A 55,819-nucleotide genomic window follows, 5' to 3' on the forward strand; every position below is an offset into this window, starting at 1 on the left:
GTCGCGTGATACCCCACCGCCGTGCTGCCCTGGCCCTGCGCCGACGAGTCCGCCTGCGCCAGGCCCGCTTCGTTCGTACGCACATAGCGGATACCCATGCCATTGGCATCGGTGTTCGACTGGCTCGTGTCACCCGCGATGTTGTTGAACGTATTGCCCAGCTGCGTCACGTTCTGGTTCGTTTCATACAGCTGCGATCCGTTCACCGCATCCGTACTCGTCGCCGACAACTCCCCTTGCGACACGTTGGTGATCCGCGTCCCCCCTGTAGCCCCGCCGTCGGTCGATGGCGTACCCGCCAGCGTGATCGTGTCTTTCGCATCGCCCACGTTGCCGTCGTACTGCACGGCACGGTCGCCCAGGTTGTCCACGTTCGTAGCCACCGCTTGCAGCTGGCTGACGTTCACCGCATCGCTCGCCTGCGCACCCGCTGCCACGTTCGTAACCCGGCGCTCGTTGTTCACGCTGCCTACACTGACCTCGCCCACGGGCGTTGCGCCAGCAATCGTACCCGTGCCCGGGTTGTAGGCCGCCATGCCCAGGGTACTGCCGTCAGCCACGGAGTTCGCACCCAAGGCCACGCTGCCCGCGTGGCTCGCCTGCGCTTCACGTCCCAGAGCCAGGGCGCTGTCGGCCGTCGCCGTCGCGTTGTAGCCCACCGCCGTGCTGCCTTGACCCTGTGCCGACGAATCCGCCTGCGTCAAGCCTGCTTCATTCGTGCGTACATAGCGGATACCCAGGCCATTGGCATCCGTGTTCGCCTGACTCGTGTCACCCGCGATGTTGTTGAACGTGTCGCCCAGCTGCGTCACGTTCTGGTTCGTCTCGTACAACTGCGAACCATTGACCGCATCCGTGCTCGTGGCCGACAACTCGCCTTGCGAGACGTTCGTGATCCGCGTACCGCCCGTGGCGCCGCCGTCGGTCGACGGTGTACCCGCCAGCGTGATCGTGTCTTTCGCATCGCCCACGTTGCCGTCGTACTGCACGGCCCGATCGCCCAGGTTGTCCACGTTCGTGGCCACCGCTTGCAGCTGACTCACGTTTACCGCATCGGTCTCTGCCGCACCCGCCGCCACGTTCGTAAGCCTTCGTTCGTTGCCGGCGCTACCCACACTGACCTCGCCCACCGGCGTTGCGCCAGCGATCGTACCTGTGCCCGGGTTGTACGCCCCCGTACTCAGCGTGCTGCCGTCGGCCACCGAGTTCGCACCCAAGGCCACACTGCCTGCGTGACTCGCCTGCGCTTCACGCCCCAGCGCCAGCGCGTTGTCGGCCGTGGCCGTCGCGTTGTAGCCCACCGCCGTGCTGCCTTGACCTTGTGCCGATGCGTCGCTGGGCGTCAAGCCGGCTTCATTCGTGCGTACATAGCGGATACCCAGGCCATTGGCATCCGTGTTCGCCTGGTTCGTATCACCGGTAATATTGGTCAGCGTGTCGCCCAGCTGCGTCACGTTCTGGTTCGTTTCATACAGCTGCGATCCGTTTACCGCATCCGTACTCGTCGCCGACAACTCCCCTTGCGACACGTTGGTGATCCGCGTCCCCCCTGTAGCCCCGCCGTCGGTCGATGGCGTACCCGCCAGCGTGATCGTGTCTTTCGCATCGCCCACGTTGCCGTCGTACTGCACGGCACGGTCGCCCAGGTTGTCCACGTTCGTGGCCACCGCTTGCAACTGACTCACGTTCACCGCATCGGTCGCCGCCCCACCCGCCGCCACGTTCGTGACCCGGCGCTCGTTGCCGGCGCTGCCGACACTGACCTCGCCCACTGGAGCCGTCCCGGCAATCGTGCCCGTGCCCGGGTTGTACGCGCCCGTACTCAGCGTACTGCCATCGGCCACGGAGTTCGCACCCAGCGCCACGCTGCCCGCGTGGCTCGCCTGCGCTTCACGGCCCAGCGCCAACGCGCTGTCGGCCGTCGCCGTGGCGTTGTAACCCACCGCCGTGCTGCCTTGACCTTGTGCCGACGCGTCGCTGGGCGTCAGCCCTGCTTCGTTCGTCCGTACATAGCGGATGCCCAGGCCGTTCGCATCGGTATTCGCCTGGCTGGTGTCACCCGCGATGTTGTTGAACGTGTCGCCCAGCTGCGTCACGTTCTGGTTCGTCTCGTACAACTGCGATCCGTTGACGGCTTCCGTACTCGTGGCCGACAGATCACCCGCCGCCACATTACTGATCGTCGACGCATTGCCGCCCGGATTCAGCGTCACGCTCTCGTAGTTCACGCTGCCATCCGGATTGCGGTCGTACTGCACCGCTCCCTCGTTCAGGGTTTCGACCGCCTGGTTCGTCGCATACAGCTGCGATCCGTTTACCGCGTCCGTGCTCGTGGCCGATACCCGGCCCGCCGCCACGTTCGTGATCGTACGCTCGGTGCCCACCGAGCCAACGCTCACCGTGCTGGACGGCGTCGTTCCGGCGAAGTCATACGTCGTCCCCGCTATCGTCCCGCTCGCCGTGCCGACCGCCGCGGCCGTTACCGAGTCGGCTCCGAGCGCCACACTATCCACATGGTTGGCCTGCGCATCCCGGCCCAAGGCCAGTGCGCTGGTCGCCGTGGCCGTCGCGTGATACCCCACCGCCGTGCTGCCCTGGCCCTGCGCCGACGAGTCCGCCTGCGCCAGGCCCGCTTCGTTCGTCCGTACATAGCGGATGCCCATGCCGTTGGCATCGGTGTTCGCCTGGCTCGTGTCACCGGTAATATTGGTCAGCGTGTCGCCCAGCTGCGTCACGTTCTGGTTCGTTTCATACAGCTGCGAACCGTTGACGGCTTCCGTACTCGTGGCCGACAGCTCGCCCGCCGCCACGTTGCTGATCGTCGTCGGGTTGCCGCCCGGATTGAGCGTCACGCTCTCGTAGTTGACGCTGTCGTCCGGATTGCGGTCGTACTTCACCGCAACCTCGCTCACGGTTTCAATGGCCTGGTTGGTCGCATACAACTGCGATCCATTGATGGCATCCGTGCTCGTGGCCGATATCCGCCCCGCCGCCACGTTCGTGATCGTGCGCTCGGCTCCCGCCGCGCCCACGCTTACCGTGCTGGCCGGAGCCGTTCCCGCGAAGTCGTAGGTCGTCCCGTCTATCGTCCCGCTGGCCGTGGCCACGGCGGCCTCGGTCACCGAACCCGAACCCAGCGCCACGTCATCGGCGTTCGTAGCGATCGAATTGGACCCCAGCGCCACCCCGTTGGTCGCCTGCGCCGCGGCCGTGTCGCCGAGGGCCAACGCCCCCGCCGCCGCAGCCGACGAGCTGTTGCCCAGCGCGACCGCGCCCTGTCCGAGAGCCTTGTTCGCATTGCCGATGGCAACGGCGCCATTGGCGGCGGTATCTCCGAGCTCGTCGCCTGCGGCCGTATTGTTCGCACCAAGCGCGACCGCACCGGTACCATTGGCCGTATTGGGATCGCCCAGCGCCACCGCGCCATCCCCGATGGCGCGTTGGTCCCGGCCGATCGCCACGGCGCCGCCGTTCGCGGTGGCGGCATTGGCCGACGTGGAACCAGACCCCATGGCCACGTTCTGCCCGATCGCGCCTGTCCCCACACCATATCCAATGGCGATATTGTTCCCATTGCCACTGGCCGTCGATGCTTCGCGGCCGATGGCGATGTCATTCAAGCCTCGGGCCATGGCCCCATGGCCCTGTGCAATCGAATAGTCCTGCTCGGCCTGCGCCAGGGCTCCCAACGTTATGCTGGACACTCCCCTGGCATTCGAAGCGCCGCCAATGGCGACCGAGTCTTCGGCATGCGCGTTCGCCCCTTCCCCTGAAGCGCTACCCGCACCGATCGCGGTAGCGTTCAGACCGGCCGCGGTCGAATTTGTGCCTATGGCGACGGCTCCGTCGCCGGTGGCCTGGGTTACCGCGCCGAAGGCCGTCGCACCATCCCCGGAAGCCACGGCCTGTACGCCGAAGGCGGAAGAGGCGTCGCCACTGGCTTTGGAACTCAGCCCATACGCGGACGAAAAATCGCTGGACGCCAGTGCCTGCACACCCACGGCGGTTGATCCATGCCCGGCCTGCGTAGCCACATACTGGCCGACGACCAAGGTTTGCCCTGTAATGGCCGTGTATTTCGAACTCAGCGTCGAATCCAGGGCCAGCCGGTTGACGTCGTCACCGCCAATGGCCACCGACGAATCCCCCGACGCCTGGACGTTTGCCCCCAAGGCAAAGGATTGGTCGCCGCTGGCCGTGGCCCGTTCGCCAATTGCAACGCTTTGTCCATTGGGAGTGGCGGTCTGCGATGCTGTGGAAGCACTCCGCCCGATCGCAACGGAGCCGCTGTTTGCCGCGTTGGAACCTGTCCCGATCGCAACCGCGCCCGACCCGGCTGCCGTGGGAGCTCCCGTCTGTGCATTTCCGGGCGCACCGCCGATCGCTACCGAGTTCAGGCCGCTGGCATTGGCGTAGTTGCCGATCGCCGTACTGGACGTGTTGCCCGCACTGGAAAAATTCCCGATGGCTGTCGAAAATTCCGCGGCTGCATTGGAGGAATTGCCTATGGCCATGGCGTTGCGCGCCTGCGCCTGTGACCAGTTGCCTATGGCGCCTGCATAGTCGGCCGTAGCCCTGGCATTGTTGCCGTAGGCAAGGGCGTCGGCCCCTACCGCGCGAGCGGTCCGGCCGATGGCAACGCCAGATAGGTTCCCCGTTCCATCGGTAAACGCCATTTCACCGATTGCCACGTCGCCGTTTCTCGTCGCGACCGCCTGGCTGCCGATCGCAACGGATTGCGCGCCTTGCGCTCGGGAACGCCCGCCGATGGCGATGCCATTCGGACCCGTCGCCTGGGCTCCCGAGTCGGCCGTATTGGAAGAATTGTCTCCGCCAATGGCGATACTGCCGGCACTGGTCGCGCGGGTCCATTGCCCCACTGCCGTGGCACTCGTTCCAGTCGCCTGGGCCTGCATCCCCACCGCCGTCGCGCGGTTGGCGGCCGTCGAGGAATAGCCTAGCGATACAGCGCCCGCGCCGGTCGCTCTGGCGAACGGCCCCATGACTTGCACTGCCAGGTAATTACCGCCGTTTGCCCCGCAGCCGATGACGTTGGACCATATACCCGATCCGTCGACAGGATTGACCGTTTCCGACGCAGCATGGTTGATGCCATCCGGGCCCGCTCCCGACGGTGGGTTGCTGCAGCTTCCATAATAGGTCGTTGCATCCGCGGGCAAGGGCAAGCCCATCATCAAGCCAGTCACAAGCACGGTCAGCCCCGTACCTAACACCGCGCTCGCGACTGCTTGCCCTCCCTTCTCCCGGCTACGTCCCGCACGAGACGGCTTTCCTCTGGCCGCGGTATTTTCATCGACGGCGACCCACGCTCCCGTCGTCTCGTTCCAAACCGTCTTGTAGATCTTGTTCATGGATGTCAGCCCTGTCTGATGTAGCCGGTTCCGGCAGCCGATCAGGACATCCAGCACTACGGGCGGTGACAAACCGTTTCAAGCCGATTCAGGACAACGAGACGTTCGATCGTACGACTGTTGCTGGCGGGCGGATGGTCAAGCGAAGGAAAGGCCCCAAGCATTAGTTCTACCAACACACCGATTACCACCCCAATGGCTTTGAACCCTCCCCCGTGGTACTTGAGCCCGATACCGCCTTTACCCAATTTGATGTATGGGTTTCTCGGAACTTAGATTACGGAGTTCGCCCCCGATCGGATAGGCAATCCACCCGATGATTATCATCGGTCACCACAAGCCAAAAACATTCGTACGATGCGGTTACCTTGACCCCTCAATGAGAATTGCTTCCATCCAATTTTTTGCCGGATATTTGTCATCAGGTACGCATGAGCAGGGTTTATTCGTCCACGAGCCTCGCGTGTCGACGGCAAGAAAAGCAGGCCGCCCGGCCGCTCCTGCCTGCCCATTCGATGTTGAGAAGGAGACCGCCACTGCATGGATTTTCTGGCAACCGCACGCCTTTACACCCGGGTCGTGGAACTCGGCAGCATGTCAGCCGCCGCGCGCGAATTCGAGATGGGACAACCCGCGGTCAGTGAACGCATCGACAGGCTGGAGAAATACCTCAGCACCAAGCTGCTGATGCGCAGCGCGCGGACGCTCGCCTGCACCCACGAAGGACAGCTCTTCTATGATCACAGCAAGGCCCTGCTTGCACTGGCAGAAACCGCCATCGCCTCGGTCTCGATCCGAGGAAAGGAAAACCTGATCCGGGGCCCCGTACGCATCGCGTCGGCGCACTGCCCCGGGGAAATTCTCCTTCCATCGATCCTCATGCGCGCCCGGATGAAGCACCCCGAACTGCGTATCGACCTCGTCTTGAACGACACGATCGTCGATCCGATCACCGAGGGTGTCGACATCTCCCTTCGTCTTGGCCACGTGGGTGAAGGCAGGTTTGTCGCCTACCCCCTCGGCAACGTCCGGCGCGTTCTCGTGGCCGCGCCTTCATTCCTGAAACACGCCGGATCCATCAGCGTGCCGTCCGACCTGTCCAACCATCCCTTCATCCGTTCCAAGGGGACGTTCGCCAACGAGCAGCTTCCGTTGATCACTGCGCGTCAAGACACCGAGTTCGTGCGCATCCAGACGATGGTCACCACCAGTCATTGGCGGCCACTGTATGAGTTGTTGATCGCCGGCGGCGGGATCGGCGTGCTGCACTACGCGGCTTGCGCAAATGCGGTTAGAAGCGGAGCACTGGTCCGGGTCCTGCCCAGCCACTCGATTCCCGAGCTGCCGTTTCATGCCCTCGTGCAAGGTTTTCGTCCCGCATCCCCCAGGATCCGGGCCGTCCTGGAAATCCTCAAGACGGAAATTCCCCTGGCGCTCCAACAGGCGTCCGCGCCGCTTGCCGAGGAATGATGCCGTGTCTGGGCGGCACGACAAAAAAACCCGCGATCTCGTGAAAGATTCGCGGGTTTTTTGATGTACCAGAGAGATTCTGGAGAAATCCTGGTGCCGTCGGCGAGACTCGAACTCGCACAGCTTTCGCCACTACCCCCTCAAGATAGCGTGTCTACCAATTTCACCACGACGGCTTGCGTGAGCCCGCTAGTATATAACATTTGCGGGCTCATCAGCGGGATTCCCTTCAGTTTTTCTGGGCGGGCGCCTCGGGCTGGGCAGGCGCGGCCGGCGGCGTGGCGGGCACGGACGGGACCGACGCATCGGGGGCGGCCGGGACCGGTGCGGGCGTGCTGCCGGGAACCGCGGGCACGGACAGGTCGCTGGGATGGCTTTCCATGACGCCGCCCTGCGAGGCGGCCGGAGCCGGACGGCCCAGGTAGGCCAGCGCGGCGGTGGAGATGAAGAAGACGACCGCCGCCCACTTGGTGGTGCGCGACAGGAAGTTGGCCGCGCCGGCGGCGCCGAACAGGCTGCCGGCGGAGCCGCCGCCGAAGGCGGAGCCCATGTCGGCACCCTTGCCCTGTTGCAGGAGGACCAGGACGATGATCGTCAGGGCGGAAATGACCTGCATGATCAGCAGGACGGTAAGTGTTACGGACATTCAAGCACTCCGGGTTGTTGCGCCCGCCTCGGCGATGCGCAGGAAGTCTTCGGCCACCAGCGAGGCGCCGCCTATCAGGCCGCCGTCGATGTCGGGCATGGCGAACAGTTCGGCGGCATTGGCCGCCTTGACGCTGCCGCCGTACAACACACGCACGCCGGCGCAGTCGACGCCCTGGAGCGCGGCCCGGATGGCGGCGTGCACTTCCTGGGCCTGTTCGGGGCTGGCGGTCTTGCCGGTGCCGATCGCCCAGACGGGTTCGTAGGCGATGACCATGGCGGCCACGGCTTCACGGCCCAGGGCCAGCACGGGCTTGAGCTGTTCGTCGATGACCGCCAGGGTACGGCCTGCTTCGCGCTCGGCCAGGGTCTCGCCCACGCAGACGACGGGGGTCAGGCCCGCGCCCAGCGCGGCCTTGGCCTTGTCGGCCACGAGCTGGCTGGTTTCACCGTGCAGGCTGCGCCGCTCGGAATGGCCGGCCAGCACGTAGCGGCAGCCGAAATCGGCCAGCATGGCGCCGGACACTTCGCCAGTGTAGGCGCCCTGCGCATGGACGCTGATGTCCTGGGCGCCCCAGGCGATGTCGGAATCGGTCAGCGCGGACTCGGCCTGGGCCAGGTACGGAAACGGCACGCAGACGCCGACGTCGCAGGCGGCGGCCCCGGAGGACTGGTTCCAGCCGCTGCGTATGGCCGAGAGCAGCTGGCCGTTGGTGGCCAGCGCGCCGTGCATCTTCCAGTTGCCCAGCACCAGGCGGCGAATGTTCTGTTTAGTTGCCATCGACAAGAATCGAAAAATGCCCGCGCGGACAAAAATATGCGGGCAAAACCTCGATTGTATCGGCTCCAGCGCGCGGCTGCAGCCGATGTCGCAAAAAATGCTGGGCGCGAAGCGCGTAGGGGGGCTAAACCGTCAGCACGATCTTCCCGACGTGCTCGCCCGACTCCATCATGGCGTGGGCCTTGTCCGCCTCGCGCAGCGGGAAAGTGGCGTAGACCACGGGCTTCAGTCTGCCGGACTCGAACAGCGGCCAGACGTTCTGGCGCAGCGCGGCCGCCACCTCGCCCTTGAACTGCGCCGAACGCGGGCGCAGGGTGGAACCGGTGATGGTCAGGCGCCGGCTGAGCACCCGGGCGAAGTCGATCTCGCCCTTCGCGCCGCCCAGCAGCGCAATCAGCACGATGCGGCCGTCTTCGGCCAGGCAGTGGATGTCGCGCGCGACGTAGTCGCCGGCCACCATGTCCAGGACCACGTCCACGCCCCGGCCGTCGGTCAGGCGCTTGATTTCCTGCACGAAATCCTGGGTGCGGTAGTTGATCCCGGCGGTGGCGCCGAGCTTCTCTACCGCGGCGACGCGCTCGTCGTTGCCCACCGTGGCATACACCGGATGGCCCAGCGCCTTGGCCAGCTGGACGGCCGTGGTGCCGATGCCGCTGGCGCCGCCGTGCACCAGCAGCGACTCCTGGCCCGACAGCCGGCCGCGCATGAAGACGTTGCTCCAGACGGTGAAGTAGGTTTCGGGCAGGCCGGCGGCCTCGATCATGCTCAGGCCCTTGGGCACGGGCAGGCACTGGGTGGCCGGCACGGCGCAGTATTCGGCGTAGCCGCCGCCATTGACCAGCGCGCAGACCGCGTCCCCCACCGCGAAACCGGAGGCCCCCTCGCCCAGCGCGGCCACGGTGCCCGCCACTTCCAGCCCCGGCAGGTCGGAAGCGCCCGGAGGCGGCGGATAGGTCCCGCGGCGCTGGGCCACGTCCGGGCGGTTGACGCCGGCGGCGGCAACCTGGATCAGGATTTCGCCGGCGCCGGGCGCCGGCGTGGGGCGCTCGGCAGCCTGCAGGACTTCGGGCCCGCCGGGGCGGGTAATTTCGATGACGATCATGGCGCGGTTTCCCGTTTTTCTGGTCGTGAAGGCGGTCATCATATACGGCTATGTATACGGTTATGCCACCCCTACTCCCATCAGGGTCTTAAGCCGCGCCAAGGGGCATGCCCCCTCCCTGGAGTCACCATAGCCAAGTCGAATACCGACGACGGATAAATTCATTCTCTTTTCGGGGGCGGATTGCCTAGACTTGCATGGGTCAGCATTCCGCCCGCATCTCGTCCGGGCGCATCCCCACAAGAGAGTAGACATGAGCACACAAGCCAAAGTCGTCGAAGGCAAGGCCACTCCCCGCGGCAAGTATCCCCACATCAAGCGCGCCGGCGACTTCCTGTTCGTCTCGGGCACCAGCTCGCGCCGCTCCGACAATACGCTGGCCGGCGTGGAAGTGGACGCCATGGGCACGACCAAGTTCGACATCCGCGCCCAGACCCGCGCGGTGCTCGAGAACATCCGCGACATCCTGGGCACCGCCGGCGCCTCGCTGTCCGACGTCGTCGAGATCGGCACCTTCCTGGTCGACATGAGCGACTTCGGTGGCTACAACGAGGTCTACGGAGAATTCTTCGACTACGACGGTCCGGCCCGCACCACGGTGGCCGTGCACCAGCTGCCCCACCCGCACCTGCGCATCGAGATCAAGGCGGTCGCCTACAAGCCCCTCTGATCCCGCCACGACAACACCAGACATCAAGCCCATCATGAAAATCGACATGCACGCCCACCACTTCCCGCGCATCACGCGGGAAGAAGCCGCCGCCCTGAGCGTCGAGCGCGCGCCCTGGCTGCAGGTGGCGCCGGACGGCAAGACCGGCGACATCATGCGCGCCGACAAGCCCTTCCGTCCCGTCTACGACGCGTTGTGGGATCCGCAGGCGCGCCTGGCCGAGATGGACGCCCAAGGCGTGGACATCCAGATCACCTGCGCCACGCCCATCATGTTCGGCTACGAGTTCGCGCCCGAGAAGGTCCTGCCCTGGGCCCAGCGCATGAACGACCTGGCGCTGGAGTTCTGTGCCGCCGCACCCAAGCGCCTGGTGGCGCTGGCGCAGGTACCACTGCAGGATATCGACGCCGCCTGCCGCGAAGCCTCGCGCGCCAAGGCCACGGGCCACCACGGCGTGCAGATCGGCAACCACCTGGGCGACCGCGACCTCGACGACGAGGGCCTGGTCACGTTCCTGCAGCACTGCGCGAACGAAGGCATCCCGCTGCTGGTCCACCCGTGGGACATGATGGGCGGCAACCGCATGAAGCAGTGGATGCTGCCCTGGCTGGTGGCCATGCCCGCCGAAACGCAGCTCGGCATTCTGTCGCTGATCCTGTCGGGCGCCTTCGAGCGCATCCCCGAGTCGCTGAAGATCTGCTTCGCCCACGGCGGCGGTTCGTTCGCCTTCATGCTGGGCCGCGTGGACAACGCCTGGAAGCATCGCGACATCATCCGCAAGGACTGCCCGCGCCTGCCCTCGGAATACGTCAAGCGCTTCTACGTCGATTCGGCCGTGTTCGATCCGGGCGCGCTGCGCCTGCTGGCCGACGTGATGGGCACCGACCGCATCATGCTGGGCTCGGACTACCCCTTCCCGCTGGGCGAACAGTCCATCGGCAAGCTGGTGGCCGAACAGCCCGGTTTCAGCGACGCCGACAAGCGCGCGATCTACGCCGACAACGCGGTCGAATTCTTCGGCCTGCAAGCCCTGGTACGCTGACCTCTTCCCACCCCCACAAGGAAATGCCATGAGTTTCGTCACTGCGTTGCGGCGCACATCGGTCGCTATGGCCGCCGGCCTGACCCTGGCCGGCGCGAGTATGCATAGCGCCCATGCCGAATACCCCGAGCGGCCGATCCGCCTGATCGTCCCCTCGCCCCCGGGCGACGGATCGGACGTCCTTGCCCGCAATGTAGGCAAGGCCATGGGCGACGTGTTGGGTCAGAGCCTGGTGATCGAAAACAAGCCAGGCGCAGGCGGCAGCATCGCCTCGGACATCACCGCCAAGGCAGCCGCCGACGGTTATACGGTGCTGCTGGGCAACGCCAGTACCCACGCCGTCACGCCAGGGCTCTATAGCAAGCTGCCCTATGATTCCGAGAAAGCCTTCAGCACCGTCTCGCTGCTGGCCAGCGCACCCAATGTGCTGGTTGTCAACCCCGCGCTGCCGGTCAAGAACATCGGCGAGTTCATTGCCTACGCCAAGGCCAACCCCGGCAAGCTCAACGTCGGGTCGGGCGGCAATGGTAGCCTGTCGCACCTCTCTGCCATCCTCTTCAACTCCATGGCCGGCATAGATATCCCGCACGTACCCTACAAGGGCGCGGCGCCTGCCGTCACCGCCGTCATGGGCGGGGAAATCTCGGCGCTGATGATCAACATCCCGACCGTGTCGCAGCAAATCCAGGCCGGCAAGCTGCGGGCGCTGGCAGTCAGCAGCCTGGAGCGTTCACCGGCGTTGCCCGACGTGCCGACGCTGAACGAGTCGGGGCTCAAGGGCTACAACACCGAAGCCTGGTTCGGCCTGTTCGTGCCGGCCGGAACCCCGGCCCCGGCCATCGCCAAACTGCAATCGGCCGCCGCCGCGGCGCTCAAGAACGAAGCGGTGCTGACCAACATCCGCAACATGGGCGCGGTGCCCAAGGATCTGAAAGGTCAAGCCTTCGCCGACTTCGTCAAGGCCGAAGCCACCAAATACCGGGCCATCATCAAGCAAGCCGACGTCCGCATCGACTAAAGCCAGTCCCGCGCACCGGTCAGAACCGGTGCGCGATCCCCATCGCGATCTGCCTGCGCCAGGCATCGCCCACCGTCGCCCCCGCCGTGGAGAACAGCCGGAATTCGGTCCGGTTGGCGTACACGTACAGCCAGGTCCTCTTGGACAGATCGTAGACATAGGCCAGGCCGTAGTTCTCGATCTTCGAACCGGTCGTCCACTGGTATCCCAGCAGCACCCTTCCCGCTCCCACCGGCACCTTCACGCCAACCTGATAGGCATGGTCGCGATCGTGCGTGGCCGCGAAACGGGTCGCCCCGTTGGCCCCCGGATCCACCGTCGGATCGTTCAGCCGGCCGTATCCGCCGTAGAGCGTGAACGTGCCGAAGTCATGGTTCACACCCACTTGCAGGTTGCTGGGCTTGCCCCGCGCGCCGGCCGTGCTGGCGGGCATGACGTACTGGTAGCTGACCGCCGCCTTGAAGCGGCCGCCGTCGTATCGCAGGCCCAGGTCCGCCATCCTGTTGTTGCGGTTGCCGCCGGCCACTTCCGCATCGGCCGTCTGCACGCTGTAGCCCAGGCCGGCCTGCACGCCCGCCCAGCGGGGCGAGAAATAATAGGCGGCGTTGTTGACGCGGGACGTGGTGCCGAAATCGCCGGTGTTGTAGGCGGCCGTCGTGGTTACCGCGGCTTGCTGGAAGCTGGGCCCGAACGGGCTCATCATGCCGGCGGTGAACAACAGCCCGAGATTGGCCATCCGCCCAAGCTGGATCTGGCCAAACTGCCGGCTCGACAGCCCCACATAGCTGGACCGGCCAAACAGGCGCCCGAAGGCCTGCTGCCCATTGTCGCCCGTGAAGCCATTCTCCAGCACGAAGTTGGCCTTCCAGCCGTTGCCCAGGTCCTCGGTGCCGCGCAGCCCCCAGCGCGAGGCCACGCTAAGCGAGGGATTGATCGCATTGATCGTGCCCTTGCCCTGCGTCTCGTCGGACAGGTAGCCGTTGTCGAGAATTCCGTACATCGTCACGCTGCCCTGCGCCAACGCGGACGCGCAGGGGACGAGCGCCAGCGCGACGCCGGCGAGAGACCGGATCGTGGCCATCGATTTCTCCAGTAGGAAGGAAGGGGGGGCGGCGCGGGGCAAGCCGCGCCGGGAACGCGGCTATTGCGCCTGAAGTCCGGCGATCTCGACCAGGCGCCGGACCTTGGCCTTGTCGGCGGCGATGAAGGCCCGGTATTCCTCGGGCGAGCCCTTGTACAACTGGGTGCCGTACTCGGCCAGCCGGGCCTTCAGCTCGGCCGACGCGACGACCTTCTGCAGCGCGCGGCTCAAGGTTTCCTGGATGGCAGCGGGCGTGCCCGCCGCCACGTACAGCGCGGTCCAGTTGCCCGCCTTCAGGTCCGGCAGGCCGAGCTGCGTGGTCGTCGGAACGCCGGGAACCGAGGCCAGCGGCTGGTCGGCCATGACGGCCAGCGCGCGCAGCTTGCCGGCGGCCACTTGCGGGCCGACCACCTGGCTGCTGTCCATCAGTACGTCGATCTGGCCGCCCGCGACGGCCGTGACCGACTCGCCGCTCCCTTTGTACGGAACCTTGACGATGTCCAGGCCGTAGCTCGCCTTCAGCGTTTCCATGCCCAGGTGCAGGGTGCCCGCCGCCCCATAGTTCAGGACGCCGGGCCGGGCTCGCGCATAGGCGATCAGTTCATCCAGCGTCCTGACCGGCAGGCTGGCCCTTACCACCAGCACCGACGGCGTGTTGGTGGCCAGGCCCACCGGCGCGAGCTGCCTGTCCGGATCGTAGGGCAGGTGCTTGTACAGCAGGGTATTGACGATCTGCGTGCCCACGGTGCCCAGCAGCAGGGTGTAGCCGTCGGCCGGGTAGCCCAGCATTTCCTTGACCCCCAGCACACCGCCGGCTCCCCCCCGGTTCTCCACGACCACCGTCTGGCCCAGCACGTCGCCCAGGCTCTTGCCGATCTGCCGGGCGGCGAAATCCGAATTGCCGCCCGCGCCAAAAGGCACGATCAGGCGCAAGGGCCGGTCCGGATACGTCTGGGCCAGCGACGCGCCGGCACAGGAGAACAATACGACCATCCACAACAATCTCGACAAGCGCACAGGAATCTCCTTGGCTGACCACGATGATGTGTCTCCTCCTCCCCCGCCCCGGGCCCTAATCCGCCATGGCGCGCTCCGGGGCAGTGGGATTGATGCGCGCATAGTTGGCCTTCTTGAACTCGCCCCAGACGAAAGGCTTGTCCCGCGGCATGGAGGTATGGAAATCCTCGGGCGCCACATTGGACGGATCGGGGTTGCGGATCTTCGGCGCGATCACTTCGTCGTAAGTCGGAAACATGAAGAATGGCACCGAATAGCGTTCCTTCCCATACCGGTTGATGACCCGGTGCGGCGTGGACGAGAAGACCCCATCGGTCCAGACCTTCATGACCTCCCCGATGTTCAGCACGTAGGTGCCGGGAATCGGCGGCACGCCTATCCATTCGCCGTCCCGGTTGCGGATCTCCAATCCGCCGGTCGCGTCCTGGTAGACGAAAGTGAACGCATCCGTGTCGGTGTGGGCGCGGGTCCCCAGGTGGGCGCCGGATTCGTCCACCTGCTGCGGCGGATAGTGGATGATGCGCAGCGCGTTCATGTCCTTGCGGAAATGCTGGCGGATGGAGTCCTTGGGCAGGTCCAGGCCCAGTTCGAATAATTCGATCATGCTTTCGCCGAACCGGCACATGCGCGCGTGATAGGCCAGCAGCACTTCCTTGAGCGCCGGCAGTTCGCGGGGCCAGGGAATCGACCCGGCCAGGCGCGCGCCCGTCAGCAGGTCCGGGTCGTCTTCAGCCAGCGGCCGGCGAAACTGGAAGGCCTCCTGCTTGTTGGCAGTGATCACCCCGCCGCGCTCGGCATTGCCGGTTCCCTTCGTGAGCATGGGCAGGTAGCCCTGGAAATGATGGTTCCTGGCCATCGATACCGCGTCCTTGGCCTCCTGCGGCAGCGCGAAGAAGGCCTTGACCGCCTCGAACACCCCGTCGATCTGCGACTGCGGGATCGGATGGTTCTTCAGGTAGAGAAAGCCGACGGTGGCGCAGGCCTCGGCCAGTTCGTCGGCCAGCCTCTTCCTGGATTCGGGCGTCGCGGATCTTTCGGGCGACATGTCGATGACGGGTACTTCGGAAAAATCCAGCTTGCGAGTGGCAGGCAGCATGTTCTTCTCCACGGTTGGCGCCCCGATGGCGCCTGGTTCGATGTCCATGCGGAGAACTTTAAGATCGTGGAGATATATTTAAAAATTAAAAAATAAGTTCGTTCCATAGGTTATCTTCTATGGAAAATCTGCCGGGGCCCCGCGATGTACAAGACCACGACATTCCGCCAGCTCACCGCCATCGACGCCGTCGCCCGCCTGGGCGGCGTCTCGCGCGCCGCCCAGGCGCTGCACCTGACCCAGCCCACGGTATCGCTGCAGTTGCGCCTGCTCGAGGAAGCCACCGGCGCCGCGCTGGTCCAGCGATCCGGGCGCGGCCTGCTTCTTACGCCCGCCGGCGAAGTCGTGGCCGGCTACGCGAGCCAGATCCTCGAGCTCTGGCGCCACGCGTCGGACGAAGTCGCCAGCCTGAAGGGCCAATTGGCCGGCACGCTGCGCGTGGGGGCGCTGATCACGGCCGAGTACCTGCTGCCCCCGCTGCTCGTGGCCTTCAACACCGGCCGGCCCGACGTCAAGGTCAAGCTCAGCGTGGGCAACCGCGAAGAGGTCGTGCGCATGCTGACCCGCCACGAAATCGACATTGCCATCATGGGCAAGCCGCCCGGCGACGTGCGCACGGAATCGCGGGCCTTCGCCAAGCATCCGATGGCCTTCATCGCCTCGCCCCAGCATCCGCTGATGACCAGGCGGGACCTGGCCCTGCGCGATCTGTCGGGCGAGAACATTCTCGTGCGCGAACACGGCTCGGGGGCCCACAACACGGCGGAGCGGCTGTTCAAGGATGCCGGGCTGCGGTTCTCGCCCGGCTCGGAGCTGTCCAGCAACGAAGCCATCAAGCAGATGGTGGCCGCGGGCCTGGGCATAGGCTTCCTGTCCCTGCACGCCTGCGCCCTGGAGTTCCAGGCGGGCCTGATCGGCCTGCTGCCGCTGCCCGGCAATCCGGTCGAACACGATTGGTACGTGCTGCACCTGTCCACCGCCCGCCTCCCGCCCGTGGCCGCGGCGTTCCAGGACTTCCTGGCCGACCACGGCCAGGCGGAGATCAGCCGGCAGTTGCAGGCCTTCGACGCGGTGGTGGACAGCCTGCGCGCGAAAGGAACGCGCCGGCGCGGCGGAGGTGCGCGCCCGGCCCGGCGATGAGATGCCGCGTGGAGCGGTTTCCCGGCGTACAGACGGATACAGATAGACTAAGCTAGAGCCTTTGCACCCGCACAGGCTGCGGTCCCCTGGCCGGCATGACACCACACGCAACGCATCCGCTTCGTCGTCCCTTCGTTCCCCCGCGGGCATCCACCCCGTGCCAGCCGGCATGACCCGCCCCGGCCTGCGCCTCGTCGTCGGCGCCTGGGACGACCTGCGGCACGACGCCTCGTCCATACGCCAGGCCGTCTTCGTCCACGAGCAATCGGTCCCGCTGGAACTCGAATACGACGATGCCGACGCGGTCTCGCTGCACGCGGTCGCCTATGACGCCGACGGCGCGCCCCTGGGCACGGGCCGGCTCCTGCCCGATGGGCACATCGGCCGCATGGCGGTCCACCGCCACGGGCGCGGGCTGGGCGTGGGCGGCGCCATCCTGGACGCCTTGATCGACGAGGCGCGCCGGCGCGGGCACGGCCGTCTGCTGCTGCATGCCCAGACACGGGCGCGGGCGTTCTACGAAACGCGCGGCTTCCAGGCCGAAGGCCAGGAATTCATGGAAGCCGGCATCGTGCACGTGCTGATGAGCCGGCGCCTGGACGATTCCGCGGCCGAACCGCCGGCGGGCGCGGCTTGAAGGCCGGAGCGGGGTTAGCCCTGCCGGCCCGCGAAGTCCTGGGGCCCCAGGCGCGTGATCGATCCGTGCGGCCCGCCCGGCACACCGGCGGCAACGTCGTGGATTTCCGCCTGCCCCGCCAGGTAGGCGGTCAGCAGATGGTCGACGCGATCGTCGGGCGCTCCGAAGCAACTGCGCAAGACCTGCGCCTCGACCTCGTAGACCTGCGGCCCGCGCGTCTCGTGGAAAAGCGTGAAACGCACGCCGTCCCGGGTGGCCAGCGGCGTCGTTCCCGCAGCGAGTCGATGTGGCATGGCGTGTCTCCGTTCATCCGTCCTGGTGTTTTATACGCCAGCGCATCGTCCAACACCAAGCCATGAGTTCAGCAAGCACTCCCGCCCTTTCCCGCGCCGTCACGCCCGCCATGGCCCTGCTGGGCATCCTGCTGGTGGCGGCGACACTGCGCGCGCCGTTGACCGGCATCGGTCCCCTGCTCGGCCATATCCGCGCCTCCACCGGCCTGGACGCGGGCAGCGCCGGGCTGCTCAATACGCTGCCGCTGCTGGCCTTCGGCCTGTTCTCGGTGCTCGCGCCCGCGCTGGGCCGGCAACTGGGACTGGAACGCGCGCTGTTCGCCGCCATGGTCGCGCTATGCGTCGGCATCGCCGTGCGTTCGGTGCCAGGTATCGCGCCGCTGTTTATCGGCACGGCCATAGGCGGCATCGCCATTGCCGTCGGCAACGTGATGTTGCCGGCGCTGGTCAAGCGCGAGTTCCCGCAGCGCATCGGCCCGCTCACCGGCCTGTATTCGGTGGTGATGACGCTCGTGTCCGGCACGGCGGCGGGCGTGGCCGTGCCCCTGGCCGACAGCCTGCCCGGCGGCTGGCGTACGTCGCTGGCCTGCGTGCTCGTCATCACGGTCCCCGCCGCGCTGGTCTGGCTGGCCCGTTCGCGCAACCTGGCCGCGGCGCCCGTGGCCGCCCGCGCCCAGGCGGCCCAGGCCGCCAATGTCTGGCGCTCGTGGCTGGCCTGGCAGGTCACGCTGTTCACCGGCATCCAGGCCTTCAACTTCTACATCCTCGTGGCCTGGCTGCCCTCCATGCTGCACGAGACCGGCATGAGCCCCAGCGAGGCCGGCTGGATGGTGTCGCTGATGCAGCTGGCGGCGCTGCTGGGCAATATCGCGACGTCGTGGGTGTCGAGCCGCGTGCGCGACCAGAAGATCCTCGGGTTGGCGATCTCGCTGCTGTGCGTGGCGGGCTTTGCCGGCATGGCGCTGCTGCCGGCCTGGACCATCGTCTGGATATGCGTGGCCGGCGCCGGGCTGGGTAGCAGCCTGATGCTGTCCCTGGCCTATATCAGCCTGCGCGCGGCCACCACGCAGCAGGCGGCCTCGCTGTCGGGCATGGCTCAAAGCCTGGGCTATTTGATAGGCGCGACCGGCCCGGTGGTGTGCGGCGTGCTGCGCGACTGGACCGGCAACTGGCTGCCGGCGCTGGGACTGATGGTGGCGATGGCCGGCGCGCAGGCATGGGTGGCCTATGGCGCGGGCCGCTCGCGCACCGTGGGCGACCACTAGGGCCTAGCTAGGTGCCGGCGGGTAGGCGCCGGGCCGCGGCGATCAGCGACAGCAGCCTGTCGATGTCCACCGGCTTGGTCATGTAGTCGTCAAAACCGTGCGCGATGGCCTCTTCCTGCCCGAAGGCCGCGCTGCGGCCCGTCACCGCGATCAGCGTGATCAACTTCAGGTACGAGATGTCGCGGATCATGGTTGCCACTTCCAGTCCATTGGGCGGCGGCATGTCGATGTCCAGGACCATGACGTCGGGCCGCCAGTCCAGCGCGACCTCCATCGCGGCCGAACCGCCATCGGCGTACCTGACTTCGTGAAATCGGCCGCAGGCCTCGGCCAGCGCTTCGGCGGCGCTGACGTAGTTGTCCACGACCAGTACCCGGCAAGGCGTAATCTGTCCCACTCCGTCCTCCTGACGTACTTGCGGACGGGCACGCCGCCGGCCGTTTACTCGGCGGCGCTGCCAGCCGGCGGATAGTCGCCGGGCTCCTCGTTCTCCAACACCAGGCACGGCAGATCGGCCTCGCCCTCCTGGATCGGCGTGGCCGCGGCCGTGCCGAAGAACCGGTGCAGCGACGCATAGGCCAGTTTGGCCGCCACGTCCTGCAAAAGCTTTTCCGAGGTCAGGAACCCCTCGGCCCGCAGATCGTCCACTTCCAACCGGTAGCCCAGCACGCCGTTCCGCTCGGACACGGCGCCCAGGCGAACCGCCTTGCCGGCGCCATCCCGCGCATACAACCCGCCGCCCGAGGCGTAGAGCCGATAGGCATGATGCGGGGCCGAACCGTCGTGGGGAGTGGTAGACATGCGGGATCTCCTGTCCGGGTGCCTCGCTCAGCAAGCCGCATACCCGAGGCGCGCCCCGGGCAACCATGGCGCCGGCGCTAGCCAGCCCCGCCGAAAGCGTCTATAACGCAGGGAGCATAGCGCATCGTGTCCAGGCGGTTCGCGGGACCGCAACGTATCCTGTCATGAAAAATATTCTTCAATACATGCGCCAGCTCCGGCAGCGCCGCCTTGCCGTATTCGAACTGCCGCTGAACGACGCGGCGGACAACGATCCCTACGACGGCGAGCTGCGCCAGTTGCCGCTGAACTACCACGCCACCGAGGTGGACGCCCGCGCCCTGCGGCGCCGGCTGTCCGAACTCGAGTACGACGACGAGACCTGACACGCGCGGCGCCTTGCTCCCGGCGCCCGCGCGTTTGAGTTTGAATACAATCGACGCATTCCCCGCGATACGGGTCACGCCCCAGGGGCCTCCAACGGAACAGAACATCATGAACAAGCATCCCGCCGCCCTGCTCTGCGTGCTGGCGCTGACCGCGTGCGCCTCTGGCCCCTCGTCGTCCTGGTACCGGGAAACCTCGTCGGCCGACCAGGCCGAGCGCGACCGCATCCAGTGCGAACGACAGGCGCGCATCAACTCGCCGGGCAGCAGCACGCCCTCGTATCGCGGCATCAACGCCGGCGGTGGATCCGGCGTAAGCGACGGCCTGGCCAACGCCGAGCGCCAGTCGGGCATGGCCAACGACTGCATGCGCGCCAAGGGCTACTCGCTGCGCTGACGGCCCGCCGGCTAGGCGCCTCCGGCCGCCTCGAAAATATGGCATGATGCGCGCACGCCCCGCCAGGGGTACTGCAATCCATGTCCGGAGGTACGCCATGCTGTCTCTTCTCGGAAGTCTTCTGGTGGGCCTGGTCGTCGGCCTGCTTGCACGCGCGATCAAGCCGGGCGACGACAGCATGGGGTGGCTCATGACCATCGTGCTCGGCATCGCCGGCTCGCTCATCGCCGGATATGCCGGCCGCGCGATGGGCTGGTACCAGCCGGGCGAACCGGCCGGATGGATCGCCTCGGTGGTCGGCGCTGTCGTGCTGCTGCTGATCTACGGCATGATCCGGAAAAAGTCCGCCTGAGTCCCGCGCCGGCGGCGCCGGCGCCCCTACCTCCGCTTCCGTAACAAAACGTGTCCGCATGTGACGAATGCGGCTATGCTTGCGCCTCCATAAAAGACATTCTCAAGAATGGGGGCATGCATGCCATCACCGGCACGGCCAACGAACCGTCGCGCGAGGTGAACTTCCCGTCCGACGACCGCAGCATCGTTCCAAAAAAGGAACGATGCATGCCATTTTTGCCTACTAAAAAATTTTTAGCATCACGAATATGCTCTTTCACACGGCACAAGCATCCGCTAGCCGCCGACCACCAAGGAGAGAGCACCATGAGCACCCCCGCCAATTTCCAAGGCCAACGTCCCGTCATCGACCCCGCAGACTCCGTCATGCTGCTGATCGATCACCAGAGCGGCCTGTTCCAGACCGTGGGCGACATGCCCATGCCCGAACTGCGCGCCCGCGCCGCGGCGCTGGCCAAGATGGCCACCCTGAGCAAGCTGCCCGTCATCACCACGGCCTCGGTCCCACAAGGCCCCAACGGCCCGCTCATCCCTGAAATCCACGCCAACGCACCGCATGCCCAGTACGTGGCGCGCAAGGGCGAGATCAATGCCTGGGACAACCCAGACTTCGTGGCTGCGGTCAAGGCCACCGGACGCAAGACCCTCATCATCGCCGGCACCATCACCAGCGTGTGCATGGCCTTCCCCGCCATCAGCGCGGTCGCCGAAGGCTACAAGGTGTTCGCGGTGGTCGACGCCTCCGGCACCTACAGCAAGATGGCGCAGGAGATCACGCTGGCGCGCGTGGTGCAGGCGGGCGTGGTGCCTATGGACACCGCGGCGGTGGCCTCCGAACTGCAGAAGACCTGGAATCGCGACGACGCCCAGCAGTGGGCCGAGGTCTACACCAAGATCTTCCCCGCCTACCAGTTGCTGATCGAAAGCTACACGAAGGCGCAGGAAGTGGTGAAGAACAACGAGGTGCTCGACTCGCAGCGCGCTTGACCGTCCCCCTGGCGGCCGCCTCAGGCCGCCAGGAAATCCAGCACCATCCGGTTGAACTTCTGCGCGTGCTCCCACTGCGCCCAATGGCCGCAGCGGCTGAACACGTGCAGCTCGGCGTCCTGCAGGCCGGCCAGCAGGCGCAGTCCGGTGTCCATCGGCACGAAGCGGTCGTCCCGGCCCCAGATGACCAGGGTCCTGGCCGCGACCTCGCCCAGCCGCGCGCCCACGTCGGGAAACTGGCGGGGGTGGGCCTGGCTGCTCTTGACGAAGTTCTCCAGGTGGTCGCGGCGGGACAGCGTGTTGTCCAGCCGTGCCTGGAACAATTCCTCGGTCAGGCTGGCGGCGTCGTAGACGAACACGTTCATCATCCGCTTCAGGTTCTCGATGGTCGGATCGCGGTACAGCGCGCCGATCAGCTTGATGCCTTCGGTGGGCATGGGAACGACCGGGCTGACCCCGCCCGTCCCGCCGCCCATCAGGACCAGCCGGCCCACGCGCGCCGGATGCGCCAGGGCAAAGGCGACGGCGCTGTGGGCGCCCATGGAGTTGCCGACCAGGTGCGCCCGTTCCAGACCGAGCGCATCCATCAGGCCCGCCAGCGCGCGCGCGTTCAGGTCCGAGCGCGAACCGGCGCAGACGATGGCGTCGCTCTTGCTCCAGCCGGGGAAGTCCAGCAGGATGACCCGGTAGCCGGCATCGGCGAACGGTTGGACGTTGCGGTGGAAATTGGCCCAGCCGCTGGCGCCGGGCCCCGAACCGTGCAGCATGATCACGGCCTGGCCGCCCGCGCCCGTGTCGTTGTAGTGCAGGCGCAGCGGCTGGCCGTTCTCGATGAACTGCACGTAGCGGCTGGTGGCGGCTTCGGTCAGCGGGAGGTTCGTTTGCGTCATGGTCGTCTCTCGTTCGTAGGCAATGCGGTGAAAGGCCCCTGCTGTGTCATCAGCATCAGGCCGAAACCGGCGATGTATTCGGGAATGGCCCGGTAGTACCGGAAAACCGGCGCCTGGACGCGTCCGGTCAACGCCGCGCGCGCGACCAGCCAGGTCTTGGACTCATGGGCCGACGCGCCCGCCTCGCGGGCGATGGCGGCCTCCGGCCATGCGCACAATTCGTCCAGGCTGCCCGCCGGCCCCGCCAGCGCGTCCATCCAGCGGCGGTCCCAGTCCGGCGCCAGGGGCTTGACCGTCCCGGCACCCTCGGCCAATGCGCGCCCCGCCGCCATCACGCGCCGGGTCTTGGCCTCGCGCTCCTGCGCCGTGGCCTCGCGCGGCACGGTGATCCGTTCGCGCACCTCGGGATCGGGATGATCCAGTGTCGGGACCGGCGGCTCGTGCGACAGTCCGCCCGAGCCGATCAGCAGCACGCGCCGCGGCACGCCGTCCAGGAAGTCGCCGATGGCCCGGCCCAGGTCCCGACACCGGAACAGGCGCGGAATGCCGGGCGGCGCAACGGCATTGACGAACACCGGTACGACGGGCGGCGTATCCAACCCTCCCCACAGCAGTTGCAGCGGCTGGGCAAAGCCGTGGTCCACCTCCATGCGCCGCGAGACGGCCGCATCGAACCCGCGGTCCATCAGGGCATCGGCCATCTCCAGCGCCAGCGGGGCATCCACCCGCAAGAGGCCCGCCGGAGACAGATAGTCGCCCACGGCCCGGGCCTGCGTGCCGATGCAGAACGGCGGCATCAGTCGATTGAAGAAGCCGTTGTAGTGGTCGGGCGCTATCAGCACGACCAGGTCCGGCGCATAAGCCAGGACCTGGTCGCGCACTCGCGCGATCGCCGCCTGCAATTCGGCTCCGGCCTGCGCCGGCACGGGGTTCAGCCCCATCAACGGGGAATGCGACATGCCCAGGAAGGCCCGGTCGCCCATGGCATCCGTCCTCGTCACCGCGCGCGGTCCAAGAGGTTCGCCAGGACCGTGTCGAGAACGGCGCCCGCGCTCGCCGGGTCCAGCCCTTCTCCGCTGTGCCGGCGCCACGCCACGATGCCGTCCGGGCGCACCAGCAGCGCCCCGGACTCCTCGATCTCGCGCAGCGCCTGCCACGTGCAGTAGGAATCGAGCGCGCCCGGCTCGCCGATCACGACCACTCTCAGGAAAGGCAGGTCCATCTCGGTGGCCGCCGCTTTCCACGCCTGGCCCGCAAGGCCGGTGACCAGGGTGAACTTGCCCCGGCCCACCACATCCAGCGTCGACACCCGGCGTCCGTCGCCCCCCACCAGCCAGGCATGGGGCAGCTTGGCGCCGGGGCGCGTGCTCGCCTGCGCATGCAGTTGCGGATCGCGCGCCCAGGTTTCCTCGGCCGCGTCCGGATCCGCCATGACCGCCGCCGACGCATAGCGCTGGTTCAGTTCCACGCCCTGCGCGTTGAACTCGTAGTTCTTGAGCCCGAGCGCCTTGGCCAGGGCCGCGCGCCGCGCCACGCCCTCGGCATCGGGCGACGCCAGCCGCGCCAGGCCCGCCGCGACCGGATCGGCGGCGCCGGGTTCGCGGAAGCACTGGTTCAGTGGACCGTAGTCCAGCCTGGACTGATTCGCCCGGGCAACGATCTGCGCGCCCACCGGCGCGCGTTCCAGCGAATAGGAAGCCAGCAGGCCCGCCCCGGCGTGGCCGCGCAGCACGAATGCGAGTTTCCAGGCAAGGTTGAAGGCGTCCTGCATGCAGGTGTTGGATCCCAGCCCGCTGGAGGGCGGATGGCGATGCACCGCATCCCCGCCGCAGAAGACCCGCCCCTTCGAATAGACCGGCGCGTGCGCCTGGTTCACGTACCAGACCGAGGCATTGTCGATCTCGATCTCCAGGTCCGGATCGCCCACCAGGATGCGGACCTTCCGGCGGATTTCCTCGGGCGAGAAATCGGGCTCTCCCTTCTCCATGTCGAAGCCCCAGCCGGCTATCCACTGGCTCCACGGCTCGATCGCGCGCAGCAGGCCCAGGCCGATCTCGCCGAACGCCGCGTTGGACGTGGCGATCCAGTACAGGATGCTGGGGCGGTGGGCCGCGTAGCGCGACAGGTCGGCCCGGAACAACACGTAGGCGGTGGCCGCCCGGGCCAGTTGCCCCCGCAGCTCCAGCCCGGCATCGTCCATGACCTTGGAGCGGGCGCCGTCCGCGCCCACCAGGTACCGTGCGCGCACGGCGTATTCCCGCCCCGAGAGCACATCCCGCAGGCGGACCGTCACGCCGTCCGCGTCCTGCTCGTGCCCCAGGTACTCGGTGTTGAACGAGAAGACGGCGCCGCGCGCGGCGGCATGCCTGACCAGCATGGGCTCCATCTTGTTCTGCGGCAGGTCCAGCATCGGGCAAGGGCTGGCCTGCAGATAGTCGCCGATGCGCTCGTCGCCGGTCCCCCAGGTGCGCAGCCGCGCGATCTCGGGGCCGGCCAGGCTGGTGGTGAACAGGGTGTCGCCCATCCATTCCCAGGGCGTGGCCTGGCGGCGAGCATCATCCTCCAGGCCCAGATCGCGCAGCACCTCCATCGCGCGCTGGTTGGTGATGTGCGCGCGGGGCGTGTTGGCGGTCCAGTTGTATCGGTTCACCACCTGGACGCGCACGCCGTAGGTGGCCAGCGCCAGCGCCGTGGTGGCGCCCATGGGGCCGGAGCCGACCACCAGCACGTCGGTCTGAAATGCTTCCTGCTTCACTGTCGTTTCCCTTTCTGGGCTATTTGAGGGTGGCCTGCAGCACGTCGCCGTAGGCCTTGATGTCGTGGCGCAGACGTGCGGCGAGCTCGGCCGGTTCCGCGGGATAGGGGTCGCCGGTCAGCGCGAACTTTTCCTTCATCGCCGGCTGGCGCAGCGCCGCGTTGAACTCGCGGGTCAGCCGGTCGACCACGGGTTGCGGCGTTCCCGCCGGCACGACGAACATGAAGTAGTTGGTGATCTCCAGGCCGGGATAGCCGCTCTCGGCCAGCGTGGGTACGTCCGGCAACAGCGGATGGCGCTTGCCGCCCAGCGTCGCTAGCGGCACCAGCTTGCCGGTCTTGATGTAGGGCTGGGCGAAATGCACGGGCATCAGCATGGTCTGGATCTGCCCGGCCAGCAGGTCCGTGTTCGCCGGGGCAAGTCCCTTGTAGGGCACGTCCACGAAGTCCGCGCCGGTCAGCTTGCGCAACTGGTGCAGGTGCACGAACCAGGGGCTGCCCGGGCCCATGGTGCCGAAATCGACGCCCTTGCCCGCGGTCGACAGCCGCACCAGTTCTTTCACCGACCGCGCCGGCACCTTGGGATTGACCACCAGGACCAGCGGCACCAGCGCCACGCCCGATACCGGCATGAAATCCTTCACCGCGTCGTAGGGCACCTTGGCGCCCAGCACCTCGTTGGCATGCGGCAGATGGGCCATGGCCTCGTTGATCGCATGCGAGTCGGTGACCAGGCCGATGGTGTAGCCGTCGGCCGGCGCGCGGGCGACGGCATCCGTCCCGATGATCGTTGAGGCGCCGGGGCGGTTGTCGACGATGACGGTCTGCCTGAGGCTGGCCGACACCGCCTCGGCCAGCGCCCGCGCCGCCGAATCCGCGTTGCCGCCAGCCGGATACGGCACCACGATGCGGATCGGCCTGGCCGGCCATTCCTGCCCGAACGCGGGCGTGAGGGTCGCGGCGGCCAGCGCCGCCATCGTGCAGAACGCACGTCGAATGGCATTCATGTCGTCTCCTTGGTTCTCGCCGGCGATGCCGCCGCGTCGAATGCGGGAGGAAGTCTGATGCCGCCCCATGCCCCTGTATAGTAGGTGCACCTGGTGCACCATCAAACGAAAAACCATGTATTTGCTTACTGGAAAACCCGAGGATTCGGCCTACAAGGAAGTCCGTGGATTGAGCCGGGGACTGGCGGTATTGCGGGCGCTGAACGGCATGCCGGGAGGCATGGGCGGCGTGCTCGAACTGGCCCGGCTGACCGGCCTGCATCGCACGACCGTCAAGCGCCTGCTGGAGACCCTCAGGCAGGAAGGCCTGGTCCACCACAAGGACGATGGCGCGCTGTACGTGCTCAGCTTCGAGGTGCGGCGGCTGGCCGAAGGCTACGTCGGCGCGGACTGGATCGACCGGGTCGCCTCGCCCGCCATGGCCGCGCACCTCAGCGCCCTGTCCTGGCCCAGCGACCTGGCCACGCCCGACGGCGGCTTCATGATCGTGCGCGAATCCACGCATCGCGCCAGCCTGCTGTCCCAGCACCGGGCCACCATCGGCACCCGCATCGCGATGCTGACCTCGGCCATCGGCCGTGCCTGGCTGGCCTATTGCTCGGACGAGGAACGGGAAGCGACCCTGTCGCTGCTGCGCGAACGCGGCGACGCCATCGGCGCCGTCGCCCGCGACAAGGCCTATGTCGGCCGCGTGCTGCGCGAGACCCGGCGGCGCGGCTATGCGGTCAACAAGGGGGAACTGGTCAACGAGGAAAGCGTCGCGGCGATCGCCTTCCCCGTGCGCCTGAGTGGCCACGCCATCGGCGCCATCAATCTCGTCCTGCAGCGCAACGTCGTCCCGGATCGGGAAATCTCGTCCCGCTACGTGCCGCTGCTGCGCATCCTGGCCGAAGAGATATCAGTCGGCGCGACGCGGCTGTCCCAGCGCGGCGATCCGTCTTAGCGCGAACGAGGCCATCGGCTGCAGGAGGCCGCGAAAGGCTTCCTCGGATAGCGGGTGCGACAGCAGGAAACCCTGCGCCTCGTCGCAACCCAATTCGGTCAGGAAGCGCATCTGCGTTTCGCTCTCCACGCCCTCGGCCACCACTTCCATGTGCAGCGCGTGCGACAGCGTCACGATGGCCGACAGCAGTGCCCGGGCCTCGGCCTCGTTGCGGTCCAGCTCCGAGGTGAACAGCCGGTCGACCTTGATCTGCTTGACCTTGAACCGGTGCAGATAGGCCAGGCTCGAATAGCCCGCGCCGAAATCGTCGATCGCGATGTCGAAGCCGCGGGCGCGGAAGCGATTCACGATCTCGGCCGTGCGTCCGGCGTTCAGCATGGCCACGGTCTCGGTGATCTCGAACATCACGAGGCAGGGCGGCACTTCCTGCTCGGCCAGGATGTCCTCAACACGCCCGATCAGGTCGGGCACGTTGAACTGGATGGGCGACAGGTTGATCGAGATCTGGACCGGCTCCAGCCCGCGCCGCCGCCAGTTGGCGATGCAGCGGCACACTTCGCGTATTACCCAGTCGCCGATCTGGACGATCTGCCCGGAGCGCTCGGCGATGGTGATGAACTCCATGGGCGCCACGCTGCCGAAGGTCGGGTGGTGCCACCGTATCAGCGCCTCCGCGCCGCAGATCGCGCGCGTGGCCACGCCGAACTTGGGCTGGAACACCAGGCTGAACTGCCCTCCCTCCAGCGCCGCCTCCAGGTCCTGTTGCAGCATCAGCGTCCGCGCCGCGTTGGCATGCATGCCCGGCTCGAAGAAGCAGTAGGTGTTCCGGCCTGCCTGCTTGGCGCTGTACATGGCGGCATCGGCGCAGTCCAGCAGCGCCTCGCTGTCGCGCGCGTCTCCCGGGTGCATGGCGATCCCCATGCTCGCGCTGACCCGCAGGCGCGCCTGGCAACCGACCATGTCGTCCCGCAGCACCCGCAGCAGCTTCTTGGCCACGGATGCCGCGTCTCCCGGCGCCGATATGCCCCGCAGCAGCATGACGAACTCGTCGCCGCCTATGCGGGCGACCACGTCGTCCTTGCGCACGTGCGACGACAGCACCTGGGCACAGCCCTTGAGCAGGTCGTCCCCCACCGCGTGCCCGAGCGAATCGTTCACCGTCTTGAATCCGTCCAGGTCCAGGAAAAAAACCGCGAATGCCGTCTTGTCGCGCCCCGCGGCCTGGATCGCCTGGTTCATCTGCTCGACCAGCATCAACCGATTCGGCAGCCCGGTCAGCGCATCGTGCATGCTGAGATATTGCAGCTGCCGGTTGGCCCGCCGCAGCGAGTCGGCCAGGCTGTTGGCCCGCCAGCCCAGCACCAGCAGGGTCCCCAGCAGCACGGCCAGCGACGATCCGGACACCAGCATCGCCAGCCAGTTGGGATCGAGCTGGCTGGCCGACAGGCAGACGCTGCCGGGCGCGAACTGCGCCGCGCTCATGCCGGTATAGTGCATGCCGGTAATGGCGATGCCCATCACCAGCGCCGCGCCCAGGCGCTTGAAGCCGATGTTGGGCTCGTCCGAGCCGCGCAGCGTGACTCCCAGCCACAACGCCACGACCGAAGCCACGATGGCCAGGCCGATCGAGGCCAGCACGATCCCGGGCACATAGCTGACCGCCGGCGCCATGTCCAGCGCCGCCATCCCCGTGTAGTGCATGCCCGCGATGCCCAGCCCCATGGCCACCCCGCCCGCCACGCAGCAGCGCAGACGGAAGCGGCCGCTGGCCGAGACGGCCAGCGCGAAGCCGGACACCAGGATCGCGATCAACAGGGACAGCACCGTGGGCCAGAGCGCGTATCCCAGCGGAATGGGCAGCGAAAAGGCCATCATCCCGATGAAGTGCATCGACCAGATGCCCACCCCCATGGCGATGGCGCCGCCCACCAGCCAGGGCAGCCGGCGCATCCACCCGGGCAGGGACGCGATCCGGCCGGTCAGCTCCAGCGCCGTATAGGCGGCCAGCGAAGCGACGACCAGAGAAAGAAATACCAGCAGGGGGTTATAGACACCGTGCATGACCGTCGTCCCGGATGCGTATCTATCGTTGTTGTCGGGGGCAGGCTGGAGAACCCGCCCTTCTTATAGCAAAACATCCCTCCGCCCGTCACGCGTTTGGCTCGGGAAGCTCAGGCTCCCGAACTGCGCCGGACGGCCCAGCCGGGCTCCTTCCCCACCACCCTGTTCCGGCCCAGGCGCTTGGCCCGTGCCAGGCGCTCGTCCACGGTCGCGTAGGCCAGCTCGAACGAGACTGCGTGCTCGAAGCTGCCCACGCCCAGGCTCACGGTGCATTGCAGCTCCGGCGCGATGTCCGAGAAATCCTGCGCGGCCGCCGCCGCGCGCAGCCGCTCGGCCACCCGCTTCGTCTCGTCTTCCGAGGCCTCGGGCAGAACGACCATGAACTCCTCCCCGCCGAACCTGCCCACCGCGTCGCCCGTGCGTATGCCCTGCTCCATGACCGCCGCCAGCCGCTTCAGTACCGCATCTCCCACCGGATGGCCGTAGCGGTCGTTGATCCCCTTGAAATGATCCACGTCCACCATGATCAGGCCATAGCTTGCGCACAGGGGCAGGCGTGCCGCCAGGAATTCGCCCAGCCCCGACCGGTTGTTCATCCCCGTCAGCGGATCCCGGCGGCTTGCCTGGCTCAGGCTGGCGATGGTCCGCACCGACGTCAGGCCCAGCATCAGGAAGGCCACCGCTATCCCGAAGAAATAGAAGCTGGTCTGCGTGACCTCCCAATAGAGCGAATGTTCGTAGCCGTAGCGGTCGGCCGGCTGCGTGGCAAGCATGGCCCGGGGGAACAGGCTGAGCGAGCACGCGGCCACGCACCAGAACAGCAGGCGCTCCAGGGCGGTTCCCCGCGCCATATGGCGGACCTGCCACAGCGCCAGCAGGAACACCAGCGCGGCGGCGATGTGTGTGGTCGCCACCCGCAGCCGGAACAGCGCTTCGTCCTGCGCGCTGGCCATGCGGATGGCCAGCATGGCCGCCAGCACGAGCACGGCCGGCAGCCAGGGCAGCCGCCTATCCTCCAGCGCCGTCAAGCCTCGCGCGAAGCAGAAGATCGCGCTGGCGTAGGCCACGCCCGTCAACGCGATGTTGGCCTGCAGCCAGGGCGGCCACAGCAGGATCTGCATGGATATGCCGCTCGCGTAGCAGGCAAAACCCACGGCGAAGTACAGGAATTGCGGCTGGCGATGCGCGTAGCGCCACGCGCCATAGAACATGGCCGCCAGCAGGAGCGCGATCAGGGGATGGGCGAGCGCAAGCAAGGTGTCGTTGTTGTTCATGATGCCGCACTCGGTATGGGACGGCTGCCGACCGGCCCACGCCGGTCTCCCGGGAGCCTGGCCGGGTCGGTGCCCATTGCCGACGACCGGCCTCCTCGGAAGACATGATAGCGATACCGGACAGGCCGCGGTTCAGCCAGTACCCCCGGCGCAACACCGGGGAAACTACGGGTGGAACACGAGGCGGCCGCCCGGGCTATGTCGCGGTATTCGCCTTGGGGATCAACTCCGCGCGGGCGGCATGCCAGCGGCGCATCGCCGCTTCATGGCTTCGCATGCCCTGCGGATCGAAATCCGCGGCCGGCGCCGGATCCAGGTCGAAATTCCCGTGGCGGTCCACGCCTCGTACCAGGCTGGCGGACAGGCGCTGGCGGCTGTCGCACCGGCAGTGGGCGGGAATATAGCTGATGCCCAGGCCGATGCGCCGGTCCGGCGAGCGGTTGGGCATGGAATTGTGGAAAAGATAGGTGTGATGCAGCGAGAACTGCCCGGGCTGGAGCAGCATCAGGTCGATACGGGCATCGTCGGGCACGTCTAGCCACTGGCCCGTCTTCAGCATGTTGCCGGCATCCCCGCCAGCCGCGTGCCGCTGCTGCCCCCCCGCGTGGCTGCCGGGCACCACCTGCACGCAGCCGCTTTCCCGGTTGCTGGGGGACAGCGCCACCCAGGCGGTCACGTGCTCGGCGGGATCCAGGCCGAAATAGGTCGAGTCCTGATGCCAGCTGACAAACGCATCGGTGTGCGCCTCCTTGATCCAGCAGGTCAGGTGGAAGAGCAAGATGTCCGGGCCGATCAGGTCCTGGACGGCATCGAGCACGCGTGGATGGCGGACGATGTCGTCCACCCACTTCAGATAGAGATGCATCTTGCGGCGCCGATCCGCGGACAGTCCCCCGCCCGACCGCTCTGCGGACTCCAGCAGGTCGCGGTAGCCGCGCGCCTGCTCCGGCGAAAAGGCCTCCACCGGACTGACGTACCCCTCGCGCGCGTACGCGTCGATCTGTTGATCGCTCAGCATCCTGGCCCTCCGCTCCTTGCGTTTCCCGGCATCCTGCCCGGGGTCAATCACGGGCCGTCGCCCCCGTCATGGTCACCGCTTCCGTCCAGAATGCGCGTTCGCGCTTCAGACGGGCCTCGCCGGCGGCCGGATCCATCGTTTCGACGATGCTGGCCGCCTTGTCCAGCGCGGCGACGTAGTCGGACGAGGCGGTAACCCTGGCCATGGCCTGGCTCAGCCGCTCGAACACCTCGGGCTTGACGCCCGCAGGCGCCACCATCGCGAACCAACTCGGCGCGTTCAGTTCCGGAAAGCCAGACTCCACCAGCGTGGGCACGTCCGCCAGCGCGCGGATGCGCTCGCTGGTCGTGACCGCCAGGGCCTTCACGCTGCCCTCCTTCACCATCTGGGCGGCCAGGGCCGAGCCCGTGAAACAGAACCCCAGGCGTCCCGCCACCAGGTCCACCATCAGCGGCGCGCTGCCCTTGTAGGGCACGTGCAGGAACTTCATCCCGCCCGCCTTGGCGAGCATTTCGGTCGTCAGGTGCGACAGCGAGCCGACACCGTTGGACCCGTAGCTGACGTCGCCGGGATGGGCCTTGACGTAGGCGACGAACTCCTTGATGCCGGCCACCGGCACCGTCTTGGGATTGATGACCAGCACGTTGGGCATCGACGCGATCATCGACACGAAGCGGAACTGCTTTTCCGCGTCGTACGGCAGCTTGCGATAGAGCGGCTTGTTGATCGCGAGGATGGCCTGCCCCGCCACCAGCAGCGTGTAGCCATCGGCCGGCGCGCGGGCGACGTAGTCTGCGGCGATGTTGCCGCCGGCACCGGCCTTGTTCTCGACCACCACCGACTGCCCCAGCTCGGCCGCCAGGGCGTGCGCCGCCAGGCGGCTGACCGTGTCGGCCGACCCGCCGGCGGGAAACGGGCAGACCAGCGTCAACTGGCGTGTCGGATAACCCGTTCCGCCCGCCGCGCCGCGTGCGCCGCCCGAGAAGGCCGATGCGGCGAGAGGCGCCGCGGCCAGCAGCAGGCGGCGGCGTGCGTTGACATGAAGCGAATCGGAGACAGTACCCATGGACGGCCTTGAAGGGAAAGTGACGACATGGGGAACGCACGCCGGGCGGCGCCCCTTGAATTTTCGGTTCAGAATAAACCTTGGTTCCTCAAACTATCAACACTTTATCTATGCACTAGAGATTTACCCTCATAAAATCATCAAAAATTCTCTAATTATTGGAAATAAACCATATAAAAAGAATAAAGTGTAGACATTTAAATGCCTCGGAACCTCTTATGGAATCCTCCCGCCTGCCCCTGTCCGGCCGGATCGCGATCGTGACCGGCGCCGCGGGCGATCTGGGAGCCGCGATCGCCGGCCGCTTCCTGCTTGCCGGCGCCCGCGTGGCCTGGCTGGATCGAGACCGGGCCGGAGCCGAGGCGCGCGCCCGCCTGGGTCCGGCTCCGGAACGCAGCGTGGCGCTGGGCTGCGACGTGGCCGATGCCGATTCCGCGCGCCAGGCCGTCGAGGCCACCACTGCTCATTTCGGCGCGCTGCATATCCTGGTCAACAATGCGGCCATCGTCTCGCCACGGCTGCCGATAGGCGAACTGGGGGTGGATGACTGGCGGCAGGCCCTGGACGTGAACGTGACCGGCGCCTTCCTGATGGCCAAGTGGGCCATTCCCCACCTGCTGCGCGCGCCGGGTGCCGTCGTCCTGAACATCGCGTCCCAGCTCGGGCACGTGACCAATCCTGGCGCGGGCGCCTACAGCGCCAGCAAGGCTGCGCTGCTGGGCCTGACCCGCTCGATCGCGGTGGACTACGCACAGCAGGGTCTACGCGCCGTCAGCCTGTCTCCCGGCTCGGTCATGACCAGCCGGCTTACCCGCCGCTACGGCAGCGAAGCCGCGGCGAGCGCCCGGCTGGCCCCCCGCCATCCCCTGGGCCGCATCGCCACCCCGGCCGAGATCGCCGAGGCCGCGCTGTTCCTGGCCAGCGACGCGGCGGCCTTCGTCACGGGCACGGACCTGCTGGCCGATGGCGGGTATACGGCGGTGTAGCCGCTAGCCCGCGAATCCCAACTGTCCGGACAGCTCCCGCCCGGCGCTCTTGAGTACGTCCACGGCGGGATGGTCCTGACCGAATCCATCGTCGTGGCTCATCATCGTGAGCGCAAGCACAATGGCGCCCCGCGCATCGAACACCGGCACGCTGACGGCATGGACACGGCGTTCGAATACGCCGTTCAACAAGGAATCGCGCACGGCCGCCACACGCGTGGCGCGGACCTGTGCCAGCATATGCTCGGCTTCGTCGCGCAGGCCGGACTCGTGGCCGACGCGCCAGGCCTGTTGCAGTTCCGCCTCGATCCGGGGTGCCATCTCGGCCTGGCGGCCGAAGGCGGCGAAAACCTTGCCGGTGGCCGATCCCAACAGCGGCATCACCATGCCGCAACGCAGCTTCAAGTCCAGCGGACGCGACGACTCGTTGAACCAGATCATCGTCGGCCCCATGTTGCCCCAGACGCCCAGGCCAACCGTCAGATCCGTCTTCCGAAAGACCTCGTCCAGCACCCCCCGGGCGGCATGGACCGCGCCCAGCTCCGCCACGCTGCCGGACAGGTCGACCTGATGGTCGTGAGGCTGCACCACCATGTACTTGCCCAACCCGAACGCCAGCGGCTTCCGGTCGTTCGTAACGATGTTCTCCACCCGCCCCAGGAACAGGACATGATCGCCTCCTGGATAGGTCGCCTCCAAGCAGCACTCCAGATGCGCGGCGCAGCCCTCGATCAACGGGACTCCGCCCAGTCCGCCAGACCAGGCGATGGCGTCGAACCGCCCTTCGCCCGGCCTGGCGAACAGGTTCGACACGTGGACCTGGTCCTGGGCCAGGATGTTGACGACGAATCTCTTCGCGCCGCGATACGCCTCGAAGCTGCTCGAACTGGTGCGCAGGCTCCAGACGATCAAGGGCGGATCCAGGGACACCGAAGTGAACGAATTAGCCGTCATGCCCTGCAATCCGCCCTGCCGATCAATGGCGGTAACGACCGTCACGCCGGTGACGAAGGACCCCAGACAGCGGCGCAGAGCGGCCGGATCGATGGTGTTCATGCTCCCAGCTCCTCGTCCACGCCTTCGACCGCGACGATGTCCACAATGGCGGCGCCAGCCCGCTTCGCCCGGGCGGCCTGGTATTCCACCGAGCTGTAGTAGGCGACCGCCTGGGCAAGGCTGGGAAACTCCAGCACCACGTTCCGCGGCTTGGCTTCACCCTCGAGCTCGACGTACGCACCGGCCTTGGCCAGCACCTTGCCTCCATGGAGGCGCGCCGCTTCCGCCGAGACGCGTGCATACGCCGCGTAGGCTTGCGGGTCGGTCACCTCCACCCGCGCGATCACATATCCCTTCGCCATGTCTCCTCCTGTCCGATTCCAGGGCTCTCCACCTTCGTGCGGATGGCGCCATTCCTTATAAACTAACAAACTTAATTAAGTTACTTATATTTAAGACCACAAAAAAACCGGCCTTGGACATGCCGCGGCCGGCCTCGCCCTGCCGTCATTTCGCTGAAGCGGACTTCCGTGGCTGTCCACGTCCCGCCCGGGCAGGTGCCCTGGCGGGCCGGCTCGCGGCCACGAACATTTCCTGACGCTGCCGTTCTCGCACGAACGATTCGACGATCTCGACCGCTCTTTCGCTGGAAGGCAGCAATTGCCCCAGGCGTTCGAAGAAATCCAGGAATTCTTCCCGGCTGAAATCTCCGAACAGGATGTCGTTGATCTCCCGCTGATACGGCGCCAGTTCGGCCAGGCGCTCCTCGCCCTGACGCGTGACGCGCAGCACGACGCGGCGCCGGTCCTCGGACGAAGGAATCTTCTCGATCAATCCCTGCTTCTGAAGCTGATTCGTCTCCATGACCACGAATGGACTGCTCTTCCTGATCAATCGCGCCAGCTCCCCCACGCCTATGCCCTGGCCGTCATTGACTCGCGCGATCACCATGATCAATTCATGCTGGGGTCCGGAAATACCGATCAGTTCGCCATAGCCTATCCGCAGCGCATCGATGTTGTTCGATATCGCCATCAGGGTATGGATCGTCTTGCGGAACGTGCTGTCCGAGCGATTCACCAACAACTCGCGCCGGGAAACTGTGACCGTTTCCGGCCGCGACGCTCCTCCCAGGGAACTTATCTGGTCTTTCAACCGATCCTCCAAGCGACAGCACTCCAACCAGGCTCTGCCACTGACTGCGGCCTCGCCGGCTGGAAGATATGTCAGTAGCTTCGCTAAGTCGCTTAGATTAGCACAGGCCTCCTGGCATCCCACGGGCTTCCTCCTCGGATGGACGGCCGGCATCACACGCCCAGATACCTCGCCAGCATGTCACGGTCGGCCAGAGCTTCTGGCGATGCGCCCTCCCAGACGACGCGTCCCTTCTCCATGAAATAGCAGCGGTCCGTACTTTCCAGCACCGACCGGTAATTTCTGTCCACCAGCAGGCAAGCCATCCCCGCCTCCTTCACCCGGTCCACGGTGGCCCAGATTTCCCTCATCACCAGCGGCGCCAACCCCTCGGTCACTTCGTCGATCACCAACAGGTCCGGGTTCGTCATCAGCGCGCGTCCGATGGACAGCATCTGCTGCTCGCCGCCCGAAAGCTGCGCGCCACCGTTGCCCAGGCGCTCAACCAGCCGCGTGAACAGGTCCAGCACCCGATCGAGACTCCAGTCCTGCCGGCCATCGGGGCCCCGGCGGGCAGCCACCTTCAGGTTCTCCAGCACCGACAGGGAAGAAAAGATCCCCCTGCCCTCGGGTACATAGGCCACGCCCAGCCGGGCGATCCGTTCCGGCCTCCAGCCATCGACCCGCGTTCCTCCTACCTTGATCTCCCCGCTCATCTTGGCCTGCAATCCCAGGCAGCTCTTGATCAGCGTGCTCTTGCCCATGCCGTTGCGGCCCAGCAGGCCGACGGATTCGCCCCGGCCGACGATCAGGTCCACTCCGTGGAGGATGTGGCTGTCGCCATAGAAGCCATGGATGTCTCTGGCCAACAGATTCGGCGCAGCGCGCTCAGCAGGCGGCATGTTCCTCTCCCAGATAGGCCGCGATCACGGCTGCGTCGGTTCTTATCCGCTCGGGGGCGCCGCTGGCGATGACCTGGCCATTCACCATCACCGTGATCTGGTCCGCTACCTTGAAGACCGCGGACATGTCGTGCTCGACCAGCACGATCGCGTGGTCGCGCTTGAGGTCGAGCAGCAGATCCAGCATGCGGACGCTTTCCTCCAGGCCCATGCCCGCCAGCGGCTCGTCCAGCAGCAACACGCGGGGTTCATGGGCCAGGCACATGGCCACTTCCAACTGCCGCTTCTGCCCGTGGCTCAATGCGCCGGCCAGGCGGCCCTGTTCGTGCAGCAGCCCAGCCTTGCGCGCCGCCGCCTCGCGGCGGCGGTTGGTCGAGTCGCAGGCGCTTGCCGGACGCAGGACGGTCCAGGGCTCCTGCTCCAGCGCCTGCGCGGCCAGCCGGATGTTCTCGCCCACGGTCAAGCCCTCGAACAAGGTATTACGCTGATAGGTGCGCCCCAGCCCCGCCCGCGCCCGGTATGGTTGGGCGAACCGGGAGATATCCCGTCCATCCAGGCGAACCACCCCCTGGTCCGCGCGGATCTCGCCCGCCAGCAGGCTCAACAGCGTCGACTTGCCCGCCCCGTTGGTGCCGATCACCGCATGAATGGAACAGGGCGCCACCTCCAGCCGCACATCGCTGACCGCCTGTAGTCCCCCGAACGCGCGGGACAAGCCATCGCACTGAAGCACCACGCCGGTCATGCCGTCTCCCTTGCCTTGGGCCGCATCCACTTCTCCACCAGGCCGGCGAAACCCTTCGGCCAGCAGGCCACGATCAGGATGATCGCGATACCGAACAGCAACAGCCAATGCGCCGCGAGGGGCCCCATCACGTCCTCGGACGACAGGACCTCCTGGAGCAGCACATAGATCGCCGCGCCGCACACCGCTCCCCACAACCGTCCAATACCGCCGATGATCACCATCAACAGCACCACGCCCGACTTCTGCCAGCCCATCATTTCCGGCGAAGCCGCTCCATGCTTGGCGCAATACAGAAACCCCGCCAGGCCGGCCATCGCCGCGCCTATCGTGAACACGGCAAGCTTGTAGCGATAGGGCAGATACCCCACCGCCGCCATCCTGCGTTCGTTCGAACCAATACCCTTCAGCGCCCGCCCGAACTTCGCTCGCAGCAGCACCACCGCGATGACGATGCACCCTACCAGCGACACTAGCGCCCCCAGGAACAGCACCGTCGTACCTTCGAAGGCGAATTCCAGCCCCGCCCACGACGCGATGTCGAGTTCCCGCCCCAGGTACATGCCGTCGCTGCCGCCCACCAAGGGCGTGTCGTGCGCGATGTGGTACATCATCTGGGCGAACGCCAGCGTCACCATGATGAAATAGACATGCCGCGTGCGCAGCGACAATGCTCCGACGAAGGCGCCCACCGCCGCCGATGCCACGACTGCTCCCGCCCCGACGGCCAGGAGGTTGTCCATGCCCAGGTACTTCTGCAGCACGACGACGGCATAGGCTCCCACGCCGAAGAATGCCGCCTGCCCGAAACTGACCAGGCCTGTCGTCCCTAGCACCAACTCCATCGATATCGCCAGAATGGCGAAGATCATGACCGTGGTAAGCACGTCCAGGTAGTACTCGGGCAACAGCCACGCGGCGGCGGACAACGCCAGCAGGCTCGCCGTCACGGCGATGCGCCGATACTTGCGTTCAATCATCTTGCGCCCCCCAGCAAACCCGTCGGTTTCCATAGCAGCACGACCGTCATCAGCAGGTACACGCCGACACTGGCGAAATCCGGCAGGAACACCTTGCCGAAGGTATCGGTAAATCCCACCAGCAGCGCGGCGATGAAGGCGCCAAGGACCGATCCGATCCCCCCGATGACGACCACCACGAAGCTGATGATCAGGACACCGTTCCCCATGCCCGGAAACACCGACGACGATGGCGCATCGAGCATGCCCGCGACGGCGGCCAGCATCACGCCCATCGCGAACACGATCCGGAACAGACCGGGTACGTCTATGCCCAGTGCCCGCGTCATGTCGCGATTGTCCGCGCCCGCCCGGATCCGCATGCCCAGCCGGGTCTTCTGGATCAGGATGTAGAGCCCCAGGCTGAACGCCACGCACACGGCCATGACTACCAGGCGGTACAGCGGATAGTCGATCACGCCCGCGATCGATACCGGCCCCGCCAGCGCCTGCGGCACCGGCACGCTGTGGACGTCGTTGCCGAAGGCCAGGCCTCGCAGCTCTTCCAGCACGATGATGAGCCCGTACGTCATCAATACCTGCTGCAGGTGGTCCCGGCCGTACAGGAAGCTGAAGAACAGCCATTCCAGCAGATAGCCGAACGCCAGCGCCAGGAGCATGCCCACCACCACCGTCACGGCAAAATTGCCGCCCCAGTATGTCGCCGCGACGGGCGTCAGCGCGTAGATCAGATACGCGCCGACCATGTAGAGCGCACCGTGGGCCACGGTTGATCACGCCAAGGATCCCGAAGATCAACGTCAGGCCGCTCGCGATCAGGAACAGGAGCAGCCCGTATTGCACGGCATTCAGGCATTGGACCAGGAAGATCGTGGGATCCATCTCGGCACGCCCTTACCTGGCCGCCATGGCGCAGCCGTCCGACGGGCTGCCCACGCCCTTCGCGGCGATGCTGGTGTAGCGGTTCTCGCCGCTGGCGACGGTGCGCGTATAGATGTCCTGCACCGGGCTGTGCGCCTTTGAAAGCTTGAAGGCGCCGCGCGGGCTGTTCACCGTCATGGTTTCGATCGCCTTGACGATCCCGGCCTGCTTGCCCAGGTCGCCGCCGGTCGCCTTCAGGCCATGGGCTAGCATCTGCGCGGCATCGTAGCCTTGCACGGCATATACGTCGGGACCGGCTCCGTATGCCTTGGCATAGGCGGCGCGAAACGCCTTGTCCACCTCGCTGTTCAGCCCGTCCGCATAGTGCAGCGTGGTCTGCAAGCCTTCGGCGGCCGCCCCTTCCGCCTGCAGCACGCCCTCGGTCAGGAATCCCGATCCGATCAGCGGAATGGTCCGGCCCAGTCCCGCCGCGGCATAGTCCTTGACGAACTTGACGGCACCCGCGCCGCCGAAGAAGGCATAGACGGCATCGGGCTTGAGTGCTGAGATCTGCGTCAACAACGCCTGGAACTCGGTGTTGGGGAAAGGTACCGTCAGGTCCGACACCACGCTTGACCCCGACCCCTTGATGCCTTCCTTGAATCCGCGCAGCGACTCCTCGCCCGCCGTGTATTTCCACGAGACGGTCACGATGCGCTTGTAGCCCTTCTCCACCGCCAGCTTCCCGGCCCCGTAGGCGGGCTGCCAGTTCGAAAACGAACTGCGGAAGATGTTCGGCGCGCACATGGCTCCCGTCACTTCGTCGGTGCCGGCATGGGGAATGATCAGCAGCGTCTTGGACGACTTCGCCGCCTTGGCCATGGCCATGACGACACCGGAGTGCACGGTGCCTACGATCACATCGACCTTGTCCCGCTTGATCAGCTTATTGACGTTGTCGCTGGCTTTCGATGGCTCCGACTCGTCGTCCACGCGGACGTAGGTCACCGTCTTGCCGGCCAGCCTGCCGCCCTGCTCATCGATGTGCAGCTTGAATCCCTTCTCAACGGCTTCTCCCAACTGGGCGTAGGTGCCCGAGAATGGCAGCATCAAGCCGACCTTGATCTCGTCCGCGGCCAAGACCGGCACGCTCGCGCAAGCAGTGGCAAGGCAGGCGGAGACGGAGAAAAGACGTTTGGCGAACACTCTTTTCATGACTGGTTCCTTGGTCGATTGTCAGTGGTTGAGCAACAGGGAGCCGAAACCCGGCACCTTGTCGTGAATTCCGCTATCACGCAGCGCGTGCCAGTAGATGGCGGTATTGATCGCGATGACAGGCTTGTCGAGCCAGAACTCCGCCATGCCGGCCACCTGAGCCGCGGCGAGATTGGTCCCCACCTGCACGATCGCCTCGACGGACGGGCCGTTGACCCGGTTGATGGCGTCCCGCAGCTCCCGCTGGGACACATGCGCGATCTGCACCGGGCTCGTGCACTTGAGCCCTTCCAACGCAACGATTTCGAACCCCGCGTCCTCGAAAAACCGGCGCACCTGCGTATCGCCCAGCGGCTGGTAAGGCGTCACGACGGCGATTCTTCTGATGTCGCCATAGCAGCGCAGCGCCTCGATCACGGCGTCTGAACCCATGGTCACAGGTTTGCCGCCCGCGATGGCGCGCATGCGCTCCATCAGCTTCCTGCTGCCGTCCATCCCGTCCCAGAAGGTCTCGGACGACATCCCCAGCACCAGCCGGTCGGGCTGGCAGGTCATCACCACGCGCGCGGCCTCGTCCATGGAAGCCCGGATGTTGTCCATCAGGCGCGCGAAGCCGTCGTCATCGTGGATCGGCTCGTCGGGGATATACAGGCGGCCGAAGTGGTTGGTCACGCCATACGGACGCATGTCGTCCATTTCCGGCTGGACCGATGTATTGGTCGAAGGGGCGATGATCCCCAACCTCAGCCTGAATCCCAAGCTGTCTGCCATACCCTGCTCCCGGTGATGAGTGATCTGTACCGTTCAGGCGAGCGCAGCCAACATGCCGCGCACGTCCCCACTGCCGACCACGTCGGCATATTTCTGCGCCATATCGAACAGGTTCGCTTCGTGGGGCTCCGGCGCCCGATCACCCACGCAGTCGGCCGCCACCACGACCCGCATCCCCGCTCCCATCGCGTCGACCACGGAGGCGCGCACGCAACCCGACGTCGTACAGCCGGCGACGATCACGGTATCCACGCGCCGCATGGCCAGCCAGGCCGCCAGGCCGGTCTCGGCGAATGCCGACGGAAGCCGCTTCCGAACGATCAGTTCGCCCGTGCGCGGACTCAGCTCCTTGACGATCTGGCTGGCCGGATCGTGTTCCGTGAGCCGCAGCAAGCTCGGAACCTTGCGGGTAAAGGCATTGCCGTCGGAACCGTCGTCCGCATAGACGACACGCGTATGCACGATGAGAAGTCCTTGCTGCCGGGCGAAGGCCAGCAGGTCCACCGTCGCCGCGATCGCTTGCGGAATGTTGCCGCCGCCGAACACGCCGGGATCGGCGAAACCCTGGACGAAATCGACGATCAACAAAGCCGGCGCACGGCCCATCCCCAACTGGCCGCCGAACCCCTGCGCGGCATAGATACTCGTATCGCCACTCATGCGCCGACTCTGGCTGGTTGCTCAGCCGCGTTGCTGGGAACGCCGTAGGTCTCCATGAAGCCATCCACCATGCCGTGCAACTGGCCCCAGTCTGCGTGCACGTAGCTATAGTTGCGCACGATGAACGAGGCCCCCGCATAGAATTTCTCGTACTGCTGGTGGCGGCCGGCGAACTCCGAACCGACGATGTCCCAGGCGAGCTTGAACAGCTTCATTCGCTCGATATGGCCAAGCTGGGGGGTATCCCAATTGGCTGCGAACCGGGCGGCCAGCTCCTCGTCCTCGAGCACGGAAATGTTCGCCGGCATCTGGAACACGCCTCCCCCGCACAACTCCCGCACCTTGTCCACGATCTCGGAATAGGTCTCGGTGCACCAGTTCAGCGCGGCATAGACGTGGCGCCGGTTGAAGCACTTCCACCCGCCGTCCGGATAGTCCTCTGCCGCATGGATCTGCCCCTGGATGGTGCCGCCCAACATGCCTTCCAGGGCGGCCAGCCGCCCTATCGCTTCCTTGACCGCGGGCACCTGGTCGGCACCGGTCGCCTGGGTGATCCGGCTGGCCAGGCCGACCAGGAACTGCAGCTTCGACAGGAAGCGCACGTTGGACTGGTGATTGCCATAGGCATGCGCGGCCGTCCTGACATAGATCTGCCGGGCCAGGTCCGGCGAGTTGTGCACGAAGACCCGTTCCCAGGGCACCAGCACCTCGTCGCAGATCAGCATCGCGTCGGACTCGTCGAAGCGATGGCTCAATGGCCCCTCGAAGTCATTCGGCGCGTTCGGCTCCATGGGCTTGCGCGCCCACAGCGCCAGTCCGCTGGCATTGCACGGCACCGCGCAGGTGATCGACTCGGCAGCCTGGTCCGGTGCGAGCGGCAGGATGTTGCCGATCCAGATCTCGTTGGCGAACAACGCCCCGGTGGCCAGCATCTTCATGCCGGAGATGACCACCCCGGCATCCGTTTCCCTGACGACGCGCAGCGACGGCGACGTAAGGTTGCGCAACTTGTAGAACTCCGGGTTGCGCGAGCTCTGCGGCGACAGGACCGCATAGGTCGCATAGCCATCTGTCTTGCGCAGATGCTCGTAATACCGGTCCAGGTTGTCGGCATAGGGGCCGAGCACGTCCTTGGCCAGCGTCATGCCCGTCACGAACGAGGACACATGATCGGGCGAGCGGCCGAACATGCCCAGGCTGGCATCGGCAATCAGCTTGTGGGTCTGATAGCGCTTGTCCAGGTCTTCCCGCGACCTTGCCTTCAGATAGTAGGAACTGAAGGCCTCGCCGTTTTCCTCCATGACCGCGAACCGCCCGTGCGCGGGATCCCGCTTGAGGTCGAACAAGCCGGCGATGGTCTGCGCCGCATTGCGAAAGTAGGCATGCGTTGTCACGTCATCGATTCTTTCGCTGCCGACGTAGACGACACGCCCGTCCCGCAGGCTATCCAGATGTTGCTTTGCTGTCTTGAGCACGAGTCGCCTCCGAACGATGCCCTATATAATTCATCAATTTACATAAGCTACTTATCAATATAAAAATCAGGAGTGCGCACGGAAATAGGGATGAACCCTAGTCAGTGCGCACAGTCTTTCTCAACGCCGACCCTTTATGCGCCGCGACATGGCTGGTCTTGTCGCTCTGGATCTCGTACTGCGGGTCATCCCCGCTGGCGCGGTGCGTGTGGCCCTTGTAGTCGAAGTCCTTCGTGTGCACCCGGATGATGGTGCCGCTGACGATACCCGCCTCGGAATTCCAGCTTACGTGGTCGCCCACCTTGAATCGGTCCGCCATGGCGTTCCTCCTGTCTGCGCGCGCCGGCGGCTCAGGCGTTCGGCGCGTACGTCAATGTGCCGTCCTGGATCCGCGCCGCCGACGTGTACGGATGGACTTCGCTCTTGCCGGCGCCCAGGATGTGCCTCACGCAGACATCCCGCACTTTCAGGTAGTCGGCGATCAGCGACCGGTGGCATCGCCACCACACGGCTTCCGCGCACATGATGGCGGTCCGCCGGCGGCGAGCCAATGCCAGCAGGCGCTCGATGCCTTCGCGAAAGGCATCGGTCTCCATGTAGTCCGCGTAGCCGCGGAACGACGGGTTGCGCCAGACGGTGTTGTGGGAGTCCGCCAGGGGCGGACGGCGGCCGCCCAGTTCCGGCAGCGGCACGTATTCCACCCCGGCCTGCGCGAGCGCATGGCGCAGCGCATCCGGATTGAAATGGGGGTACTTGCGTGACCCCGCATGCCGCCGCACGTCGGCGATCGCCTGGATGTCATGGGCGGCCAGCATCGCCAGGAACGTTTCCAGGGAATGCGTGGAATGCCCCACCGTCCATACTTCCAACCCTGCCGTCTCCATCGCGCGCCCCCCTTCCCTTCGAATGACTCCGCTACAAGGCCGCGCGCCGCAAGGTGTTGCGCCCCTCGGCCTTGGCCTGGTAGAGCGCGGCATCCACCTTGTCGAAGATGTCGGCGGTGCGGCGTTCGCCGCGGAAGATGCCGAATCCCATCGACGCGGTCACGACGCCATGCGGCGGATTACCCTGGTGAGCAATCGCCATGCCCGCGATGGCCACGCGTATCTCGTCGCAGAAGCACGCGCCCTCGGCGTCCTCTCTCAAGCGGCAGGCCAGCAGGAATTCCTCGCCGCCGATCCGGAAAACCCGGTCGTCGGACCGGCTCAGCATGCCGCGCAGGAGGTCGCCCACGCGCTTGAGCACCCGATCGCCCGCGGCATGGCCATAGTGGTCGTTGTAAGCCTTGAAGCTGTCGACGTCGAGAATGGCCACGCACTTCAGCAGTCCGTCGTCGGGCGCCTCGACGAAAGCGGGAAACTCCTGCGTATAGGCTCGGCGATTGGGGACGCCCGACAAGGGATCCAGCAGCGAGGACCTGGCCTCGGTGATGTCGGTGAAGATCCAGATCCGCGCGCGGAAGGATCCGTCCGCCACGAAGGGCACGCTGCGGCGGGCGAACACGCGTCCGTCCTTGAAGTACAGTTCGTCGCGGTAGGCCTCGTCCGTGGCATGAAGAATCTCCACGTGCTCCAGGAAGCGGTCGGGATCGGCAAGCTGATCGCTGGCGTGGGCCAGCATCCGGCTTTCGCTCCAGCCTTCCCGCGCTTCCTCGGGAAACCGCCATTGCGCCATGAAGGCCTTGTTCGCGTAGATCACCCGCCTGTCGGCATCCACCAGCAGGACGCCGTCGGGCAGCGCATCCAGCGCGAACTTGAAGATCCCCGCCGGCACGGGTGGCCTGGGCGGGGCCCCAGCCATGGCGGATGTTCTTGTTATCTGGCTCATACACGGCACGCCGTCGACGTGGACAGAATCCAAAGATAGCGCACTCGCCGCGCCGGTGCATGCCGGCCCCGCCGGTCACTGGATCCGGATGTTCCGCTTGCGCACGATTTCGCCCAGCTCGGCCTGGCTGCGCAGGAAGAACGCCCGGAACTGCTCGGGCGTGCCGGGATCCGGAATGAAGCCGCGGTCGCGCAGTTCCTGGTTCACGTCGGGCTGTTGCAACGTGTCGCGTATGGCCGCCGCCAGGATATCCCGCACCTGCGGCGGCGTGCCCTTGGGCGCCAGCACGCCCTGCCAGCTGTACATGTCGAATCCCGGATAGCCGCTTTCGTCCACGGTGGGCACGTCGGGCAGGTAAGGCAGGCGCTCCCGGGTGGACACCAGCAGGACCTTCAGCTTGCCCGTGCGCAGATAGGGCAGCGCCGTGGCCGGATCGGAGAAATACAGGTCGATCTGGCCGCCGAGCAGGTCGCGTATCGCCGGCGCGGCACCCGGAAACGGCACATGGGTAGGATGCACGCCCACCCGCCCGGCCAGGGCCTCCATGGTCAGGTGATTCATCCCGCCCTGCCCCCAGCTTCCATAGGTGACCCGGTCGCCCCGCTCCTTCATGTAGGCCAGGAGCCCCGCCGCATCCGAAACCGGCAGGTCGCGGCGGGCCAGCAGGAGCAGCGGCGTGCGCACCAGCGGCGCCACGAAGTCCAGGTCGCGCTCGGCCGAGTATTTCAGGTCGGGATACAGCGCGGCGTTCACCGCGACCTGCTCGGCCGTGTTCATCACGGTGTAGCCGTCGCGGGCGGCCGACAACAGCGCCTGCGTGCCGATGATGGTGTTGCCGCCCGGCCGGTTGTCCACCACGATCGCCTGCCCCAGCTTCCGTGCCAGGTGCTGCGTGACGACCCGCGCCACGTTGTCGGCGCCGCCGCCAGCGGGATAGGGAACCAGCCACCGGATGGGATGCGCCGGATAGGACTGGGCCGCGGCCGTGCCGGCGGCCAGGCACGAGAACATCGCGAATATCGCTGGGATAAGCCGCATGGCGCCTCCTTTTGTAAAACGATCGTTTAATTTTTTAAATATATCCCAAATATTGGGATACAAGCATAATTTTTAATACGGTCGTTTCACAAAAGGAAGGCTGCCAGCGATGATCGCCCCCCTCGTTCAGTCGGGCGTCCAGGCGGGGTTATGGACGGCTTCCCAGAGATGGCCGTCGAAATCCTGGAAATAGCCGGCGTACCCGCCCCAAAAGGTTGGCTGCGCCGGCTTCACCACGCGGGCACCCGCGGCGGCGGCGCGGGCCATCACCGCGTCGACCTCCTCGCGCGACGCGACGTTGTGGCCAAGCGTGAACTCCGTCGGACTGCGCCCGCTTCTTTCTATCCCGGCGTCGTGCGCGATGTCCGCGCGCGCGAACAGCGCCAGCTTGAGCCCCGCCTGCAGTTCGAAGAAGGCCACCGCGCCGTGTTCGAACTCCTTGCCGATGATGCCCTCGGTCGGCAACCCCAAGCCGTCGCGGTAGAACGCCACCGAGGCCTCCAGGTCGTCCACGCCGATCGTGATCACGCTGATGCGTGGCTTCATGCCTGCTCTCCTTTCGTCCGTTCAATCGGTCATCATGCCTCAAGGGATGCCGACGCGGCGCACAGCACGTGCGGCATCACCGCCAGCTTCCTGGCGACCATGCTAGGATGGCCGCATCCCGTCTCCGATCGGCAGCCGACGCGAACAATGACCTCCACGCTGGCGCGAGTCGCCATCTCGCAATCCGAGCTGTTCCGGGAATGGTCCGAGGCGGACATCGCCCGGCTGGTCGAGGCCTCGGAGGTCCTGCGGCTCGAATCCGGCACCTTGCTCCATGGACCGGGGGAAACCGTTCCCTTCCTGTACCTGATCGCGTCCGGCTCGCTGCGCATGTCCTTGCGCACCGGCTCCAACCGCGAGTTCGCCTTCCGGCTGCGCTTTGCCGGCGATTTCCTGGGCCTCGGTCCGCTGCTGTCCGGCGAACCCTTCGTCTACACCGTCACGTGCCGGGGCCAGACCCATCTGGTCAGGATACCCGGTCCCTTTCTGAAAGACATGCTGGTGCGCAACGGCCGCCTGGCCGTCGCCATGTTCGCGGGATTCAACCGACGGCACAGGAACATGATCGCCCTGTATGCCAACGCCTCCACGGGCTCCCTGCGCGCGCGGCTCGCCTCGCTGCTGGGCCTCATCGCCAACGCGTCGGGGCACGCCACGAACGAGATAGAAGTCCTTCAGGACGAGCTGGCCGAATTGCTCGGCACCCGCAGGCAAGGGGTCAACCGCGAACTGCGGGCACTGGAGAAACTCGGCGTGCTTGCCCTGGAATACGGCCGCATCGTGATCGCCGACAGGGCCGCCCTGCAGGAGCTGGCGATACTGCCAACCCCCGCCCCGCTCCCCTAGAAGCGGTGCCTGATGCCGACGTCGAAGCCCTTCTGGCCATAGACCGGCGTCGTCGCATCGCCGATCGAGTACGCTGCGCCCGAGCGATTGCGAATCAAGCCGAACGAGGTGTACAGGTTCGTTCGTTTGGACAAGGCATAGGTATAGCCCATCGCATAAAACGTCGCCTTGGCACCGGTGGCCCCGGTCCGGCGCTGGTCGCGCGCATGGGTGATGCCGCCAAGCACGGTATGCGGCCCCCTCGACCATTTCAGGCCGGCCATGTAGATGTTGACGTTCGTATCCGCGATCGTCGCCCCGGGCACGCCGTTCAAGGTGGACCGGACCGCCTGGAACGCCGAATACACCGTCACCGCTCCGGCGCGGTAGCTTCCCGTCAGCGCGACGGAGTGGCTGGTGGCCGTATCGGTGGCATTGCGCTGGTTGGAGTAGCCCAACGCCACGCGGGCAGGACCATCCTGGTAGCTCAGCGCGCCGTTATAGGCGCGCGCGGCCGAGCGGTTTCCGGCAACCTCGCCGAAGCCATACAGGAAACCCGCGGCCCATCCCCTCCATCTCGGCGTCGCGTAGGAAACCGAGTTGTTGACGCGGGAGTTCGTGCTGAAGACGTTGTTCATTCTGCCCATCATCCCCATGCCGAAAGGATCCGCGGGCAATATCGCATCGAGGTAGAACGGGCTGTACTGCCTGCCCAGCTTGATGTTCCCCATGGGCGTATCCAGTCCGACATGGGCCTTGCGCCCGAACAGCGCGCCCAGCGTCGACGTGCCCGTGTCCGCGTTGAACCCTGCCTCCAGGTCGAACGTGGCTTTCCATCCGTTGCCCAGGTCCTCCACGCCCCTCAGCCCGAGGCGCGATCCGGACTGCCCCCCTCCCGTCAGCGACGATACGCTTCCTTGCTTGGGCGCGATCGGATCGGACTGATGGACGAAACCGGAGTCCACGATCCCGTAGATGGTCACCTGGGCCTGTGCGCCGGCGCAGTTCCATGCCCCCAGGCAAATCATTCCCCCGACGATGGTGATCGTCTTCATTTCCCCTCCGTTGATTCTGATTCGATAAGACGACAGCCGGGCGGCCGCCCTATTGCGACTTGACGTTCGCCTGCCTCACGATGCCCTGCCAGCGCGCGACTTCCCGGGTCAGCTGGATCTTGGTCTCTTGCGCCGAATACGGCTCGGGAATGCCCGATCCCCGCGAGCGCGAGGCCTGCTGCAGGTCCGGCTGGGACAGGGCGCGCAGGATCTCGGTATTCAAGGTCTTGACGATGGTCGCGGGCGTTCCCGCCGGCGCGACCACGAAGGTGGACGTCGTCACGTCGCTCGCGGGCAGGCCCACGTCCTTCATCGTGGGAACGCCTTTCATGCCGGGCAGATCCTGCAACTGATTCGTCCCGCCTACGGCCAGCGCGCGCGCCTCGCCGTCGCGCAGCGACCCGACGATTCCCGGCACCAGTTCGAAGGCCGCATCGACCTCCCCCGCGCGCACCGCGGTCGTCAGCTTGGCCGCCGTCCCGTAGGGAACGATGACGAAATCCCCCTTGGTCTCCTCCCGCATCAAGGCCGCGCCCAGATACTGGATTCCCCCCGCCACGTCGCCCGTCGCCACGGTGACCCGCCCCGGCTTCGTCTTGATCTCCCGGATCAGGTCTTCCATGGTCTTCAACGGCGAGTCGCGTTTGACCACCACGGCGAGCTGACCGGTACTGATCTGCGCGACCGGTTCGAAATCACGCAGCACGTCGATGTTCTTGGCGGCGAAGATCGCATCGCCGATCGCCGCCTTCGTGCCCATGATCATCAGCGTGTAGCCGTCCGGTTCGGCGCGCTTGACCCGCTGCATGGCAACGATGCCGCCCGCCGACGGCTCGTTGATGACGACGACCTGCGTGTTCATGGCCACGGAAAGCTTCTGGGCCAGCACACGCGCGGTGATATCGGATGAACCGCCCGGCGCCGCCTGGACGATCAGCGATATGGGACGCGAAGGATAGCCGTCGGCGGCCGGAGCTGCCGCCGCGTATGCCATCAATGCCAGACAGGCTGCCCGGGGCAACGCGACCCGGAAGTTTCTCGATTGGATCTTCATGATGTCTCCTGTTGTTGTAGTCAGCGCCCGGCTGCCAGCCCGGCCGCTACGGTACGAGTACCGATACCCCCACCAGGCGGCTCGATTCCAGCGCCCGATGAGCCTGCCCACAGTCGGCCAACGCCAGCCGTTGGTTCACGTGGATGCGTATCGCGCCCGATTCGACGAGCTGGAAGAATTCCCCCGCCAGCTCCCGCCTCTCCTGCTTCGTCGACGCATAGTCGGCCAATGCCGGCCGGGTGAAGAAAGGCGATCCGTGGCGCCCCAGAGCGATGGCATCGATGGGAGGCACCGGACCGGACGCGGCGCCGAAACTGACGAACAGCCCTCGCCTGGACAGGACGCGCAGCGACACGTCGAAAGTGCTCCGGCCCACGCCGTCCAGCACCACGGGTACGCCGCGGCCGCCCGTCAACGCCATGACCTGCGCCACGACCTCGTCGGTGCCGCCGCGCACGATCACGTGTTCGCAGCCATGGGCCAGCGCGATGTCGACCTTGCCGGGATCCGACACGGTTCCGATCACGCGCAGCCCGAGATGCCGGGCCCATTGGCCGACGATCAGGCCGGTGCCGCCCGCCGCCGCATGCAGCACCAGGGACTCGCCCGCCCGCCAGGGGTGGATGCGGCGCATCAGGTAGGCCGCGGTCATGCCGCGCATGGTGCTGGCCGCGGCCACGTCCAGCCCTACCCCCTGCGGAACCGGAACCAGATACCGGGTATCGACGATGCGCTCGCTGCTGTAGGCACCCAGCGGGCTGCTGGCGTAAGCCACGCGGTCCCCTACCTTGACATCCGCCACGCCCGCCCCCAGTTCTTCGACGACGCCGGCGGCCGATCGCCCCAACGGCGACGGCAAGGCGACGGGATACAGTCCCGACCGGAAATAGATGTCATTGAAATTGACGCCTATCGCGGCATGCCGGATCCTCACCTCGCCATAGCCCGGCGGGGCAACGTCATACGCCTCGCACCGCAGGACCTCGGGCCCTCCCGTCTGGTGAAACCGGATCACGCTTGCCATGGTTGCTCCTCGCCCGCTTCCGGGCTCAGGCCTCGGGCCTGGCGGGCAGGACCGTGGCGACCGCCTCCCCGAATCCCAGCCTCGGCCACCCTGGTTTCTGGCAATGCGCCCGGACGATCACCGTGTCGCCATCCTGGACGAACGCGCGCGCTTCGCCGTTGGGCAACGCGAAAGGCTGGCGGCCACCTCGCGTCAATTCGAACATGCAGCCGCAGGCCTCGTCGCCGGGCCCCGAGATCGTGCCCGTTCCAATCAGGTCGCCGGACTCCAGTACGCAACCGTTGAGCGTGTGATGGGCGACCATCTGCCCAGGTGTCCAGTAGGCGTCCGTCAGCCGGCTCGCCCCCAGCAGCACCGGGCCCTCTCCTGCCTCGACCAGCCGCTCGGTCAACAACAGCACCTCCATGCGAACGTCCGGCATGCCCCGCTCCCGACTCTGGCCGGAGTCCAGGCAGGCGGGAGGCATGGGCTGCCCCTGCGGCCGGGACATCGCTACCCGATAAGGTTCCAGGGCCTCCGCCGTCACCACCCATGGCGACACCGTCGTCGTGAAGCTCTTGGACTGGAACGGCCCCAGGGGCTGGGACTCCCATCCCTGCATGTCCCGCGCCGTCCAGTCATTCAGCGCCGAATAGCCGAAGATCGCCGCGTCGGCGGCATCCACGCCCAGCGGCTCGCCGTGCGCGTTGGATGTGCCCACGTAGATGCCGAGCTCGACCTCGTAGTCCAGCATCCGCGTCGGGTCCGTCAAGGGCCGGTCGTGCTCGAAGCGCCCTGCCTGCCCCCGAGGGCGGGCGAAGCCGTAGCCGCTCGTCCGGACCGTCGACGCCCGGCTGTGATAGGCGATCGGACTCCAGACGAAACTCTGGGGAAGCTCGGGATGGTCGGGGCGCTTGACACGGATCACCTTGGAGATGTGATGCATCGAGGCCAGGTAGTCCGAGAAATTGCCGATCTTCAGCGGAAGCAGGAACTCGGCATCGGCGATGGTGTGCAGATGTTGCTCGGCCTCCCGCCGGAATGGCGACTCTTCCCGCAGCAGCCGCGACAATCCCAGCCGCAGGCTCGCCCAATGCGCCGGCCCCAGTTCCATCAGCACCTTCATCGACGCGCCGCGGCACGCCTGGACCGCCGGCCCGCATTCGGCGGCCAGGCAGTCCTCCATTGCGCCGATATCCAGGATCAGGTCGCCGATGCCAGCGCCGACGCGGAAGTCACCTCCCTGGCGCCTGGGCCTGAAGACAGCCAGAGGCAGGTTCTGGATGGGGAAGTCGGCCTCAGGCCGGTTGGCCGAGACCACGAACGAGCGCAGCGCCGGATCATGGGTCTCGTTCAGGCGCGACGCCCCTGCATCCGGAATGAAAGAAGCATCACGCATGTTGCCGCTCCTTGGTGGCCGCGTTCGCGCTCTGCGCCTCCAGGAACGCCCTGCGCAACGCCTTGCGCTCTTCGCGCAGTTCCACGTTGTGGTACTGGATCTGGTCGACACCGGGTGCGATCACTTCCGAGGTGCCGCGCAGGTCGTTGTAGGCAATACCGCTGCCATCGCCGTTGGGCCCCAGGCCCAGCGGCTTTCCTCCCCGCTCGAACTCGTCCAGCCCCTGGAAGAAGCGCTGGCGCATCTTGGCGATCACCAGGTCGCTGGCGCCCAGGTGCTCCTTCGTGCGATCCACGATGGGCACGCTTTCGGCCACGGCGGCATCCTCGGCGCGCAGGTCCTTGAAGCCCGACCAGTGCCCCAGCTTCATCGCCTCGCGATTCTGGCCGAAGTCCTCCCGGCTGCGGTCCAGCGAGTTGAGCAGGAAGTCGTCATGGTCGACGAACTTCAAGCCCAGCGCCCCCCGCTCGATCGACTGTTTCTTCCACCACTCCTGGGTATGGGCCATGTCCCACTCGAAGCGCCAGAAGGCCGTACGCCGATTGTTGATCGGGATCATGAACAGCACACGCCCTTCATCGGTGCGCATACTGCCGTTCAGGACCGTGAACGGCGCCAGGTACTCCGTCACGCGCAGATAGACCTGGCCATCCTCGCGCTCGCGCCGCGAGTAGGCCTGGAATCCGTAGGGCGTATCGACCACCGACAGCTTCGGCGCATGCACGCCCTTGATCGCGACGACGCTTTCGTTGATCTCCGCCTTGACCGGCTGGGCATGCAGGAGGCCGATGTGGGCGGAATCCAGCAACGTCTCCAGGTTCTGCGTCCAGTTCGAATCCGTATAGCCGACCCGGGCGCGTCGATGCTCGGCCGGCAGGAGACAGAATTCCCATTCGGGAAAGACCGGAGGTTCGCCCGGCCCCAGATAGACCCACAGCGCGCCGCCTGCCTCCCGGACCGGGAAGGCGGGAACCTTGATGGTCGAACAGAAGCGTGGATTGGACTCCGACGGCGTGGCGATGCACTTGCCCGACACGTCGAACTTCCAGCCGTGGAAGATGCAGGTCAGCGCATTGTCACCGGTGCGGCCCAGCGCCAGGGAAGCTCCGCGGTGCGGGCACTGCTCCTCGAAGAACCCGACCTTCCCGTTGCCGTCGCGGAAGGACACGAACTGCTCGCCCAGCAGCTCGACCTTCCTGGGCGGGCCGTTGGGTTCGAGCGCCTCGGACCTCAGGTAAGGGAGCCAGTATCGGCGGGCCATGTCGTGCAGGGTGGAGCCTGGCTCGACGTCGTTGTAGCGGTCATTGTCTGCTGCGGACAGCATGGGGCATTCTCCAGGATCGTTCCTTATCCGTGCTCCCCGGAACCTGATGTGCCGGGAAACATCGTGGAACGGATTCTGGCCCGCCGCCCGCGGTTTGTTGACCGCCGCACCATCGAGAATGTCCGCTTTGGTTCAAACCCGGGCACCTTGCCGCGCACACTGGAACAAACACGACAATTGCGCATTTTTTCTTCTCGCCCCTGCCTGCCCCCTCTCACAGAATACGTTTCATGAGCCACGCGGCGACTCCATCGAAGTCGCGCCTGGCGATCGTCTCCCTATGCGTGAAGGTGGCATGAGCATGGAATCGACCCAGACCCAGCGCCTGGAGCAGCAGGACGTCCGCTTCCGGCAACTGACCGAAATGTCGCCGGATACCCCGATGGGCCGCCTGCTCAGGCAATTCTGGCACCCCGTCGCCCTCTCGCGCAGCGTGGCGCCCGGTACCGCCCGCGCCATCACCTTGATGGGGCAGGAATACGCCCTCTATCGGGGCAGCTCGGGTCAGCTTCATCTCCTGGCGAACCGCTGTGCCCATCGCGGCACTCGGCTGCATACCGGTTGGGTGGAAGGCAACCAGTTGCGCTGCATGTACCATGGCTGGAAATTCGACGGATCCGGGCAATGCGTCGACCGTCCCGCGGAACGGCCCGGCAGCCATGCCCAGGTCCGGGTCGCGGCCCACGCCGTGCATGAATACTGCGGACTGGTCTTTGCCTACGTCGGCCTCGGCGCCCCGCCTCCCTTCGACCTGCCGCGCAAGCCCCGCTTCGAGCAGCCCGGCGTGTTGCTCTTCCAGCGCCAGGAAATCTGGCCTTGCCACTGGCTGCAGCATGCCGAGAACTCGCTCGACGCGGTCCACGTCAGCTTCGCTCACCAGATGGGCAAGATCGGCGCTTTCGGCCAGGCGATCACAACGGACATTCCCGAGCTGTCCTACGAGGAGACCTCCGCCGGCATCCGGCAGACCGCGACCCGCCACGTCAATGGCAAGAGCCAGATCCGGGTCAGCGACTGGACGTTCCCCTATGGCAATCACGTCGTACTTCCCGGCGTGTCCGCCGAAGCTCCCTGGATAGAAAGCGCGAACTGGATGGTACCGCTCGACCAGACGCATACCCTGCGCGTCTCGCTCCGGGCCGTACCGTCCACGACACCCGAGGCCGATGCCGAGCTGGCGCGCTACTTCGAAGACTGCGATGGCTACGACTCGTCGGATCACCATGATGCGCTCTTCGCCGGGCACTATCCCGACGACCCGCTGGTCCGGTTGACCAGTGCGCAGGACTACGTTGCCCTCGTCGGCCAGGGCGCCGTGGCGGATCGCGCCTCGGAGTTCCTGGGCGCTTCGGACCGGGGCATCTCCATGCTGCGCAGGATCCTGTGGCGCGAGATGGAGGCCTTGCGCAACGACGCCCCGACCAAGGCCTGGACCCGCCTGGAAAGCGCGCCGACGCTTTTCCAATATGCTGAAACGGCCTGAATCCTCGCTCCCGGCCAAGCCCTCCATCGCCTCCACTCACAGGTGCCCCATGATCGGACTGACAAGACTCGCCATCCTCGCCCTCGGTACGCTGTTGATCGTCGCCTGGACGCCGCCTGCGGCGCGCGCCGCCGACATCTACCCGTCCAAACCCATCTCCCTGATCCTCCCCTTCGGCGCCGGTAATGGCTCGGACCTGTCGTCGCGGCGGCTGGCGACCCAGCTGGGCAAGATCCTGGGGCAGCAGATCGTCGTCGAGAATCGCCCTGGCGCCGGCGGCGTCGGCGCGGTCAAGCAGGTTACCTCCGCCCCCGCCGACGGCTATACGCTGATGCTGGCGGGCGCGGGCATGCCCATCAGCCAGGCCCTGTTCAACCCGCCGCCCTACGACATGCTGAAAAGCTTCGTGCCGGTATCGGCCATCAGCAGCAACGACGTTGCCTTTCTCGTCAAGGCCTCATCCCGGTACGCGACGCTCGACGATTTCATCCGCGAAGCGAAGGAAAGGAAGAAGGGCTTGATGGTAGGCGTGTCGTTGCTCGGTACCACCCAGCACATGGCCGCGGAACTGTTCAAGCTCCACACCCATACCGATTTCACCATCGTTCCCTTCCGCACGGCATCCATGCTCACGACCGCACTCGTGGGCGAGAACATCGATCTCGCCTTCGAGTTCGTCGCACCGACCCTGCCGATGCTCAACAGCGGCCAGCTGCGAGCGCTGGCCGTCAGTTCCGCCCAACGATCGCCCGTGCTGCCCCAGGTGCCGACCGTCGCCGAACAAGGCATACCCGACTATGCCGTGTCCTCGTGGGGCATGATCGTCGCCCCGGTCAATACTCCCGCTCCGATCGTCAAGCGGCTCAGCACAGAGATCCAGAACGTATTGCAGGACCCGGAGTTCATCCGGCAACTGCAGGGAAGCGGCACACGCGTGCTTGGAGGGACGACAGACCAGGCTCGGCAACTGATGGAAAGCGAGATCGTTCGCTGG

54 protein-coding genes, 1 tRNA gene and 1 pseudogene (1 of these 56 cut by a window edge) are annotated in these 55,819 nt (G+C 66.3%); 16 read left to right on the forward strand and 40 right to left on the reverse strand.

Annotated features, from left to right (window positions below; translation table 11 throughout):
* Positions 1 to 5,372 (reverse strand): ESPR-type extended signal peptide-containing protein (locus WKR98_RS28865; protein ID WP_341435377.1); only part of this gene is annotated, 5,372 nt, incomplete at its 3' end.
* 540 nt (positions 5,373 to 5,912) lie between these two features.
* On the opposite strand from WKR98_RS28865, the gene WKR98_RS28870 reads away from it, so the two are divergent.
* Positions 5,913 to 6,842 carry a LysR family transcriptional regulator gene (locus WKR98_RS28870; RefSeq protein WP_341435378.1) on the forward strand — a complete coding sequence of 310 codons (930 nt, stop codon included), beginning with the start codon at positions 5,913 to 5,915 and terminating at the stop codon, positions 6,840 to 6,842.
* Between the two features lie 91 nt (positions 6,843 to 6,933).
* On the opposite strand, the gene WKR98_RS28875 is transcribed toward WKR98_RS28870, so the two are convergent.
* From WKR98_RS28875 to WKR98_RS28890, 4 genes are all read right to left on the reverse strand, one after another.
* Positions 6,934 to 7,018 (reverse strand) — tRNA-Leu (locus tag WKR98_RS28875).
* Between the two features lie 53 nt (positions 7,019 to 7,071).
* A complete protein-coding gene (secG, locus tag WKR98_RS28880; protein ID WP_341435379.1) occupies positions 7,072 to 7,488 on the reverse strand; it encodes a preprotein translocase subunit SecG in 417 nt (138 codons plus the stop codon).
* Positions 7,489 to 8,268, reverse strand: coding sequence for a triose-phosphate isomerase (gene tpiA, locus WKR98_RS28885; protein WP_124689031.1), 780 nt, complete (start codon positions 8,266 to 8,268; stop codon positions 7,489 to 7,491).
* Between the two features lie 124 nt (positions 8,269 to 8,392).
* Positions 8,393 to 9,370, reverse strand: coding sequence for an NAD(P)H-quinone oxidoreductase (locus WKR98_RS28890; protein WP_124689030.1), 978 nt, complete (start codon positions 9,368 to 9,370; stop codon positions 8,393 to 8,395).
* Between the two features lie 253 nt (positions 9,371 to 9,623).
* Between WKR98_RS28890 and WKR98_RS28895 the strand changes: the two genes are divergently transcribed.
* The 3 genes from WKR98_RS28895 to WKR98_RS28905 are packed head-to-tail and all read left to right on the forward strand — an operon-like array spanning position 9,624 to position 12,100.
* On the forward strand, positions 9,624 to 10,040 hold the full coding sequence (locus WKR98_RS28895) for a RidA family protein (RefSeq protein ID WP_341435380.1): 417 nt from the start codon (positions 9,624 to 9,626) through the stop codon (positions 10,038 to 10,040).
* A 34-nt stretch (positions 10,041 to 10,074) separates the two neighbouring features.
* Positions 10,075 to 11,082, forward strand: coding sequence for an amidohydrolase family protein (locus WKR98_RS28900; RefSeq protein WP_192901808.1), 1,008 nt, complete (start codon positions 10,075 to 10,077; stop codon positions 11,080 to 11,082).
* 28 nt (positions 11,083 to 11,110) lie between these two features.
* On the forward strand, positions 11,111 to 12,100 hold the full coding sequence (locus WKR98_RS28905; RefSeq protein WP_161567784.1) for a Bug family tripartite tricarboxylate transporter substrate binding protein: 990 nt from the start codon (positions 11,111 to 11,113) through the stop codon (positions 12,098 to 12,100).
* Positions 12,101 to 12,119: 19 nt separating this feature from the next.
* Here WKR98_RS28905 and WKR98_RS28910 read toward each other — a convergent pair whose 3' ends face one another.
* The 3 genes from WKR98_RS28910 to WKR98_RS28920 are packed head-to-tail and all read right to left on the reverse strand — an operon-like array spanning position 12,120 to position 15,294.
* On the reverse strand, positions 12,120 to 13,181 hold the full coding sequence (locus WKR98_RS28910; RefSeq protein ID WP_341435381.1) for a porin: 1,062 nt from the start codon (positions 13,179 to 13,181) through the stop codon (positions 12,120 to 12,122).
* Positions 13,182 to 13,241: 60 nt separating this feature from the next.
* Positions 13,242 to 14,198 carry a Bug family tripartite tricarboxylate transporter substrate binding protein gene (locus WKR98_RS28915; protein ID WP_445936173.1) on the reverse strand — a complete coding sequence of 319 codons (957 nt, stop codon included), beginning with the start codon at positions 14,196 to 14,198 and terminating at the stop codon, positions 13,242 to 13,244.
* Positions 14,199 to 14,253: 55 nt separating this feature from the next.
* The gene (locus tag WKR98_RS28920; protein WP_161567783.1) at positions 14,254 to 15,294 is read right to left on the reverse strand and encodes an isopenicillin N synthase family dioxygenase; all 1,041 of its coding nucleotides are present in this window, start codon (positions 15,292 to 15,294) and stop codon (positions 14,254 to 14,256) included.
* Between the two features lie 144 nt (positions 15,295 to 15,438).
* Here WKR98_RS28920 and WKR98_RS28925 point away from each other — a divergent pair, with 144 nt between their 5' ends.
* Positions 15,439 to 16,434, forward strand: coding sequence for a LysR family transcriptional regulator (locus tag WKR98_RS28925; RefSeq protein ID WP_124689026.1), 996 nt, complete (start codon positions 15,439 to 15,441; stop codon positions 16,432 to 16,434).
* A 169-nt stretch (positions 16,435 to 16,603) separates the two neighbouring features.
* Positions 16,604 to 17,071, forward strand: coding sequence for a GNAT family N-acetyltransferase (locus tag WKR98_RS28930; protein ID WP_124689025.1), 468 nt, complete (start codon positions 16,604 to 16,606; stop codon positions 17,069 to 17,071).
* 14 nt (positions 17,072 to 17,085) lie between these two features.
* Here the strand turns inward: WKR98_RS28930 and WKR98_RS28935 are convergent, their stop codons facing one another.
* The gene (locus tag WKR98_RS28935) at positions 17,086 to 17,364 is read right to left on the reverse strand and encodes a hypothetical protein (RefSeq protein ID WP_124689024.1); all 279 of its coding nucleotides are present in this window, start codon (positions 17,362 to 17,364) and stop codon (positions 17,086 to 17,088) included.
* Positions 17,365 to 17,426: 62 nt separating this feature from the next.
* On the opposite strand from WKR98_RS28935, the gene WKR98_RS28940 reads away from it, so the two are divergent.
* The gene (locus tag WKR98_RS28940; protein ID WP_341435383.1) at positions 17,427 to 18,629 is read left to right on the forward strand and encodes an MFS transporter; all 1,203 of its coding nucleotides are present in this window, start codon (positions 17,427 to 17,429) and stop codon (positions 18,627 to 18,629) included.
* Between the two features lie 7 nt (positions 18,630 to 18,636).
* Here the strand turns inward: WKR98_RS28940 and WKR98_RS28945 are convergent, their stop codons facing one another.
* Positions 18,637 to 19,026 (reverse strand): response regulator, encoded by a 390-nt coding sequence (locus tag WKR98_RS28945; RefSeq protein ID WP_161567782.1) that lies wholly within the window; start codon positions 19,024 to 19,026, stop codon positions 18,637 to 18,639.
* 44 nt (positions 19,027 to 19,070) lie between these two features.
* Positions 19,071 to 19,430, reverse strand: a complete 360-nt coding sequence (locus tag WKR98_RS28950; protein WP_161567781.1) for a hypothetical protein — start codon at positions 19,428 to 19,430, stop codon at positions 19,071 to 19,073.
* Positions 19,431 to 19,594: 164 nt separating this feature from the next.
* Between WKR98_RS28950 and WKR98_RS28955 the strand changes: the two genes are divergently transcribed.
* The 4 genes from WKR98_RS28955 to WKR98_RS28970 all read left to right on the forward strand — a co-directional run bounded on the left by WKR98_RS28955 (position 19,595) and on the right by WKR98_RS28970 (position 21,533).
* A complete protein-coding gene (locus tag WKR98_RS28955; RefSeq protein ID WP_124689021.1) occupies positions 19,595 to 19,795 on the forward strand; it encodes a hypothetical protein in 201 nt (66 codons plus the stop codon).
* Between the two features lie 109 nt (positions 19,796 to 19,904).
* Positions 19,905 to 20,192, forward strand: coding sequence for a hypothetical protein (locus WKR98_RS28960; RefSeq protein ID WP_124689020.1), 288 nt, complete (start codon positions 19,905 to 19,907; stop codon positions 20,190 to 20,192).
* 97 nt (positions 20,193 to 20,289) lie between these two features.
* A complete protein-coding gene (locus WKR98_RS28965) occupies positions 20,290 to 20,544 on the forward strand; it encodes a GlsB/YeaQ/YmgE family stress response membrane protein (protein ID WP_124689019.1) in 255 nt (84 codons plus the stop codon).
* Between the two features lie 308 nt (positions 20,545 to 20,852).
* The gene (locus WKR98_RS28970) at positions 20,853 to 21,533 is read left to right on the forward strand and encodes an isochorismatase family protein (RefSeq protein ID WP_124689018.1); all 681 of its coding nucleotides are present in this window, start codon (positions 20,853 to 20,855) and stop codon (positions 21,531 to 21,533) included.
* Between the two features lie 20 nt (positions 21,534 to 21,553).
* On the opposite strand, the gene WKR98_RS28975 is transcribed toward WKR98_RS28970, so the two are convergent.
* From WKR98_RS28975 to WKR98_RS28990, 4 genes are read right to left on the reverse strand one after another with little or no spacing between them, the layout of a single operon-like run.
* The gene (locus WKR98_RS28975) at positions 21,554 to 22,423 is read right to left on the reverse strand and encodes an alpha/beta fold hydrolase (RefSeq protein ID WP_341435384.1); all 870 of its coding nucleotides are present in this window, start codon (positions 22,421 to 22,423) and stop codon (positions 21,554 to 21,556) included.
* Positions 22,420 to 23,406 carry a 3-carboxyethylcatechol 2,3-dioxygenase gene (locus WKR98_RS28980; protein WP_341435385.1) on the reverse strand — a complete coding sequence of 329 codons (987 nt, stop codon included), beginning with the start codon at positions 23,404 to 23,406 and terminating at the stop codon, positions 22,420 to 22,422. Before WKR98_RS28980 ends, WKR98_RS28975 begins: the two co-directional genes overlap by 4 nt.
* Positions 23,407 to 23,420: 14 nt before the next feature.
* Entirely contained in the window at positions 23,421 to 25,178 is a 1,758-nt protein-coding gene (locus WKR98_RS28985; protein ID WP_341435386.1) for an FAD-dependent oxidoreductase, read from the reverse strand.
* 19 nt (positions 25,179 to 25,197) lie between these two features.
* On the reverse strand, positions 25,198 to 26,184 hold the full coding sequence (locus WKR98_RS28990; RefSeq protein WP_161567780.1) for a Bug family tripartite tricarboxylate transporter substrate binding protein: 987 nt from the start codon (positions 26,182 to 26,184) through the stop codon (positions 25,198 to 25,200).
* A 115-nt stretch (positions 26,185 to 26,299) separates the two neighbouring features.
* Here WKR98_RS28990 and WKR98_RS28995 point away from each other — a divergent pair, with 115 nt between their 5' ends.
* Complete coding sequence (locus WKR98_RS28995; protein WP_341435387.1) at positions 26,300 to 27,127, forward strand: IclR family transcriptional regulator domain-containing protein; 828 nt, start codon at positions 26,300 to 26,302, stop codon at positions 27,125 to 27,127.
* Here WKR98_RS28995 and WKR98_RS29000 read toward each other — a convergent pair.
* The 4 genes from WKR98_RS29000 to WKR98_RS29015 form a co-directional block, all read right to left on the reverse strand.
* Complete coding sequence (locus tag WKR98_RS29000; protein WP_341435388.1) at positions 27,083 to 29,188, reverse strand: putative bifunctional diguanylate cyclase/phosphodiesterase; 2,106 nt, start codon at positions 29,186 to 29,188, stop codon at positions 27,083 to 27,085. The two genes, WKR98_RS28995 and WKR98_RS29000, sit on opposite strands and share 45 nt — an antisense overlap.
* 110 nt (positions 29,189 to 29,298) lie before the next feature.
* Positions 29,299 to 30,462 (reverse strand): GGDEF domain-containing protein, encoded by a 1,164-nt coding sequence (locus tag WKR98_RS29005; protein WP_341435389.1) that lies wholly within the window; start codon positions 30,460 to 30,462, stop codon positions 29,299 to 29,301.
* A gap of 196 nt (positions 30,463 to 30,658) precedes the next feature.
* Positions 30,659 to 31,480, reverse strand: coding sequence for a phytanoyl-CoA dioxygenase family protein (locus WKR98_RS29010; protein WP_341435390.1), 822 nt, complete (start codon positions 31,478 to 31,480; stop codon positions 30,659 to 30,661).
* Positions 31,481 to 31,523: 43 nt separating this feature from the next.
* Positions 31,524 to 32,546, reverse strand: coding sequence for a Bug family tripartite tricarboxylate transporter substrate binding protein (locus WKR98_RS29015; protein WP_124689011.1), 1,023 nt, complete (start codon positions 32,544 to 32,546; stop codon positions 31,524 to 31,526).
* Between the two features lie 218 nt (positions 32,547 to 32,764).
* Between WKR98_RS29015 and WKR98_RS29020 the strand changes: the two genes are divergently transcribed.
* A complete protein-coding gene (locus WKR98_RS29020) occupies positions 32,765 to 33,532 on the forward strand; it encodes an SDR family NAD(P)-dependent oxidoreductase (RefSeq protein WP_341435391.1) in 768 nt (255 codons plus the stop codon).
* Between the two features lie 3 nt (positions 33,533 to 33,535).
* Here WKR98_RS29020 and WKR98_RS29025 read toward each other — a convergent pair whose 3' ends face one another.
* From WKR98_RS29025 to WKR98_RS29100, 16 genes and pseudogenes are all read right to left on the reverse strand, one after another.
* A complete protein-coding gene (locus WKR98_RS29025) occupies positions 33,536 to 34,588 on the reverse strand; it encodes a flavin reductase (protein ID WP_161567778.1) in 1,053 nt (350 codons plus the stop codon).
* Positions 34,585 to 34,890, reverse strand: a complete 306-nt coding sequence (locus tag WKR98_RS29030) for a DUF1330 domain-containing protein (protein WP_341435392.1) — start codon at positions 34,888 to 34,890, stop codon at positions 34,585 to 34,587. The genes WKR98_RS29025 and WKR98_RS29030 overlap by 4 nt, the downstream gene beginning before the upstream one ends.
* 145 nt (positions 34,891 to 35,035) lie before the next feature.
* Positions 35,036 to 35,683, reverse strand: a complete 648-nt coding sequence (locus tag WKR98_RS29035) for a MarR family winged helix-turn-helix transcriptional regulator (RefSeq protein WP_341435393.1) — start codon at positions 35,681 to 35,683, stop codon at positions 35,036 to 35,038.
* A gap of 152 nt (positions 35,684 to 35,835) precedes the next feature.
* A complete protein-coding gene (locus WKR98_RS29040) occupies positions 35,836 to 36,564 on the reverse strand; it encodes an ABC transporter ATP-binding protein (protein WP_341435394.1) in 729 nt (242 codons plus the stop codon).
* On the reverse strand, positions 36,551 to 37,309 hold the full coding sequence (locus tag WKR98_RS29045) for an ABC transporter ATP-binding protein (RefSeq protein WP_124692299.1): 759 nt from the start codon (positions 37,307 to 37,309) through the stop codon (positions 36,551 to 36,553). The genes WKR98_RS29040 and WKR98_RS29045 overlap by 14 nt, the downstream gene beginning before the upstream one ends.
* Positions 37,306 to 38,289 carry a branched-chain amino acid ABC transporter permease gene (locus tag WKR98_RS29050; RefSeq protein ID WP_341435395.1) on the reverse strand — a complete coding sequence of 328 codons (984 nt, stop codon included), beginning with the start codon at positions 38,287 to 38,289 and terminating at the stop codon, positions 37,306 to 37,308. The genes WKR98_RS29045 and WKR98_RS29050 overlap by 4 nt, the downstream gene beginning before the upstream one ends.
* Positions 38,286 to 39,171: pseudogene (locus WKR98_RS29055) on the reverse strand (branched-chain amino acid ABC transporter permease). The gene WKR98_RS29050 and the pseudogene WKR98_RS29055 overlap by 4 nt, the downstream one beginning before the upstream one ends.
* Positions 39,172 to 39,183: 12 nt before the next feature.
* Entirely contained in the window at positions 39,184 to 40,365 is a 1,182-nt protein-coding gene (locus tag WKR98_RS29060; RefSeq protein WP_341435396.1) for an ABC transporter substrate-binding protein, read from the reverse strand.
* Positions 40,366 to 40,386: 21 nt separating this feature from the next.
* Positions 40,387 to 41,136 carry a maleate cis-trans isomerase family protein gene (locus WKR98_RS29065; protein ID WP_124689003.1) on the reverse strand — a complete coding sequence of 250 codons (750 nt, stop codon included), beginning with the start codon at positions 41,134 to 41,136 and terminating at the stop codon, positions 40,387 to 40,389.
* Positions 41,137 to 41,169: 33 nt separating this feature from the next.
* Positions 41,170 to 41,796 (reverse strand): isochorismatase family protein, encoded by a 627-nt coding sequence (locus WKR98_RS29070; protein ID WP_341435397.1) that lies wholly within the window; start codon positions 41,794 to 41,796, stop codon positions 41,170 to 41,172.
* Positions 41,793 to 43,271 (reverse strand): 4-hydroxyphenylacetate 3-hydroxylase family protein, encoded by a 1,479-nt coding sequence (locus WKR98_RS29075; protein WP_341435398.1) that lies wholly within the window; start codon positions 43,269 to 43,271, stop codon positions 41,793 to 41,795. Before WKR98_RS29075 ends, WKR98_RS29070 begins: the two co-directional genes overlap by 4 nt.
* A gap of 97 nt (positions 43,272 to 43,368) precedes the next feature.
* Positions 43,369 to 43,590: a DUF2945 domain-containing protein gene (locus tag WKR98_RS29080; protein WP_124689000.1), complete on the reverse strand. Its 222-nt coding sequence runs from the start codon at positions 43,588 to 43,590 to the stop codon at positions 43,369 to 43,371.
* A gap of 31 nt (positions 43,591 to 43,621) precedes the next feature.
* A complete protein-coding gene (locus WKR98_RS29085) occupies positions 43,622 to 44,140 on the reverse strand; it encodes a DUF488 domain-containing protein (protein WP_341435399.1) in 519 nt (172 codons plus the stop codon).
* Between the two features lie 46 nt (positions 44,141 to 44,186).
* A complete protein-coding gene (locus WKR98_RS29090) occupies positions 44,187 to 45,071 on the reverse strand; it encodes a sensor domain-containing diguanylate cyclase (RefSeq protein ID WP_341435400.1) in 885 nt (294 codons plus the stop codon).
* Between the two features lie 102 nt (positions 45,072 to 45,173).
* Positions 45,174 to 46,136, reverse strand: a complete 963-nt coding sequence (locus WKR98_RS29095; RefSeq protein ID WP_341435401.1) for a Bug family tripartite tricarboxylate transporter substrate binding protein — start codon at positions 46,134 to 46,136, stop codon at positions 45,174 to 45,176.
* 126 nt (positions 46,137 to 46,262) lie between these two features.
* A complete protein-coding gene (locus WKR98_RS29100) occupies positions 46,263 to 46,682 on the reverse strand; it encodes a VOC family protein (RefSeq protein ID WP_124688996.1) in 420 nt (139 codons plus the stop codon).
* A 147-nt stretch (positions 46,683 to 46,829) separates the two neighbouring features.
* Here WKR98_RS29100 and WKR98_RS29105 point away from each other — a divergent pair, with 147 nt between their 5' ends.
* Positions 46,830 to 47,528, forward strand: coding sequence for a Crp/Fnr family transcriptional regulator (locus tag WKR98_RS29105; protein WP_341435402.1), 699 nt, complete (start codon positions 46,830 to 46,832; stop codon positions 47,526 to 47,528).
* Here WKR98_RS29105 and WKR98_RS29110 read toward each other — a convergent pair.
* The 5 genes from WKR98_RS29110 to WKR98_RS29130 are packed head-to-tail and all read right to left on the reverse strand — an operon-like array spanning position 47,525 to position 53,342.
* Positions 47,525 to 48,562, reverse strand: a complete 1,038-nt coding sequence (locus tag WKR98_RS29110) for a porin (RefSeq protein ID WP_341435403.1) — start codon at positions 48,560 to 48,562, stop codon at positions 47,525 to 47,527. The genes WKR98_RS29105 and WKR98_RS29110 overlap by 4 nt on opposite strands.
* A 49-nt stretch (positions 48,563 to 48,611) precedes the next feature.
* Positions 48,612 to 49,616: a Bug family tripartite tricarboxylate transporter substrate binding protein gene (locus WKR98_RS29115; RefSeq protein WP_341435404.1), complete on the reverse strand. Its 1,005-nt coding sequence runs from the start codon at positions 49,614 to 49,616 to the stop codon at positions 48,612 to 48,614.
* 46 nt (positions 49,617 to 49,662) lie between these two features.
* Positions 49,663 to 50,640, reverse strand: a complete 978-nt coding sequence (locus WKR98_RS29120) for a quinone oxidoreductase family protein (RefSeq protein ID WP_341435405.1) — start codon at positions 50,638 to 50,640, stop codon at positions 49,663 to 49,665.
* A 25-nt stretch (positions 50,641 to 50,665) separates the two neighbouring features.
* Positions 50,666 to 52,018, reverse strand: a complete 1,353-nt coding sequence (locus tag WKR98_RS29125) for a fumarylacetoacetate hydrolase family protein (RefSeq protein WP_341435406.1) — start codon at positions 52,016 to 52,018, stop codon at positions 50,666 to 50,668.
* Positions 52,011 to 53,342, reverse strand: a complete 1,332-nt coding sequence (locus tag WKR98_RS29130) for a Rieske 2Fe-2S domain-containing protein (protein ID WP_341435407.1) — start codon at positions 53,340 to 53,342, stop codon at positions 52,011 to 52,013. Before WKR98_RS29130 ends, WKR98_RS29125 begins: the two co-directional genes overlap by 8 nt.
* Positions 53,343 to 53,643: 301 nt before the next feature.
* Between WKR98_RS29130 and WKR98_RS29135 the strand changes: the two genes are divergently transcribed.
* Entirely contained in the window at positions 53,644 to 54,825 is a 1,182-nt protein-coding gene (locus tag WKR98_RS29135) for a Rieske 2Fe-2S domain-containing protein (protein ID WP_341435408.1), read from the forward strand.
* Positions 54,826 to 54,874: 49 nt separating this feature from the next.
* A protein-coding gene (locus WKR98_RS29140) for a Bug family tripartite tricarboxylate transporter substrate binding protein (RefSeq protein ID WP_341435409.1) crosses the window boundary here: on the forward strand, positions 54,875 to 55,819 show its 5' portion. It continues 39 nt past the right edge of the window; 945 of the gene's 984 nt are visible here — the first part of the coding sequence; its start codon is at positions 54,875 to 54,877; its stop codon lies off the right edge, out of view.

Origin of the sequence: Pigmentiphaga sp. YJ18 (genome assembly GCF_038066655.1) — a bacterium.
In the GTDB taxonomy this organism is placed as follows: Bacteria; Pseudomonadota; Gammaproteobacteria; order Burkholderiales; family Burkholderiaceae_B; genus Pigmentiphaga.

Excerpts from the sequence above, each read along its gene's own strand:
- WKR98_RS29050 (WP_341435395.1), bottom strand. The coding sequence starts at position 38,289 with ATGATTGAACGCAAGTATCGGCGCATCGCCGTGACGGCGAGCCTGCTG.
- WKR98_RS28900 (WP_192901808.1), top strand. The coding sequence starts at position 10,075 with ATGAAAATCGACATGCACGCCCACCACTTCCCGCGCATCACGCGGGAA.
- WKR98_RS28980 (WP_341435385.1), bottom strand. The coding sequence starts at position 23,406 with ATGGGCGACCGGGCCTTCCTGGGCATGTCGCATTCCCCGTTGATGGGG.
- WKR98_RS29125 (WP_341435406.1), bottom strand. The coding sequence starts at position 52,018 with ATGCGTGATGCTTCTTTCATTCCGGATGCAGGGGCGTCGCGCCTGAAC.
- WKR98_RS28995 (WP_341435387.1), top strand. The coding sequence starts at position 26,300 with ATGTATTTGCTTACTGGAAAACCCGAGGATTCGGCCTACAAGGAAGTC.
- WKR98_RS28910 (WP_341435381.1), bottom strand. The coding sequence starts at position 13,181 with ATGGCCACGATCCGGTCTCTCGCCGGCGTCGCGCTGGCGCTCGTCCCC.
- WKR98_RS29030 (WP_341435392.1), bottom strand. The coding sequence starts at position 34,890 with ATGGCGAAGGGATATGTGATCGCGCGGGTGGAGGTGACCGACCCGCAA.
- WKR98_RS28950 (WP_161567781.1), bottom strand. The coding sequence starts at position 19,430 with ATGTCTACCACTCCCCACGACGGTTCGGCCCCGCATCATGCCTATCGG.
- WKR98_RS28955 (WP_124689021.1), top strand. The coding sequence starts at position 19,595 with ATGAAAAATATTCTTCAATACATGCGCCAGCTCCGGCAGCGCCGCCTT.
- WKR98_RS29105 (WP_341435402.1), top strand. The coding sequence starts at position 46,830 with ATGACCTCCACGCTGGCGCGAGTCGCCATCTCGCAATCCGAGCTGTTC.
- WKR98_RS28895 (WP_341435380.1), top strand. The coding sequence starts at position 9,624 with ATGAGCACACAAGCCAAAGTCGTCGAAGGCAAGGCCACTCCCCGCGGC.
- WKR98_RS29025 (WP_161567778.1), bottom strand. The coding sequence starts at position 34,588 with ATGAACACCATCGATCCGGCCGCTCTGCGCCGCTGTCTGGGGTCCTTC.
- WKR98_RS28925 (WP_124689026.1), top strand. The coding sequence starts at position 15,439 with ATGTACAAGACCACGACATTCCGCCAGCTCACCGCCATCGACGCCGTC.
- WKR98_RS29010 (WP_341435390.1), bottom strand. The coding sequence starts at position 31,480 with ATGCTGAGCGATCAACAGATCGACGCGTACGCGCGCGAGGGGTACGTC.
- WKR98_RS29110 (WP_341435403.1), bottom strand. The coding sequence starts at position 48,562 with ATGAAGACGATCACCATCGTCGGGGGAATGATTTGCCTGGGGGCATGG.
- WKR98_RS29100 (WP_124688996.1), bottom strand. The coding sequence starts at position 46,682 with ATGAAGCCACGCATCAGCGTGATCACGATCGGCGTGGACGACCTGGAG.
- WKR98_RS28890 (WP_124689030.1), bottom strand. The coding sequence starts at position 9,370 with ATGATCGTCATCGAAATTACCCGCCCCGGCGGGCCCGAAGTCCTGCAG.
- WKR98_RS28940 (WP_341435383.1), top strand. The coding sequence starts at position 17,427 with ATGAGTTCAGCAAGCACTCCCGCCCTTTCCCGCGCCGTCACGCCCGCC.
- WKR98_RS29065 (WP_124689003.1), bottom strand. The coding sequence starts at position 41,136 with ATGGCAGACAGCTTGGGATTCAGGCTGAGGTTGGGGATCATCGCCCCT.
- WKR98_RS29060 (WP_341435396.1), bottom strand. The coding sequence starts at position 40,365 with ATGAAAAGAGTGTTCGCCAAACGTCTTTTCTCCGTCTCCGCCTGCCTT.
- WKR98_RS29080 (WP_124689000.1), bottom strand. The coding sequence starts at position 43,590 with ATGGCGGACCGATTCAAGGTGGGCGACCACGTAAGCTGGAATTCCGAG.
- WKR98_RS29095 (WP_341435401.1), bottom strand. The coding sequence starts at position 46,136 with ATGCGGCTTATCCCAGCGATATTCGCGATGTTCTCGTGCCTGGCCGCC.
- WKR98_RS28920 (WP_161567783.1), bottom strand. The coding sequence starts at position 15,294 with ATGCTGCCTGCCACTCGCAAGCTGGATTTTTCCGAAGTACCCGTCATC.
- tpiA (WP_124689031.1), bottom strand. The coding sequence starts at position 8,268 with ATGGCAACTAAACAGAACATTCGCCGCCTGGTGCTGGGCAACTGGAAG.
- WKR98_RS29090 (WP_341435400.1), bottom strand. The coding sequence starts at position 45,071 with ATGGCTGGGGCCCCGCCCAGGCCACCCGTGCCGGCGGGGATCTTCAAG.
- WKR98_RS28935 (WP_124689024.1), bottom strand. The coding sequence starts at position 17,364 with ATGCCACATCGACTCGCTGCGGGAACGACGCCGCTGGCCACCCGGGAC.
- WKR98_RS29120 (WP_341435405.1), bottom strand. The coding sequence starts at position 50,640 with ATGGCAAGCGTGATCCGGTTTCACCAGACGGGAGGGCCCGAGGTCCTG.
- WKR98_RS29115 (WP_341435404.1), bottom strand. The coding sequence starts at position 49,616 with ATGAAGATCCAATCGAGAAACTTCCGGGTCGCGTTGCCCCGGGCAGCC.
- WKR98_RS28905 (WP_161567784.1), top strand. The coding sequence starts at position 11,111 with ATGAGTTTCGTCACTGCGTTGCGGCGCACATCGGTCGCTATGGCCGCC.
- WKR98_RS29130 (WP_341435407.1), bottom strand. The coding sequence starts at position 53,342 with ATGCTGTCCGCAGCAGACAATGACCGCTACAACGACGTCGAGCCAGGC.
- WKR98_RS29135 (WP_341435408.1), top strand. The coding sequence starts at position 53,644 with ATGGAATCGACCCAGACCCAGCGCCTGGAGCAGCAGGACGTCCGCTTC.
- WKR98_RS28975 (WP_341435384.1), bottom strand. The coding sequence starts at position 22,423 with ATGACGCAAACGAACCTCCCGCTGACCGAAGCCGCCACCAGCCGCTAC.
- WKR98_RS29015 (WP_124689011.1), bottom strand. The coding sequence starts at position 32,546 with ATGGGTACTGTCTCCGATTCGCTTCATGTCAACGCACGCCGCCGCCTG.
- WKR98_RS29045 (WP_124692299.1), bottom strand. The coding sequence starts at position 37,309 with ATGACCGGCGTGGTGCTTCAGTGCGATGGCTTGTCCCGCGCGTTCGGG.
- WKR98_RS28870 (WP_341435378.1), top strand. The coding sequence starts at position 5,913 with ATGGATTTTCTGGCAACCGCACGCCTTTACACCCGGGTCGTGGAACTC.
- WKR98_RS29000 (WP_341435388.1), bottom strand. The coding sequence starts at position 29,188 with ATGCACGGTGTCTATAACCCCCTGCTGGTATTTCTTTCTCTGGTCGTC.
- WKR98_RS28990 (WP_161567780.1), bottom strand. The coding sequence starts at position 26,184 with ATGAATGCCATTCGACGTGCGTTCTGCACGATGGCGGCGCTGGCCGCC.
- WKR98_RS28965 (WP_124689019.1), top strand. The coding sequence starts at position 20,290 with ATGCTGTCTCTTCTCGGAAGTCTTCTGGTGGGCCTGGTCGTCGGCCTG.
- WKR98_RS28960 (WP_124689020.1), top strand. The coding sequence starts at position 19,905 with ATGAACAAGCATCCCGCCGCCCTGCTCTGCGTGCTGGCGCTGACCGCG.
- WKR98_RS29005 (WP_341435389.1), bottom strand. The coding sequence starts at position 30,462 with ATGAACAACAACGACACCTTGCTTGCGCTCGCCCATCCCCTGATCGCG.
- WKR98_RS29070 (WP_341435397.1), bottom strand. The coding sequence starts at position 41,796 with ATGAGTGGCGATACGAGTATCTATGCCGCGCAGGGGTTCGGCGGCCAG.
- WKR98_RS28970 (WP_124689018.1), top strand. The coding sequence starts at position 20,853 with ATGAGCACCCCCGCCAATTTCCAAGGCCAACGTCCCGTCATCGACCCC.
- WKR98_RS29040 (WP_341435394.1), bottom strand. The coding sequence starts at position 36,564 with ATGCCGCCTGCTGAGCGCGCTGCGCCGAATCTGTTGGCCAGAGACATC.
- WKR98_RS28930 (WP_124689025.1), top strand. The coding sequence starts at position 16,604 with ATGACCCGCCCCGGCCTGCGCCTCGTCGTCGGCGCCTGGGACGACCTG.
- secG (WP_341435379.1), bottom strand. The coding sequence starts at position 7,488 with ATGTCCGTAACACTTACCGTCCTGCTGATCATGCAGGTCATTTCCGCC.
- WKR98_RS29020 (WP_341435391.1), top strand. The coding sequence starts at position 32,765 with ATGGAATCCTCCCGCCTGCCCCTGTCCGGCCGGATCGCGATCGTGACC.